Annotated in this window: 49 protein-coding genes (2 of these 49 cut by a window edge); 15 read left to right on the forward strand and 34 right to left on the reverse strand. The window is 72.6% G+C overall.

Annotation, left to right across the window (positions count from 1 at the left end):
* The 8 genes in view from ACLJTM_RS15995 to ACLJTM_RS16030 are tightly spaced (at most 28 nt apart) and all read right to left on the reverse strand, a layout consistent with a single transcriptional unit that may run on beyond the window.
* A protein-coding gene (locus tag ACLJTM_RS15995) for a M20/M25/M40 family metallo-hydrolase (RefSeq protein WP_411104225.1) crosses the window boundary here: on the reverse strand, positions 1 to 512 show its start. The gene continues 814 nt to the left of window position 1, outside the view; 512 of the gene's 1,326 nt are visible here — the first part of the coding sequence; the start codon lies at positions 510 to 512; its stop codon lies off the left edge, out of view.
* Complete coding sequence (locus ACLJTM_RS16000; RefSeq protein WP_411104226.1) at positions 509 to 1,711, reverse strand: M20/M25/M40 family metallo-hydrolase; 1,203 nt, start codon at positions 1,709 to 1,711, stop codon at positions 509 to 511. Before ACLJTM_RS16000 ends, ACLJTM_RS15995 begins: the two co-directional genes overlap by 4 nt.
* The gene (locus ACLJTM_RS16005; RefSeq protein ID WP_411104227.1) at positions 1,708 to 2,541 is read right to left on the reverse strand and encodes a M55 family metallopeptidase; all 834 of its coding nucleotides are present in this window, start codon (positions 2,539 to 2,541) and stop codon (positions 1,708 to 1,710) included. Before ACLJTM_RS16005 ends, ACLJTM_RS16000 begins: the two co-directional genes overlap by 4 nt.
* Positions 2,529 to 3,500, reverse strand: a complete 972-nt coding sequence (locus ACLJTM_RS16010; RefSeq protein ID WP_411104228.1) for an LD-carboxypeptidase — start codon at positions 3,498 to 3,500, stop codon at positions 2,529 to 2,531. Before ACLJTM_RS16010 ends, ACLJTM_RS16005 begins: the two co-directional genes overlap by 13 nt.
* A complete protein-coding gene (locus ACLJTM_RS16015; protein WP_411104229.1) occupies positions 3,497 to 5,539 on the reverse strand; it encodes a prolyl oligopeptidase family serine peptidase in 2,043 nt (680 codons plus the stop codon). Before ACLJTM_RS16015 ends, ACLJTM_RS16010 begins: the two co-directional genes overlap by 4 nt.
* On the reverse strand, positions 5,536 to 6,714 hold the full coding sequence (gene menC / locus ACLJTM_RS16020) for an o-succinylbenzoate synthase (protein WP_411104230.1): 1,179 nt from the start codon (positions 6,712 to 6,714) through the stop codon (positions 5,536 to 5,538). Before menC ends, ACLJTM_RS16015 begins: the two co-directional genes overlap by 4 nt.
* Positions 6,715 to 6,742: 28 nt before the next feature.
* Positions 6,743 to 7,618, reverse strand: a complete 876-nt coding sequence (locus ACLJTM_RS16025; RefSeq protein WP_411104231.1) for a MurR/RpiR family transcriptional regulator — start codon at positions 7,616 to 7,618, stop codon at positions 6,743 to 6,745.
* Positions 7,615 to 8,421: a hypothetical protein gene (locus ACLJTM_RS16030; RefSeq protein WP_411104232.1), complete on the reverse strand. Its 807-nt coding sequence runs from the start codon at positions 8,419 to 8,421 to the stop codon at positions 7,615 to 7,617. The genes ACLJTM_RS16025 and ACLJTM_RS16030 overlap by 4 nt, the downstream gene beginning before the upstream one ends.
* Before the next feature lie 99 nt (positions 8,422 to 8,520).
* Here ACLJTM_RS16030 and ACLJTM_RS16035 point away from each other — a divergent pair, with 99 nt between their 5' ends.
* Complete coding sequence (locus tag ACLJTM_RS16035; RefSeq protein ID WP_411104233.1) at positions 8,521 to 9,162, forward strand: helix-turn-helix domain-containing protein; 642 nt, start codon at positions 8,521 to 8,523, stop codon at positions 9,160 to 9,162.
* Positions 9,163 to 9,372: 210 nt separating this feature from the next.
* Here ACLJTM_RS16035 and ACLJTM_RS16040 read toward each other — a convergent pair whose 3' ends face one another.
* The 8 genes from ACLJTM_RS16040 to ACLJTM_RS16075 form a co-directional block, all read right to left on the reverse strand.
* Positions 9,373 to 10,641 carry a peptidase C39 family protein gene (locus tag ACLJTM_RS16040; protein WP_411104234.1) on the reverse strand — a complete coding sequence of 423 codons (1,269 nt, stop codon included), beginning with the start codon at positions 10,639 to 10,641 and terminating at the stop codon, positions 9,373 to 9,375.
* A 69-nt stretch (positions 10,642 to 10,710) separates the two neighbouring features.
* On the reverse strand, positions 10,711 to 12,699 hold the full coding sequence (locus ACLJTM_RS16045) for an N-acetylmuramoyl-L-alanine amidase (RefSeq protein WP_411104235.1): 1,989 nt from the start codon (positions 12,697 to 12,699) through the stop codon (positions 10,711 to 10,713).
* Positions 12,700 to 12,764: 65 nt separating this feature from the next.
* Positions 12,765 to 13,784: an ABC transporter ATP-binding protein gene (locus ACLJTM_RS16050; RefSeq protein WP_411104236.1), complete on the reverse strand. Its 1,020-nt coding sequence runs from the start codon at positions 13,782 to 13,784 to the stop codon at positions 12,765 to 12,767.
* Positions 13,774 to 14,781 (reverse strand): ABC transporter ATP-binding protein, encoded by a 1,008-nt coding sequence (locus ACLJTM_RS16055; protein ID WP_411104237.1) that lies wholly within the window; start codon positions 14,779 to 14,781, stop codon positions 13,774 to 13,776. The genes ACLJTM_RS16050 and ACLJTM_RS16055 overlap by 11 nt, the downstream gene beginning before the upstream one ends.
* A 7-nt stretch (positions 14,782 to 14,788) precedes the next feature.
* The gene (locus ACLJTM_RS16060; RefSeq protein WP_411104238.1) at positions 14,789 to 15,718 is read right to left on the reverse strand and encodes an ABC transporter permease; all 930 of its coding nucleotides are present in this window, start codon (positions 15,716 to 15,718) and stop codon (positions 14,789 to 14,791) included.
* The gene (locus tag ACLJTM_RS16065) at positions 15,711 to 16,637 is read right to left on the reverse strand and encodes an ABC transporter permease (RefSeq protein ID WP_411104239.1); all 927 of its coding nucleotides are present in this window, start codon (positions 16,635 to 16,637) and stop codon (positions 15,711 to 15,713) included. Before ACLJTM_RS16065 ends, ACLJTM_RS16060 begins: the two co-directional genes overlap by 8 nt.
* Positions 16,638 to 16,713: 76 nt before the next feature.
* The gene (locus ACLJTM_RS16070) at positions 16,714 to 18,324 is read right to left on the reverse strand and encodes an ABC transporter substrate-binding protein (RefSeq protein ID WP_411104240.1); all 1,611 of its coding nucleotides are present in this window, start codon (positions 18,322 to 18,324) and stop codon (positions 16,714 to 16,716) included.
* A 213-nt stretch (positions 18,325 to 18,537) separates the two neighbouring features.
* Positions 18,538 to 19,734, reverse strand: coding sequence for an anhydro-N-acetylmuramic acid kinase (locus ACLJTM_RS16075; RefSeq protein WP_411104241.1), 1,197 nt, complete (start codon positions 19,732 to 19,734; stop codon positions 18,538 to 18,540).
* Positions 19,735 to 20,013: 279 nt separating this feature from the next.
* Here ACLJTM_RS16075 and ACLJTM_RS16080 point away from each other — a divergent pair, with 279 nt between their 5' ends.
* Together ACLJTM_RS16080 and ACLJTM_RS16085 are read left to right on the forward strand one after the other, a co-directional pair.
* On the forward strand, positions 20,014 to 21,594 hold the full coding sequence (locus ACLJTM_RS16080) for a glycoside hydrolase family 10 protein (RefSeq protein ID WP_411104242.1): 1,581 nt from the start codon (positions 20,014 to 20,016) through the stop codon (positions 21,592 to 21,594).
* Positions 21,595 to 21,731: 137 nt separating this feature from the next.
* On the forward strand, positions 21,732 to 22,343 hold the full coding sequence (locus ACLJTM_RS16085; RefSeq protein WP_411104243.1) for a helix-turn-helix domain-containing protein: 612 nt from the start codon (positions 21,732 to 21,734) through the stop codon (positions 22,341 to 22,343).
* A 13-nt stretch (positions 22,344 to 22,356) separates the two neighbouring features.
* Here the strand turns inward: ACLJTM_RS16085 and ACLJTM_RS16090 are convergent, their stop codons facing one another.
* Positions 22,357 to 23,385 (reverse strand): N-acetylglucosamine kinase, encoded by a 1,029-nt coding sequence (locus tag ACLJTM_RS16090; protein WP_411104244.1) that lies wholly within the window; start codon positions 23,383 to 23,385, stop codon positions 22,357 to 22,359.
* Positions 23,382 to 24,896: a glycoside hydrolase family 3 N-terminal domain-containing protein gene (locus ACLJTM_RS16095; protein ID WP_411104245.1), complete on the reverse strand. Its 1,515-nt coding sequence runs from the start codon at positions 24,894 to 24,896 to the stop codon at positions 23,382 to 23,384. Before ACLJTM_RS16095 ends, ACLJTM_RS16090 begins: the two co-directional genes overlap by 4 nt.
* A gap of 322 nt (positions 24,897 to 25,218) precedes the next feature.
* On the opposite strand from ACLJTM_RS16095, the gene ACLJTM_RS16100 reads away from it, so the two are divergent.
* From ACLJTM_RS16100 to ACLJTM_RS16110, 3 genes are all read left to right on the forward strand, one after another.
* Complete coding sequence (locus tag ACLJTM_RS16100) at positions 25,219 to 26,514, forward strand: extracellular solute-binding protein (protein WP_411104246.1); 1,296 nt, start codon at positions 25,219 to 25,221, stop codon at positions 26,512 to 26,514.
* A gap of 138 nt (positions 26,515 to 26,652) precedes the next feature.
* Positions 26,653 to 27,543, forward strand: coding sequence for a carbohydrate ABC transporter permease (locus ACLJTM_RS16105; RefSeq protein WP_411104247.1), 891 nt, complete (start codon positions 26,653 to 26,655; stop codon positions 27,541 to 27,543).
* Complete coding sequence (locus tag ACLJTM_RS16110) at positions 27,540 to 28,385, forward strand: carbohydrate ABC transporter permease (RefSeq protein ID WP_411104248.1); 846 nt, start codon at positions 27,540 to 27,542, stop codon at positions 28,383 to 28,385. Before ACLJTM_RS16105 ends, ACLJTM_RS16110 begins: the two co-directional genes overlap by 4 nt.
* Positions 28,386 to 28,449: 64 nt before the next feature.
* Here ACLJTM_RS16110 and dacB read toward each other — a convergent pair whose 3' ends face one another.
* The 4 genes from dacB to ACLJTM_RS16130 form a co-directional block, all read right to left on the reverse strand.
* The gene (dacB, locus tag ACLJTM_RS16115) at positions 28,450 to 30,018 is read right to left on the reverse strand and encodes a D-alanyl-D-alanine carboxypeptidase/D-alanyl-D-alanine-endopeptidase (protein ID WP_411104249.1); all 1,569 of its coding nucleotides are present in this window, start codon (positions 30,016 to 30,018) and stop codon (positions 28,450 to 28,452) included.
* 79 nt (positions 30,019 to 30,097) lie between these two features.
* On the reverse strand, positions 30,098 to 31,018 hold the full coding sequence (locus ACLJTM_RS16120) for a peptidoglycan-binding protein (RefSeq protein ID WP_411104250.1): 921 nt from the start codon (positions 31,016 to 31,018) through the stop codon (positions 30,098 to 30,100).
* Between the two features lie 572 nt (positions 31,019 to 31,590).
* The gene (locus tag ACLJTM_RS16125) at positions 31,591 to 32,241 is read right to left on the reverse strand and encodes a response regulator (RefSeq protein WP_411104251.1); all 651 of its coding nucleotides are present in this window, start codon (positions 32,239 to 32,241) and stop codon (positions 31,591 to 31,593) included.
* On the reverse strand, positions 32,238 to 33,332 hold the full coding sequence (locus ACLJTM_RS16130) for a sensor histidine kinase (RefSeq protein WP_411104332.1): 1,095 nt from the start codon (positions 33,330 to 33,332) through the stop codon (positions 32,238 to 32,240). Before ACLJTM_RS16130 ends, ACLJTM_RS16125 begins: the two co-directional genes overlap by 4 nt.
* A 179-nt stretch (positions 33,333 to 33,511) precedes the next feature.
* On the opposite strand from ACLJTM_RS16130, the gene ACLJTM_RS16135 reads away from it, so the two are divergent.
* Together ACLJTM_RS16135 and ACLJTM_RS16140 are read left to right on the forward strand one after the other, a co-directional pair.
* Complete coding sequence (locus tag ACLJTM_RS16135; protein ID WP_411104252.1) at positions 33,512 to 34,252, forward strand: class I SAM-dependent methyltransferase; 741 nt, start codon at positions 33,512 to 33,514, stop codon at positions 34,250 to 34,252.
* Complete coding sequence (locus ACLJTM_RS16140) at positions 34,249 to 35,115, forward strand: DedA family protein (RefSeq protein ID WP_411104253.1); 867 nt, start codon at positions 34,249 to 34,251, stop codon at positions 35,113 to 35,115. The genes ACLJTM_RS16135 and ACLJTM_RS16140 overlap by 4 nt, the downstream gene beginning before the upstream one ends.
* On the opposite strand, the gene ACLJTM_RS16145 is transcribed toward ACLJTM_RS16140, so the two are convergent.
* A complete protein-coding gene (locus tag ACLJTM_RS16145) occupies positions 35,027 to 35,770 on the reverse strand; it encodes a hypothetical protein (protein ID WP_411104254.1) in 744 nt (247 codons plus the stop codon). The two genes, ACLJTM_RS16140 and ACLJTM_RS16145, sit on opposite strands and share 89 nt — an antisense overlap.
* A 71-nt stretch (positions 35,771 to 35,841) precedes the next feature.
* A complete protein-coding gene (locus ACLJTM_RS16150; RefSeq protein ID WP_411104255.1) occupies positions 35,842 to 37,266 on the reverse strand; it encodes an NAD(P)-binding domain-containing protein in 1,425 nt (474 codons plus the stop codon).
* A 213-nt stretch (positions 37,267 to 37,479) separates the two neighbouring features.
* Here ACLJTM_RS16150 and ACLJTM_RS16155 point away from each other — a divergent pair, with 213 nt between their 5' ends.
* The 7 genes from ACLJTM_RS16155 (at position 37,480) to ACLJTM_RS16185 (ending at position 46,008) form a co-directional block, all read left to right on the forward strand.
* Positions 37,480 to 39,324, forward strand: coding sequence for a GMC oxidoreductase (locus ACLJTM_RS16155; protein WP_411104256.1), 1,845 nt, complete (start codon positions 37,480 to 37,482; stop codon positions 39,322 to 39,324).
* Complete coding sequence (locus ACLJTM_RS16160; RefSeq protein WP_411104257.1) at positions 39,305 to 39,958, forward strand: acetoacetate decarboxylase family protein; 654 nt, start codon at positions 39,305 to 39,307, stop codon at positions 39,956 to 39,958. Before ACLJTM_RS16155 ends, ACLJTM_RS16160 begins: the two co-directional genes overlap by 20 nt.
* A gap of 35 nt (positions 39,959 to 39,993) precedes the next feature.
* Positions 39,994 to 41,790, forward strand: coding sequence for an AMP-dependent synthetase/ligase (locus ACLJTM_RS16165; protein WP_411104258.1), 1,797 nt, complete (start codon positions 39,994 to 39,996; stop codon positions 41,788 to 41,790).
* On the forward strand, positions 41,787 to 42,419 hold the full coding sequence (locus tag ACLJTM_RS16170; protein WP_411104259.1) for a hypothetical protein: 633 nt from the start codon (positions 41,787 to 41,789) through the stop codon (positions 42,417 to 42,419). Before ACLJTM_RS16165 ends, ACLJTM_RS16170 begins: the two co-directional genes overlap by 4 nt.
* A 124-nt stretch (positions 42,420 to 42,543) precedes the next feature.
* Entirely contained in the window at positions 42,544 to 43,485 is a 942-nt protein-coding gene (locus ACLJTM_RS16175) for an alpha/beta hydrolase family protein (RefSeq protein WP_411104260.1), read from the forward strand.
* Positions 43,486 to 43,522: 37 nt separating this feature from the next.
* Positions 43,523 to 44,929, forward strand: coding sequence for an MFS transporter (locus ACLJTM_RS16180; protein WP_411104261.1), 1,407 nt, complete (start codon positions 43,523 to 43,525; stop codon positions 44,927 to 44,929).
* Positions 44,930 to 45,036: 107 nt separating this feature from the next.
* The gene (locus ACLJTM_RS16185; RefSeq protein WP_411104262.1) at positions 45,037 to 46,008 is read left to right on the forward strand and encodes a hypothetical protein; all 972 of its coding nucleotides are present in this window, start codon (positions 45,037 to 45,039) and stop codon (positions 46,006 to 46,008) included.
* A gap of 152 nt (positions 46,009 to 46,160) precedes the next feature.
* On the opposite strand, the gene ACLJTM_RS16190 is transcribed toward ACLJTM_RS16185, so the two are convergent.
* The 10 genes from ACLJTM_RS16190 to ACLJTM_RS16235 form a co-directional block, all read right to left on the reverse strand.
* Entirely contained in the window at positions 46,161 to 47,561 is a 1,401-nt protein-coding gene (locus ACLJTM_RS16190; RefSeq protein ID WP_411104263.1) for an aldehyde dehydrogenase family protein, read from the reverse strand.
* 117 nt (positions 47,562 to 47,678) lie between these two features.
* A complete protein-coding gene (locus ACLJTM_RS16195; RefSeq protein WP_411104264.1) occupies positions 47,679 to 48,425 on the reverse strand; it encodes an arylmalonate decarboxylase in 747 nt (248 codons plus the stop codon).
* Entirely contained in the window at positions 48,422 to 49,132 is a 711-nt protein-coding gene (locus ACLJTM_RS16200) for a hypothetical protein (protein WP_411104265.1), read from the reverse strand. The genes ACLJTM_RS16195 and ACLJTM_RS16200 overlap by 4 nt, the downstream gene beginning before the upstream one ends.
* The gene (locus ACLJTM_RS16205) at positions 49,129 to 49,965 is read right to left on the reverse strand and encodes an SDR family oxidoreductase (protein WP_411104266.1); all 837 of its coding nucleotides are present in this window, start codon (positions 49,963 to 49,965) and stop codon (positions 49,129 to 49,131) included. Before ACLJTM_RS16205 ends, ACLJTM_RS16200 begins: the two co-directional genes overlap by 4 nt.
* Positions 49,962 to 50,936 (reverse strand): hypothetical protein, encoded by a 975-nt coding sequence (locus ACLJTM_RS16210; RefSeq protein WP_411104267.1) that lies wholly within the window; start codon positions 50,934 to 50,936, stop codon positions 49,962 to 49,964. Before ACLJTM_RS16210 ends, ACLJTM_RS16205 begins: the two co-directional genes overlap by 4 nt.
* Positions 50,933 to 51,754, reverse strand: a complete 822-nt coding sequence (locus tag ACLJTM_RS16215; RefSeq protein ID WP_411104268.1) for a hypothetical protein — start codon at positions 51,752 to 51,754, stop codon at positions 50,933 to 50,935. Before ACLJTM_RS16215 ends, ACLJTM_RS16210 begins: the two co-directional genes overlap by 4 nt.
* Positions 51,755 to 51,760: 6 nt before the next feature.
* Complete coding sequence (locus ACLJTM_RS16220; RefSeq protein WP_411104269.1) at positions 51,761 to 52,951, reverse strand: Rieske 2Fe-2S domain-containing protein; 1,191 nt, start codon at positions 52,949 to 52,951, stop codon at positions 51,761 to 51,763.
* A 75-nt stretch (positions 52,952 to 53,026) separates the two neighbouring features.
* Entirely contained in the window at positions 53,027 to 54,034 is a 1,008-nt protein-coding gene (locus ACLJTM_RS16225) for a dienelactone hydrolase family protein (protein WP_411104270.1), read from the reverse strand.
* Complete coding sequence (locus tag ACLJTM_RS16230) at positions 54,031 to 54,846, reverse strand: hypothetical protein (RefSeq protein ID WP_411104271.1); 816 nt, start codon at positions 54,844 to 54,846, stop codon at positions 54,031 to 54,033. The genes ACLJTM_RS16225 and ACLJTM_RS16230 overlap by 4 nt, the downstream gene beginning before the upstream one ends.
* On the reverse strand, positions 54,843 to 56,450 hold the 3' portion of the coding sequence (locus tag ACLJTM_RS16235; RefSeq protein WP_411104272.1) for a nitrilase-related carbon-nitrogen hydrolase. It continues 183 nt past the right edge of the window; only the last 1,608 of its 1,791 coding nucleotides appear in the window; the start codon falls outside the window, past its right edge — the gene reads right to left on this strand; it ends in the stop codon at positions 54,843 to 54,845. Before ACLJTM_RS16235 ends, ACLJTM_RS16230 begins: the two co-directional genes overlap by 4 nt.

Consider the following 56,450-nt stretch of genomic DNA (forward strand, 5'->3'; position numbering starts at 1 on the left):
GCCTCCCGGCATCCGTCGAAGTGCTCGCGGTGGTGCTCGACGACGTGGCGGGAGCCGAACTCCCCGGTGGACTCCTCGTCTGCGAGGAAGGCCAGCACGAGGTCGCGGCGAGGTCGGCGGCCGCTGCGCGCCCAGTGCCGCACCAAGGCCAGGACCGTGGCGACGCTGCCCTTCATGTCGACCGCTCCGCGGCCCCACACACAGCCGTCGTGTACCTCTCCGGACAGCGGATGATGCGACCAGTCGGCGGCGTCGAAGGGCACGGTGTCCAGATGTCCGTGCACCAGCAGGGGGCTCAACGCGGGGTCCGTCCCGGCGATGCGGGCCAGGACCGTACTGCGTCGCGGAGCGGACTCCACGATCTCCGCTGCGACGCCGGCTTCCCACAGGAGTGCGGCGACGTACTCGGCGGCCACGCGCTCACCCGGGCCCGAACCGTCGCCGGGGTTGGTCGTGTCGGTGCGCAGCAGGTGCCGGCAGATGCTGACGACGTCGGTTGCGCAGTCGTTCATCGCCACGGTCCGTTCAGGAGGTTTCCGCGCGCGCGGCGGTCGGGGGTGGGCAGGGCGGTGGCCAGGAGCGCCGTCAGGAGGGCCAGGCGCGGAGCAAGGGCGGTGAGGAGGATGTGCTCGTGGCGGGCGTGCGGGCCGGCCCCGGTCGCGCCGAGCCCGTCGAGTGTGGGGAGGCCCAGCGAGCCGGGGAGGTTGGTGTCACCGGCACCGCCGGCGGGCGCGCCCGCGATGTCCTGGCCGAGTGCCGCCGCGACCGCCTGGACGTGGTGGATCAACCAGTTGGAGGACTGTTCGGGCCATGCCGGCCGGTCGGACAGCACTTCGGTGTCGAGTCTGGCCTGTGCCCTCATGGGCTTGAGCGCGCCGAATATGCCCATCGTCGTCCTCTGTGCCTCCGGGGTGGTGAAACGCAGCCCGATCTCGGCATGGGCACGTCCGGCGATCACATTGGCGCGGGTGCCCCCTTCGATGCGGCCCGTGTTGACCGCGGTCCCGCGGGTGCGTATGAGGGTCCGTAGTCTGATCAGCTGATCGACCAGTTCATCGACAGCGGAGACGCCCTGTGCGGCGTCCAGACCGGCATGGGCCTCGCGGCCGGTGACCGTCAGCCGAAGGCGCGTACTGCCGCGCCGGGCTGTCTTGACCCTGCCGTCGGGGTGGGGCGGTTCCAGTCCGATGACCGCCGCCGCACCGGGCAAGTGCTGTGCCACCGCCGCCCGCCCGTCGGGGCTGCCGATCTCCTCGTCGCTGACGAGGACGAGGCGCACGGGCTGCGCCGGAGGGCAGCCGAGCTGTTCCAGGAGACCGAAGGCGCCTTGCACCAGGGCGAGGGCGGCCTTCATGTCCAACACGCCGGGCCCGTGCAGGCGATCGCCGCGGATGGCGACCGGCCACGTGTCCAGGGTTCCCGCCGGCCACACGGTGTCGTAGTGACCCACCAGCAGGAGATGGGGCAATGACATGTCCTCGGCCGGGAAGTCGACCACGAGGTGGTCGCCCCGGGGGCCGGGCAGCAGTGTGGTGTGTCCTGTGCACTGCGCATAGCCGTCGACCAGTTCGCGGGCCAGTGCGGTGAGGCGCTGTGTGTCGCCTGTCGGGGACTCCAGCCGGGCCAGGGTCATGGTGCGCTCCACCACGGCGTCGCGCGTCGCTTCCGCAGCACCGTTGAGTGCGCGGGCCGCTCTGCTGGTGAGGTTCATGCGAAATGGTCCTCCGCTGCGGCCCCGGCCACCGTGGTGCAGACCTTGAACGTGCGGGCTGCCTCCGTGGCGGTGACCGCGGTATAGGCGATGGAGCACGGGCCGGTCTGCTCGACGCCGGGGACGGCCGCGACGGCTTCGGCCAGGTGCGTGGCGTGGAAGTCCACCTCGAAGAGAAGGGGGCCCATCGCAGGCTCGGTGCTCTTCCGCACCGGCACCCGCTGCAGGGAGAGCTCGGACTGGCGTCGGATCAGGGCGCCGCTGCGGGCGGGGGGCAGGCACACCGAGGCGTAGCGGCTGACGCACTCCTTGACGGCCGCGGTCAGCGCGCCGGGCGCCCATTTCCCTGCGGCTGCGCAGGTGAGGTCGTCACCGGTGACCAGGACGACGGGTACGCCGTACTCGGCGGCCAGGAGGCTGTTCATGCGGCCTTCGTCGGCGTCCTCGCCGTTGATGCGGAAGCCCGTCAGCCCCACGCCCAGGTAGGTGTGGGCGAGCACGCCCCTGCGGCCGGCTCCGGTGTGGTACCCGAGGAAGACCGCCGCGTCGGCGTCCTGGACACCGTGCATCATGCCCAGCGGTTTGTGCCGGCCGGTGAGGAGCACGGCACGCTCATCGAGGTCCTCGACGAGGAGGTTGCGCTGGGTGTAGTGGGCGTCATTGACCAGGACGTGGGTCGCGCCTCCGGCGAACAGTCCTTCGACGCAGGCGTTGACGTCGCCGGTCATCAGGCGGCGCATGCGGTCCCAGGCCGGCGTACCCGGTTCGACGTCTTCGGGCCAGGTGACACCGGTGGCCCCTTCCATGTCGGCCGAGATCATGACGCGCATGGTGAAGGCTTCCTTCCGTCGGTGTGCAAGGGGGAGCGCAGCAGGGTCAGGCGGCTGCCGCCCGGCGCGGTGGAGGCCTCCAGGCGGGCCGGGGTGCCCAGCGGCACGGAGAGCTGTACGGGTCCGTGCCCGGCCGGGAGCCCCGCAGCCACCGGAACGTCCAGCCCGGCGAGGCGGTCGGTCAGGACGGACCGGACTTCCTCGGGCGGACCGCAGTCCGTGAAGTCGCCGAGGATGACGGCGGCGGCGCGCTGGAGGAGGCCGGCCCGCAGGAGCTGGGTCAGGATCCGGTCGAGTCGGTAGGGCTTCTCGCCGATCTCCTCCAGCACGAGCAGGCAGCCGTCGGGTACCGGGGTGTCGCCGGTGCCGGCACTGGAGGCGAGGAGGCTGGCGTTGCCGCCGGCCAGCACGCCTTCGGCGCGGCCGGCCGCCAGGGCGGGAAGAGGCACCGGCAGACTGCGGACGCTGTCCGGATCGAACAGCAGGGTGTGGAGATGGTCGGCCGTCCGGGCGCTCCGGGTGAAGACCGCGGTGGCCGGCATGGGCGCATGCAGGGTGGTCAGGTGCAGGCGGTCGGCGAAGGCGGCGTGCAGGGCGGTGATGTCACTGGACCCGACGAGGACCTTCGGGCCGGCGGCGGCCATGAGGTCCCAGTCGAGCAGATCCACCATCCGCTGGCTCCCGTAACCGCCCCGGGCGCAGAAGACGGCCCGGACCTGCGGGTCCTGCCATGCGAGCTGCAGGTCCCGGGCGCGCTGCCGGTCGGTGCCGGCCAGGTGGCCGAGGTGCTCGTCCGTGACGTGGGGCATGACCCGCACGCGCAGGTCCCAGGACCGCAGGACGGACAGGCCGTCGTACAGCAGCATGGAGTCCGCCGGGCCGGCGGGCGCGGTGACCGCGACGGTGTCGCCGGGACGCAGGGCCGGCGGCGGCGTGCTGACGGCGGGAGCGCCCGTCATCGCTGCCCGCCTTCCGCGTCATGGCCTTCCGGGCCCTCGCCGGGGACGGGTGGTGCGGCGAACAGGGTCCGGTAGAAGGCGAGTTCTGCCTCAAGGGCGCGGGTGATCGTGTCCGCTTGCCTCCAGCCGTGCTGCTCACCGGGGAATTGGATGTGGGTGTGGGGCACGCCGTGGCTTTCCAGGGCGCTGATGAAGGCAGCCGACTGGTCGGGGGTGACGATGACGTCTTCCAGGCCGTGCATGAGGAGCGCCGGCCCGGTGGCACCGGCCGCGTTCAGGACGGGGGAGCGTTCGGAGTAGGACCGGATGCTGGCGGGCAGGGGGCCGATCAGTCCGTCCAGGTACCGCGATTCGAAGTCGTGCGTGCCGCGCGCCCACGTCACGGGGTCGGTGATGCCGTAGTGGGCGACGGCGCCGGCGTACAGGCCTGCCCGGGTCAGTGACACCAGAGCGGTCCAGCCGCCGGCGCTGCCGCCCCGGATGGCCAGCCGGCTGCGGTCGGCCAGGCCGGCAGCCGCCAGCCCTTCCGCCACGGCGGCGCAGTCCTCGACGTCGACGACGCCCCATGCGCCCCGCAGGCGCTCACGGTAGTCGCGACCGTAGCCCACGGAGCCGCCGTAGTTGACGTCGGCGACACCGATGCCGCGGCTGGTGAAGTAGGACACCTCCAGGTCGAGCACCATGGGTGAGTCCCCGGTCGGGCCCCCGTGCGCGAAGATCACCCACGGCGGACGCTCCGCGGGAGGCAGCCGGTGGTCCGGGTTGCGCGGGGGGTAGAGGTTGGCGTGGACAGGCTGGCCGTCCGGCCGCAGGAAGACCTGCGGTCGCGGCTGGGGCAGCCATGGAGCCAGCGCCGCCATGGAGGGTCGCGTGGTGAGCGTCCGGTGGCGGCCCGACAGTGAAGCCATGACGACCTGGTAGGGAGTGGTGGCGGACGCGGCGACGCAGACGATGCTGTCGCCGCAGGCATGGACCGACTGGGCGTAGTCGCTGAACGGGAGGGCGAGGGAGTCGACGCCCCCGGTGTCGGGATCGACCACGGAGAGGCTGCGTCCGCCGCCGGTGCCGTGGACGGCCACGGCCCGCCCGTCGCCCAGCGGCGCGAACCAGGCCGATCCCGGCTTCCACAGGGCTCCGCCGAATTCCTCCTGACGCGGGGCCACGGCAACGGCCGGCCCCCCGTCGACGGGCACCAGGTGGAGGTTCCACCAGCCCTCGGGGTCCGTCACGGCCCACAGGGTCTGCGGATCGCGCCACTCTGCCTGGCAGACCGACTGCCCGGGCCCTCCGGCGACCACCCGGTGCGGACCCGCCAGACCGGTCGCCGCATCGAAGGGGGCGAGGCACAGGTGGGTCTCGTCCCAGGGCATGTTCGGGTGGTCCCAGCCGATCCAGGACACATGCCGGCCGTCGGGGGACAGCCGGATGCACGTCATGAAGTGGTGGCTCGCCGCGATGACCTTCTCGTGCGCGTCGTCATCGGCGGCGGTGCCATCCAGCGGAACGGCGACCAGGGCCCGCCGCACGTCGAGGGCATCGGACCCCACGCTCTCCCGCACGCACCACACCTCGGCCCGCCCCGGTGGGCAGTACAGGTCGCCGTAGCGCACCGACCTGGAACCTTCCCGCAGCGCGGTGAGCGGACGCGGGACGCCGGAGGGACCCGGCGCATGCCGGTACAGGCGCTGGTCGGCCCAGTTGACGAACACGACGTACGGCGAACCGTCGAGATCGGCGGGCCTCCAGGGCCGGCCGCCGTACTCGTGCAGGCGGCTCCGGGCGTTGTAACCGGGGGGTATCGCATCGGTGGCCGTGCCGTCCACACCGCGCCTGACGACGCAGCGGCGGCCCGACTCCAGCGGTCGCGGCTCGTCCCACCACACGTCCGGGCCGCGGGAGCCCTCGACGAGTTCGACCCAGCCGGGGATGCCGTCCTCCAATGCCACGTCGCGAGCGCTGATCGCCGACGTCCAGGCGGCGGCTGTCTCCGGGCGCGGGTGCGGGACGGAAGAGGGCGAGAGGCGAGGTGTCGTGCTCACTGGGCCACCGAAATCTGGTCGAGGAGGTGAGTGCGTACGGCGTCACGGTCGACCGTGACGCCCAGGCCGGGCGCGGAGGGCACGCGCACGCGGCCACCGGCGGCCGTGATGGGAGAGCTGAGGACGTCGGCCGTGAAGTAGCGGTCCGAGCCCGAGATGTCGCCCGGCAGGGTGAAGCCGGGCAGCGCTGCGAGCGCCAGGTTCGCGGCCCGTCCGACACCGAACTCGTGCATGCCCCCGCACCACACCGGTATCCCGGACCGGGCACACAGGTCGTGCACCCGTCTCGCCTCGGTCAGCCCGCCGAGCCGGGAGACCTTGATGTTGATGATCTTCGCGGCGCCCAGGCCCAGGGCCGTGTGCGCGGTGGCCGCGCTCGTGACGGACTCGTCCAGGCACACGGGGGTCGTCAGCTCCCGCTGGAGCTCCGCGTGGGCCAGGAGGTCGTCCGCGGGGAAGGGCTGCTCGATCATCTGCAAGGCCATGGTGTCCAGGGCGCGCATCACCCTGCGGTGTTCGGCAGTGCTGCTGTAGGCGGCGTTGGCGTCGACCTGCAGAGGCGTGTCCGGGAAGCGTTCGCGCACCGTGGCCACCGGAGCCACGTCCCAACCCGGTGCGATCTTCAGCTTGATCCGCCGGTAGCCCTGGCCGACGTGGTCCTCGACCTGGTCCAGCAGCGCGCCGAGGGACTCTTCGATCCCGAGGCTCACCCCCACCTCGACCTCTTCTGCCGAACCCCCCAGCGCCGAGGCGAGGGAGCGGTTCCTGCGCTGGGCGTAGATGTCCCAGCACGCGGTGTCCAGGGCAGCCCGGGCAAAGAGGTTGCCGCGTATGCGCCCCCATACGGCGTCGAGCTCTTCGGGGTGGTCCCAGCTCTCGCCGACGAGCACGGGGGCGAAGTAGTCCTTGAGGGCGTTCCAGCAGCTGGTGAAGGTCTCCGGCCCGTAGTACGGGTGGCTGGGCGACGCGCATTCGCCCCAGCCCTGCACTCCCTCCCGGTCGGTGAGCCGGACCAGGATGTGGTCGAGGTGGTCCTTGCGGTGGCTGCTGGTGGCGAAGGAACGGCGCAGCGGCAGCCGGACGGCCATCAGTTCGGCCCTGACCACGGTGATGGCTGACGCCGTCGACGGGAGGGACGCATCGCGGTGGGTGAGACGGTCGGACGGGATGGTCATGGAGGAAACTCCTGATCGACTGGCGGACTCAGGGGCGTACGTAGTGGTCGAGAAGCCGGTGGGCTTCCTCACGGCGCTCCAGCCGCCGTTGTGCCGCTTTGGAGCGGGCGGCGACGAGGGTGGCCAACGCGTGGAGCACTGCGACAACGGCAGTGGGCGAGTCCACGAACGATGTGCTGCGCGTACAGGCGACGAGTGCCAGATCCGCCGTGGACGCCAACGGCGCGTCCTGGCTGTCGGTGACGGCGATGACCGAGGTCCCGCGCTGGGTGAGCGACTCGGTCAACCGGACGGTCATGCGGTCGTAGCGGCGCAGTGACACGGCGATCGCGAGGTCGTTCGCTCCTGCGTCCGTCAAGGCGTCCAGCCGCCGGTCCGCGTCCCCGAGGAGGCATACGTTGCTGAGCACGGAACCGAGGTCGGCTGCGAGGATCTGAGCGAACGCGCTGCTCTTGCCCTCACCGATCACAAAGCGACGGCGGGCCACCAGAATGCTGGAGGCGGCCAGTTCGAGTGCGCCGCTGTCGTCGAGGTGCGCCAGCGTGGCCGTGACGCCGGCCGCCTCGTGCTCGGCCATGCGGTGCACCAGTCCTGCCCGGGCAGCCGGACGCAGCCTGGTCTGGAACCGCTCTTTGGGAGTGTGCAGTTGGGCGTTCAGCCGTTCGGTCACACGGGCGTGGAGCTCACCGAGGTCACGGAAGCCCGCGGTGGACAGGAGGCGGTGCAAGTCCCGGTGGCAGGCGCCGGCCGCTTCCAGGATCTCACTCGATGAACGGAGCAGGGAGTGCGGGTAGTCCTCGGTCAGGGTGTCGGTGAGCCGGCGCTCGGCTTCCCCCAGGCTCTCCGCTGCGTCGTTCAGCAGATCGAGGGGCTCGGACCAGAACGACGCGTATCCGGCGATCATCGGCGCACGTCCTCGACCAGCAGGTAGGCCGCAGTCCCCGGCCGGATGCGGCGGCACGAGACCGCCGTGAATCCGGCGGCGAAGAGGTCCGAGAGGGCCCGTCCCACCTTCTCCTGCAGCCGTCTCGCCTCCACCGGTGGAAACAGGGCAGGATCGGGCCAGCTGTCGGGGACGGTGAGGAACGCCCGCCCGTCCGTACCGTGCATGACCTGCCCCGCGAGGGCGGGCAGCTCGGGCGCATCGGACCAGGACCGCTGGTCCCGGGGCCGCGCCGGCAGATCCCAGTCCACGATGAGCCGGTCGGTGGCCAGTCCCTGGTCGCGTCCGGCCGCGGCGTCGCCGTAGTAGCCGGGGGCGTAGCGGCCGGTGGTCGCACCCAGGACGTCCAGGTTGAAGTGGGCGTTGGCGGCCCGCATCGGGTCGAAGGCCCATCTGATCAGGTCCACCCCGCAGGACAGGGCGGCATCGGCCTGGGCCTGCTTCAGCGCTCGTCCCACCCCGGCGCCGCGCCGGTCGGCGGCGACCGCGGCGACCTGCGAGTACTGGTAGAGGCGGTGCCCTTCGTCTGCTGGGGCGCGAGCGAGGAAGCTGTAGACGAATCCGACCGGTCGGCGGCCCTCCCAGGCGCCGATGACCAGTCCGCTGTTGGCGTGCAAGGCGGCCAGCAGGCGGGGTGTCAGCGAGTCTCCGGGGAGCGTGCCGAAGACCTCCCGGTAGAGCGTGCTGAATGCGGCCAGGTCCTCGGGGCCCTTCGGCGGGCCGACGTTCAGTGCCGGCGGCGAGGAGCCGAGCAGTTTTTCCACAGCTGATCCCTGGGGGTCGAGCGGACGGAGGACTTGTAGCGTGAGAGCACAACCACCAGGCGAGCGCTGACCACTTGCGCTGTTTCGAAGGGAGCTTCCGTGGAGGATGCGCACGCAAGACGACAGCCGGTGGTCCGGCCCGGGGGGCCGGGAGCCGGGGCGGCAGGGCGACTCGGGATACGCCTGCAGGCGGCCCGCATCCGGCTGAGCCTGACGCTGGACGGACTCGCCCAGCGCAGCGGCCTGTCGAAGAGCTTCCTCAGCCAGCTCGAATCCGGAAAGGCCAATCCGACACTGGACTCCCTCCAACGGCTGGCGGAGGCTGTCGAGACCCCGCTGTCGGTCCTGCTGGGCGGCGGCCCCCCGGCCCCCGGGCGGGCCGGTCTCACTCCGCCGCTGGTCACCACCCACCGCCCGGCACGGGAGGGCAGGCAGTGGCCGTCCGGAGAGGGCCGCACCTACCCCCTCACCGGCATCGGATCCCGCCGCTTCGAGGCGGTTCTCGCCGAAGGCACCCCGGCCCACCACGCCTTTCCCACCACGCACGCCGGTGAGGAACTGTGCGTGGTCATGGCGGGTCACGTCGAAGCGGAGGTGGGGGCCGAACGGTTCGTGATGGAGGCGGGGGAGACGCTCCACTACGACGGCGGTGTCCCGCACCGTATCGCCGCTCTCGACGCGCACGGACGGTTCCTGCTGGTGGTGGCAGGCCCCGCAGTCGGTGCACCGCGACGCGTGTGACCCGCGGCGAAAACCCTGGTGGCGTGAGGAAAGGTTCACAGCACGCCACGCTACGAAGCGCGCCGCCGGGACGGCGATCGACAAAACGTCGAGATGCTTTTCCGCATCGACGACCACGCGTCGATGCGCCGGAAAAGCGAACGGCGATCTGAAGCCCGGCGGGCATGCCGAAGAACCCTTTCCTGCGAAAGGGTTCCTCACACTGACCGACTACCAGCAGGGGAGGCCGGCTGTCCGAGACGGAAGTGCGCGCTCCGGCGGGTGGACGATGTAGACGGCCCCGCCGCCGCCCACCAGCCATACCCGCTCGAAATCAGCGCGCGGATAGGTACGGCGGACCGCCTCGTCGGACGGGGAGAGGGGGTCGTTCACCACGACGTCTCCCGTATCGGTGAAACCGCACACCACCATGATGTTGCCGGCGGTCGAATAACCTGCGCCCGACAGCTCAGTGCTGCGAAACGCCTGGGCGGTGGCCACCGGAATTCCGGCACGGATGAACCGTTCGACTTCCGTCAGCGACGGCAGCCGCGTCACGAAGCCCAAAAGGCCGAAACGCGCCGCATAGGCGGCATTGAATGCCCAGTTTCCGCAGCCCCGGTAGGCATAGTCGTATACCCCGCGCGCGGTGAAGTCGACGTCGGGGGCGGGATCGCCGGGGTCGATCCATGCCAGTTCGGCGGGGGTCGGCCCGCGGCCGAAATGGCTGACCATCATCGCCGTACATGCCGGCCCCGCCCATGCCTCCCCTCCGCCGTCGTATTGGGGGCAGTGGCCGGTGTGGACCTCCTGCGACCGCTGGGGTACGTCCAGGACGGTTCCCCACGCCCCTCCGGGTCCGCTCACCGCGCGCGGCGCGGGCCCCGCCGGGGCCGATGCGAGGACGGACACGCTGTAGAGCTCCGGCGAAACCCGGGCATCCGGAGTCCGCAGGAGATCGATGCCGAGCCGGTACGCGCCGAAGAGGCGGGCCGGAGGGGCGACAAGGGTGTCGACCTCGACGGATCCGAAGGGGCTCGTCTGGCCGGGGACGGTCGTACGGTGGACCACCTGGTCGTCAGCAGCCCAGTGGGCGAGGGTGAACCAAGCGGATTCCAGGCCTTCCGCGTCGCGCACTTGCACGCGCACGGAGAGGCTGCTGCCCAGGGGGGTGCTCGCGCTCCATGACGGGATGAGCTCGGCCGCCTCGAAACCGATGTCCGTCCACGGCGAGGTCCAGCGCGCATACTCCCATTCCACGGCGCCGTGACCGAACGGGTCGGCGTACCGGGACCGGCCGGCTGCCGAGCGCCAGACGACGGCGCTGTGCCCGGCGAACCGCCCGCTTCCCCCGGCCACGGCCAGGCCCGCCAGGTCGCCCGCACGGAATGCGGACTCGTCCGCCCAGTGGCGCAGGAGGCTGCAGGCAGGCGTGCCGGCAGCAGAGGGAGCACCGCGTGTGCCGACCTGGGAGGTAGCGCCATTGCCTGACTTGTGCATCCTTCTTCTCTCTCATGTGCGACGGCCCGTGGGCGTCGGCACGAAGCGCCGACGCCCACGGTACCGGGGTCATTCCGTCGTGGGAACGGGGCGCCAACTGGGCACCACCTGCACGTCCTCGGCGTTGACGAACAGGAAGCGATGGCCGAACTGAATCTGGTAGTACACGTTCTTGCCGCGCACCACGGTGTGCGACGCGAGGTCGAAGGTCTTGGAATGGTAATACTCGCCGTTGACCTGCTGTCCGACGCTGTAGCGCTGACCCGGCTGGAGTACGTACTGCAGGGGGGAGACCGCTTGGACGGGGATACCCGCCGGGTAGGCGGCCGGTTCCGGATAGGCGCGGCCGTAGAGGGGGACGGATGTCCTGCCGGGCTTGGCGACGACCGTCATGCCACGGGCGGGTACGGCGGTCGGCTTGCTGGTGGGATTGCGGAACCAGCCCTTCTGCCCCAGGTACCAGATGGCCGTCCAGTCGCCCCGGCGATCTGCGACGGCGTACTGCTGACCGGTGCTGACCCGTGCCGCGTGGTTGTACACGGACCAGGTACCCGGGGTGGGGCGGATGCCGATGTCGGTGACGAGCGGCGCGTCGTCACGGGGTTCGGTGCGCAGGGTGATCGAGGCGGAGCCGTGTTCGGGGCACGGTTCACCGTTGTCGCCGCAGTAGTACGGTTCGGTGTTCGCGGCGTAGTCGGGGTTGATGGTGACCAGACCGGACGCGCGGGCACTGCCCTGGGCCTTGAACGGCGCGCCCATGAGGTCGAAGTAGTGCGCCCAGTCCCAGTAGGGACCGGGGTCCTGGTGCATGCCTCCCACGTTCGCTGCGAGGGTGCCCGGAATGTTGTCGTGCCCGACGATGTGCGCCCGGTCGAGGGGGACGTCGTATTTCCTGGCCAGATGGCGCACCAGGCGCGCGGAGCGGCGGTACATCGCCTCGGTGTACCACTGGCCGCCCTGAGCGAGGAAGCCCTCGTGCTCGATGCCCACGGCCTTGGAGTTGACGTACCAGTTGCCGGCGTGCCAGCCGACGTCCTTGGCCTTGAGGTGATTGGCGATGTGCCCGTCGGCAGAGCGCATGCTGTAGTGCCAGGACACATAGGTCGGGTCGGTCACCAGCTTCAAGGTCACCGGGTACGTCGCCTCGGTGTCATGGATGACGATGTAGTCGATCTTCTGGTTGTTCGGCCGGTCGGACAGATCGTGGTTGCCGAAATCGCCAGGCTCCTCCGACAGCTTCTGGTAGGGCGCCGGGATCCACTCACAGCCGAGGTTGCGGGGGCATTCGGCGCCGGCGGCTGACGCGCGCAGCCCCAGCCTGGCGAGCTGTCCGGTCCTGGGGGCCACCCGCGCGGACGGCAGCCGTACGGTTCCGCCCCCTGCGTCGGTGGTCCGCTCGGGCCCCTCGGCGATCACGGCGAACACCTCGTCGGCGTACGCCCGGGCGGTCTCCTCGTCGGCTGCGCCGGAGTAGCGGGCGAGCGCCCCGTACCAGTCGGCCGGGTCCGTGCTCACGGGCTCGCCCAGCGCCGCCTGGTGGGCGGCGAGCAGGGCGGCACCACCCGCGATGTTCGCCGCCGGTTCGTTCCTCAGCGCGTCCGCGGACAACCCTGTGAGCCGGGCCGCCTCGGTCAGCGTCTGGAGTTCGGGCGGCAGCGAGTCGGGGTCGGTCTCGGGGTGGTGCACCCGCCGCAGCTTCTCGTCCTGTCCGCGCGGGTCCTCGCTGCCCTCGCTGTGGTGGGGCAGGGCCGCCAGGGCGCCCCGGGCGTCGGTCAGGTGCATCGGACCGTACCCGGCGTCGCTGCTGGGGGATCCGCCGTGGGCATCCCAGCGGCTCTGCAGGTAGGAGACGCCCAGGAGCACCGATTCGGGTACGTGGTAGCGCTGGGAGGCCGCGGTGAACGCCTGGGCCCGTGCCCCCGGGGCGGGCTCACTCGCCTGCGCCCGGGGCACGCTCAGGAGAGTCGGAAGGAGTCCGGCGGCGACCAGAGCCGCCAGGGCCGCGCGGCGCATCCGACCGTGCAGCGGGCCCGCGTGGGCCCTGAGGGGGATGGACATGGTGGTGCTCCTTGTCTCGTGTTCGAGGTGAAGCGGGACGGGGCCTGGCCGGGCCCGGGGCGGGGTCAGTGCGCCGGGCCCGGTGCAGGGAGGGGGAAGTGGCAGGCCGTCGGATGGCCGGTGCCCGGGCGGATCGTCAGCTCCGGTTCCTCCGCGGCGCATTGCGGCCGCGCGTAGGGGCACCGGGTGCGGAAGCGGCAGCCGGACGGCGGCGCGGCCGGCGAGGGCAGATCGCCTTCGAGGATGATCTCCTCCCCGTGCTGCTTCGCCGTGGGGTCGGGCAGCGGAACGGCCGACAGCAGTGCACGGGTGTACGGGTGGTGGGCGCCGGCGTGCAGTTGCGCCCGTGTCCCCGTTTCCACGATCCGACCCAGGTACATGACGGCGATCCGGTCGCACAGGTAGTGCACCACGGCCAGGTCGTGGGCGATGAACAGGCAGGCCAGACCCAGGCGGGTGCGCAGGTCCGCGAGGAGGTTGAGCACCTGTGCCTGGACGGACACGTCGAGTGCCGAGACGGGCTCGTCGCAGACGAGGAGGTCCGGGCCGAGCGCCAGTGCGCGGGCGATTCCCACGCGTTGGCGTTGCCCTCCGGAGAACTGGTGCGGATAGCGCTGGGCGTGGCCGGGATCCAACCCCACCGTCTGCAGGAGCTCGGCGACGCGTTCGCGGCGCTCGCGGGAGGTGGTGCCGGGGTGGATGACCAGTGGCTCGGCGATGATCTCGCCCACGGTCAGGCGGGGATTGAGGGAGGTGTAGGGGTCTTGGAGGACCATCTGGACCCGCCGTCTCATCGACCGCAGCTCGCCGCGGCCCATCAGGGACAGATCGCGGCCGTCGATGGTCACGGAGCCGGAGGTCGGCGCTTCCAGACCCATGATCACCGAGGCCAGGGTGGACTTGCCGCAGCCCGACTCACCGACCAGGCCGAGGGTCTCACCGCGGCGGAGCTCCAGGTCGACGCCGTCCACGGCGCGTACGGCGCCGCTCGGGCGCTTGAACACGACTCCGCGGGTCAGCGGATAGTGCTTGGCCACGCCGTGCAGGCGCAGGATCGGTTCACTGCTGTGGATGTCAGGTGCCACGGCGCACCTCCTGGGAGAAGTGGCAGGCGCTGCGGTGACCGGGGGCGCCCGCGGGGAGGAGGTCCGGTCGCTGCTGTGTGCAGGGCGGCGCCGTGCGTGGGCACCGCGGGTGGAACGAGCAGCCCGTGGGCAGACGCGCCAGGTCCGGAGGCGAACCGGGGATGGGCAGCAGGGCGTGGTCCAGGCGGTCCAGACGGGGAATCGAGTCCAGCAGGCCGCGGGTGTACGGGTGGCGGGCGTCGCCGTACAACGCTCGGGTCTCGGCCTCTTCGACGGCGCGCCCCGCGTACATGACGGTGATGCGGTCGGCGACGGAAGCCACGACGCCGAGGTCGTGGGTGATCAGCACCAGTCCCATGCCGGTTTCCTGCTGGAGCTCGCGCAGCAGCCGCATGATCTGGGCCTGGACGGTGACGTCCAGCGCCGTGGTGGGTTCGTCGGCGATGACGACCTCGGGCTCCAGGGCGAGGGCCATGGCGATCATGACCCGTTGGCGCATTCCGCCGGAGAACTGGTGGGGGTAGTCGTCCAGCCGCTGTGCCGCGGCCGGGATCTTGACCCGGTCCATGAGGTCGACCGACTTCCTGCGTGCTTCGCGCCGGTCCATGCCGCGGTGCACACGGAACATCTCGCTGATCTGGTCGCCCACGGTGAGGACGGGATTGAGAGCGGACAGGGCGTCCTGGAAGACCATGGCGATACGGCTGCCGCGCACCTTGCGGTGCTCGCGCTCGCTCAGATGGAGCAGGTCGCTGCCGTGCAAGCGGATCTGCCCGCGTGTGATGTGCGCGGGAGGGGTGGGCAGCAGACCCATGACGGCTTGCGCAGCCACGGACTTGCCGGATCCGGACTCACCCAGCAGGGCCAGCGTCTGGCCGGAGTACAGGGAGTAGCTCAGTCCGTTGACCGCCTGGACGACGCCGTGCGGGGTGCGGAACTCGACGTGGAGGTCGTCGACCTCCAGGAGCGGTGCCTCGGGTGCATGATCGGCCGGCATCGGGCGGTCACCTCAGCTTCGGGTCGTAGGCGTCCCGAACCGCATCTCCCAGCAGGATGAAGCTGAGGACGGTCGCGGAGAGGAGCAGTGCGGGGAAGGCCAGCAGATGGGGGTGGTCGAGGAAGTGGCTCTGGGCGGCGTTCAGTTGCAGCCCCCAGGAGACCTGGGGGTACTGCAGTCCGACACCGAGGAAGTCGAGCGTTGCCTCACCGGAGATGACGTTGCCGATGTTGAGCATGGCCACCACGACCACGGGGGTGATGGCATTGGGCAGGATGTGCCGGAACATCAGGCGGGCGGGGCGCGCGCCGCACATCAGTGACGCCCGGACGTAGTCGCTGTCCTTGACGGCGATCACTTGTGAGCGCATGACGCGCGTCATCGTGGTCCAGCCGAGGGCGACGAGGACCAGGGCCATGGCCCCCAGTCCGTGATCGGGGAAGGCCACCAGGATGACGGTGGCTCCGAGGATGAAGGGCAGCCCGAAGAAGACATCCGTGATGCGCGACAGCAGGCTGTCGAGCCAGCCGCCGTAGAAGCCCGCGAACAGACCCAGGAGAAGCGACAGCGCCAGTGCGCCGGCGGTCACGGCCAGGCCGGCGACCAGGGAGGGCCGGCTGCCCCGGACCACCTGTGCGAGGTAATCGCATCCTTGCAGGTCAAAGCCGAACGGGTGGCCCGGAGTCGGCCCGGCCTTGGAGTTCACCAGTTCGCACCGGCCGTTGTCGTCCGTCAGCAAGGCGATGAAGGGGGAGGGGAGGGCCGCCATGGCAACGATCACCGCGATGACGGTCAGGCAGGTCCACACCAGCGGCCGGGCGCGCAGTTCGCGCCAGGCGTCCCTGCTCAGCGAGGCAGGCGCCGTGGTGTCGGGTGCGCCGGCCGCGGGGGGAGGGAGCAGGAGGTCCTTGGTGGGGACCGGTGCGGGGCTAGGCATGTCGGATCCTCGGGTCGAGCAGGCCGTACAGGATGTCGACCAGCAGATTGGCCAGGACGAAGACCATGACCAAGGCGGTGGTGATGCCCACGACCGTGGGCCCTTCGCGCAGCTGGATGGACTGGAACACCTGCTGGCCCACGCCGGGGAGGTTGAAGATGTACTCGGTGACGATGGCCCCGGCCATGAGGGAGCCCAGTTCGACCCCGAGGAACGTCACCACCGGGATGAGCGAATTGCGCAGGGTGTGCTTGACGACCACACGGCGGCGGCTGAGGCCCTTCGCGTCGGCGGTGCGGACGTAGTCGGCCCGGAGGTTTTCCGCGAGGGAGGAGCGGGTGAGACGGGCGACGTACGCGAGGCCGAAGGAAGCGAGGACGAGCCCCGGCAGCAGGTAGGCGGTGGGCCATCCCGCTTCCTCGCCCGAGACCGGGAACCAGCCCAGGCGCACGCCGAGGAAGAGCTGGGCCAGGTAGCCGACGATGTAGACCGGAACGGCGATGACCACCGTCGTGCCGGCCAGGACGAGTCTGTCCGCCCACCGGCCCTTGTTCAGACCGGCCCACACACCGAGCGCGATGCCGAGGACGGTCTCGAAGAACCAGGCGGTCAGGGCCAGCTTCACCGTGACCGGCCAGCGCCGGGCCAGCACATCGGCGACGGGCTGCCCGCTGAAGGTGGTACCGAAGTCACCCGAGAGGAGCCCTGCGAGGTAGCTGCCGTACTGCACGAGGAGGGGGTCGTCGAGATGGTAGCGGTCGTGCAGCTCGGCGAGGACCGCCGGTGGAACCGGGCGGTCGCCCGCCAACCCCTGGATGGGGTCCCCGGGCAGGACGAAGACGAGGGTGTGGATGAGGAAAGTCGTGGCCAGCAGCACGGGTATCGCGTGCAGCAGGCGCCGGGCGATGAATCTGCCCATGGGAGCGGCCCCTGTGTCCGGTGCCGGCCCCGGGAAGGAGGCCGACGAGGTGTGCGGGTGTCGAACCGGCCGGTGGTCAGGAGGTGACGGTGACCTTGTCCAGGTGCAGGCCGGTGACATAGGGGTCGATGACGACGCTGCCCACCCTGGGGCTCCAGGCGGACTGGTCCTGCCAGTTCCACAGCGGGATCAGGGGCAGTTCCTGCAGCGCAATGTCCTCGGCGCTCTGGTAGGGGCCCAGGTCGGTCTCCGGAGCCGCATTGCCCTGCGCGACGAGGGCGTCGAACCGCGCGCTGCTCCAGCCCATGCGGTTGTCCGAGTTGAACAGCCCGTCGAGGTAGTTCTGCATGCTCGGGTAGTCGATGACCCAGTTCTGCCGGTAGGGGCCGGTGCTCTTGCGCTCGTTGAGCAGGGGGCCGAGGTCGGCGTTGGCCATCTTGCGGAAGACGACGTCCTTGATGCCCAGGTTCTGCTTGAACTGCTGGGCGACCGACGTCATCCACTGCTCATAGGTGGGGTCGGAGTTCGAGAAGTACAGCTCCAGCGGGCCGGACAGCCCCCCGGCCTCGTCGAAGAGGGCCTTGGCCTTCGCCGGGTTGTACGTGCACGTCTCCCCGCACGCACCGGGACGGTGCCCGGGAACCATCTTCGCGACGAGGGAGTCGGCGGGAGTGAAGACGCCGTTGTAGACGGCCTGGGTGATGCCCTCGCGGTCGATCGCCATCGACAGGGCCCGCCTGAGCTTCGGGTCCGCGAACCGCTTCTCTCCCAGGGGCAGGCCGAGGTAGTCCATCGTCCCGCTGGGCCTGACGGAGTACCGCTTGCCGAAGCTGCGCTTGGCCTCCGCCGCCCGCGCGGCGGGAACGGTGGTCACGATGTCGACGTTGCCGGCCTGCAGTTCCGTGAAGGCGGTGTCCTTGCTCGTGAAGATCTTGAAGTCGACCGCATCGGCCTTCGGTGTGCGTGTCCCGTTGTAGGAGGCGGCGCGCTTGAGGGAGATCTTCTGGTTGTGCTGCCAGTCGCCGTCCATCTCGAACGGGCCGTTGCCCACCGGCCGGAGGTCGAAGGCCTTGGCGTCGGTGAAGGCCGCCGAGGGCAGCGGGGCGAACGCCGGGAAGGAGAGCATCATCGGGAACTGGCTGAAGGGGGCGTTGAGGTCCACCTGCAAGGTCGTTTCGTCGAGCACCTTCAGTCCCGAGAGCTTGTCCGACGCCGGTTGCCGCCCTTCCGCCGGGTTCATCTGGTCGTAGCCCTCGATCTGGGCGAAGTAGTAGTTCGTCTCCCAGGCGTTGGGGCCGAAGGCGGCGGCGTTCCAGGCATCCGCGAAGCTCTGCGCGGTGACCTTCTCCCCGTTGTGGAAGACGGCACCGGCTCGGAACTTCACCGTCCAGTGCTGCTGGTCGGGCGAGTTCACGCTTTCGGCGGCGAGGGGGACGACGTGCCCGTCCTCGGGGTCGAGCGTCACGGGTGAGTCGAAGAGCCCCTGGATGACCTGCAGTGCATAGCTGCTGGTCGTCTGCCCCGGTATGAGGTGGTCCGGCTCGGTCAGTGCGACCGAGAAGGTGCCGCCGGGCTTGCCGGAACCCTCTCCGCGGTCCGTGGTACCACCGCCGCAGGCGCTCAGCGCCACGGTGAGCGCTGCGACGAGCGCCAGCGGGGCGAGTGTTCTGTGCCAGGGATGAGTCATGTGCCGCTGTTCCTCTCGGATCCCACCGCAGTGTGGGAAGGCTGTGCCGGGGAATGGTGCGTGCGTCGAGGCGGGACGCCCTGCTCGGCCCGGGCGCCACCGTCCTTCGTGGCCATCACCGTAGGAGCGCCGGCGACCACCGGCGATCGACAGGATGTCGAAGGGCTGTTTCGCGACATCGCCGAGTCGTCGAACCGCACGCGCGGGAGCGTCTCAGCCGGAGGTGAAGACGGCCTGGTCGGGCGCCTGCGCCGGGGACAGCGCCCGCGGCAGCACCAACGGCCCGGCGCCCGGTGTCAGGGAGCCCAGGACACTCGCTGCGGTCGCCCCGGTGCAGTCCGGCAGCGTGGCGGGCAGCCCGTGTACGGTGTGCCAGCCGATCACGGCGAACGCGATGGCCTCCTTGGCGTCCCCGGGCACCCCGATCGTGCTGCTCGGCAGCAACGCGGTGTGCGGCAGCCGTTCGGCCAGGGCGCCCATCACGACGGGGTTGTGACTGCCCCCGCCCGAGACGATGACCGTGTCGAGGCGGTGCCGCAGGATCTCGTCCGCGACCGTACGAGCGGTCAGCGCGGCCAGCGTCGCCAACAGGTCGGTCAGCGGGACCGGTTCACGGGCCCGGAGTACCCGCTCCAGGTACCCGCCGTTGAAGAGTTCTTTGCCGGTGCTCTTGGGAGCCGGCAGCCGGTAGTACTCCTCGTCGAGCAATGTGTCGAGCAGGGCGGCGTCGACCACCCCCTGGGCGGCGAGGGCGCCGTCTCGGTCGAACGGGGCGCGCGTCGCGGCCAGTACCGCAGCGTCCATCAGCGCGTTCGCGGGCCCCACGTCGTAGGCGTGGGTACGACGATCAGTGGCCGTCGCGGCCACGGTGAGGTTGGCGATGCCCCCGAGGTTCAGTGCCCCTGCGCGCCCCGTGGCCCCGCCCCGCAGTTGCAGCCCGTTCAGGAGCAGGGTGTCCAGGTGAGCGACCAGGGGAGCGCCCTGCCCCCCGGCAGCGACATCGCGTACCCGCAGGTCCGACACCACCGGCGTGCCGGTCCGCTGAGCCGTCCAGGCCGGCTGTCCGATCTGGAGGGTACCGAGCACCGTTCGCTCCCGCGTCCAGTGGAAGAGCGTCTGCCCGTGGGAGCAGATCACATCGACACCCCCTACCTCAGCGGTGGCCGCCGCCGCCGCCGCCGCGTCGGCGAATGCCTGTCCCACCTCCGTGTCCAGCCGGCACACCTCTGCTGCCGTCGTCGGATGCGGAGGAAGGCAGTCCCTGAGCCGGCGACGCAGAGCCTCGGAGTAGGGGACCGCCCCGGTGCTGAGGACGCGGCCGTGGAGGACGCGGTCTTCGCACCGCAGCTCGACGACTGCCGTGTCGATGGCGTCGTGCGAGGTGCCGGAGATCATTCCGAGGATTTTCACTGCTGTTGCCCCTTTGCCATGCGGCGTGTTCTGCCGGGAGTGCGACCCACCCGTGCGGGTGCGCGCTTCGCACGGTAGGGAGCCGGGCGCGCACGAGCGATGTGCGCCGGGGCAAGTTCACCGCCAGAGGACTTCAGGCTCGACGCCGTCCACGTCATTGACGGGCGTTCAGGGTGCACGAGCACAGTGGCCGAGCCGACCGTTGCGACACCGCGCAGGCTCACGGTCGGCTCCGCACCCCGTCACCCCTTTCCACACCTTGGCAACTGGAGGACATCCATGACCCCGTCGCACCATCCGGTTCCGAACCGTGCCTTCTCCCGCCGGCGGCTCCTGGCCGCGATGGGCGCCGTCACCGCCGCGGCAACGGGCGCCCTTCCGGCGGCATCCCCGGCCCACGCCACCCCGCCCGCCGCGGCAAAGCACCAACTGCGCGGACTGTGGATCGCCTCCGTGGTCAACATCGACTGGCCGGCTGCCCCCGGGCTGACCCCCGAGCGCCTGCGCGCCGACTTCATCGGCCAGCTCGATCGGGCGCGGACGCTGGGCCTGAACGCCGTGTTCGTCCAGATCCGGCCGACTGCGGACGCGTTCTGGCCGTCCCCGCTGGAGCCCTGGTCCCAGTGGCTGACGGGCACCCAGGGCCAGGACCCCGGATGGGACCCGCTGGACTTCATGGTCCGGGCCGCCCACGAGCGCGCCCTGGCCTTCCACGCCTGGTTCAACCCGTACCGCGTCTCCATGCAGCCCGACCCCACCAGGCTCGTTCCCGACCATGCAGCCCGTCTGCACCCGGAATGGACCGTCTCCTACGGCGGCAAGCTGTACTACAACCCGGGCGTCCCGCAGGCCAGGGAGTTCTGCCAGCGCGCCATGATGGACGCGGTCCACCGCTATGACATCGACGGCGTTCACTTCGACGACTACTTCTACCCCTACCCGGTCGCAGGCCAGGCCTTCCCCGACGACGACGCCTACGCCGCCCACGGCAGCGGCTTCCCCGACCGCGCCGCCTGGCGACGGCACAACGTCGATCTGATGGTCCGCGAGATGCGCGACCTCGTACGCGCCGCCCGCCCCGAAGCAGCCTTCGGGATCAGCCCCTTCGGTGTCTGGCGCAACGACTCCAGCGATCCGGCCGGCTCACCCACCACCGCCTTCCAGTCCTACGACGGCCTGCACGCCGACACCCGCGGCTGGGTCCGCAACGGCTTGCTCGACTACATAGCCCCGCAGCTGTACTGGAACATCGGCCTCGCCGCGGCCGACTACGGACGGCTCGCGCCCTGGTGGGCCGCTCAGACGGTGGGCACCGGCACCCAGCTCTGGATCGGCCAGTCCGTCTACAAGGCCGGCGCGGCCGGCCAGCCCGCCCCCTGGCAAGACCCTGCGGAGCTGTCCCGCCACCTCTCGCTCAACAGCACCCTGGAGGCGGTCAGCGGGGACATCCTCTTCAGCGCCAAGGACGTGTGGGCCGACCGGCTGGGCTCCGTCACCCGCATGGCCGCCGACCACTGGCAGCGCCCCGCCCTGGTCCCCGTCCTGCCCCGCCTCGCCTCGGGCGCAGCGCCGGCGCGCCCCCTCATCCTGCCCCCGCGACACGGGGAGAGAGGGCTGCGACTGACGGCGGGCCACGGCGCGGGCGCGCCTCGCCCCCTCCAGTTCGCCGTCTACCGGTACGACAGCCACCCCGGTCCCCGCCCCCCTCTCGACGCGGCGCACCTGACGGCGTTGGTGCCGGCGCCGGCGGGCCGCTTCGAGGACCCGGCGGGCTCCCGCCACGCCTGGTACGTGGCCACCGCGGTCGACCGCGTCGGTCGTGAAAGCCGGCCGAGTGCCACGATGCGCCTGTCCTACTGATCCTGTCCGGCCGAACAGCACCTCACAGCACGTTTGTTCACCACTGGTGAACAGGCGCGGAGAGGCATGTACGAAGGGTGGAGGCAGGGGCTCTGCTGGATGCAGCGCCCCTGCTTCCCCGACGTGCGGAGTCACCTGTGCCCCATGCCTCCCCCCTGTCCGTAGGCCCGTCCGCTCGGGAACGGGACCCGGACCCGGACCCTGCCACGGCGTGCTCTGCTGCCGTCGTCGTCGGTCAGCGCATCAAGTGGACGCGTCAGCGTGCGGGGCTCAGCCTCCGTGAGGTCAGCGACCGCAGCGGCCTGTCCAAGGGATACCTGAGCCAGGTCGAAGGCGGCCGCTGCAATCCGACGCTCAACACGCTGGTCCGTATCGCCGCGGTCCTCGGTGCCACGGACGCCACGTTCTCGTGGCCTTCGAGCTCCCGGCGTAGCGGAGCGTTCGCGACGCGGTCCCCGGTCTTCCCGGTGCTCGGCCTCCCTCCGGAGGTGGGCAGGAGCCGTCGCCTGACCGGGCAGGACGGGGGCGCGTTCACGGTCCGTCAGTGCGAGGGCACCCCGGCCCACCACGCCGGTATGAGGCGGCACGCGGGCGAGGAGTTCTGCCACGTCCTGTCCGGCGTCCTGCGCGCGGAAGTCGACGGCCGCCGGCATCTCCTACGCGGCGGGGAATCCCTCCACTTCGACGCGGACTGCCGTCACCGTCTCACCGCCCTGCAGGCGGGTACGACCTTCCTCCTCGTCGGCTGAGCCGCCTGCCGAGCTACCCGGCCGCCTGGTCTCCCAGCCCGGCGATCAACCGGTGCAGCCGCGGCACGTCCCCGGCAGGCACGAGACCAGCGGGGAGCCGGCGCAGGGCGATGGCGGCCGCGCCGGCCGCACCGTCCTGCGCCCGGCGCACCGGTTCGTGCAGGTGGTGGGCCCGCAGGCGGGTTTCCACGGCTTCGGCCAGAAGTGTGTCGGCGGTGAGGAGCCCGCCCGCCAGCACCAGCGGGACCCGGGCCCCTTCCATGGCGGCGGCCTTCCGTGCGGCGCGAAGGCTGGTGAGGAGCAGGCCGGCCGCCTCTTCCACGATGGCACGAGCCACGTGATCACCACGGCGTGCCGCCCCGTCGACCACGGGTGCGAGGCGTGCCATGGCGGCCGGCGGCGCGGCGTGCACCGCTCGGACGATGTCTCGCCCCTGGTCCGTGGCCGTGCCCAGCGGCTCGGGCCGAAGCTGCAGGTGCTCCGTCACGAGAGGGGTGAGCGCTGTGCGCGGGCCCCTGCCGTCGAGTGCGGCCAGTGCACGGGTCAAGGCCTGGCGGCCGATCCACACGCCCGATCCTTCATCCCCGAGGAGCCACCCGTAGCCGTCGCTGCGGGCGACGAGCCGATGTCCCCGGTATGCCGCGGACACGGCCCCGGTCCCGGCGAGGAGGAGGAGGGCGTCGGCGGCATCGGTGCCGGCCGCCACGGCCGCGGCCAGGTCGTCGCCGACGCTGAGGCCACCCTGCAGGCCCAGTGCCTCCCACCGGGTGGCGGCCTGGGCCCGGAGGCCGGGCAGGTCGGCCCCGGCGGCGCCGGCCAGGGCGATGTGGCCTGCGACGACACGGCGCCGGTCGACGCCGTTCAGCGCGGACTCCATGGCCGAGTGCAGAGCGCAGGACGGGTCGGCGCCGGAATACCGGTTGGCGCCCGCCGCGCGCCCGCGCCCGTATACGCGCCCGTCCAGGCCGATGACCAGGCAGCGGGTGCTGGTGCCTCCGGCGTCGACACCGAGGATCAGGGGCGGGCCCGGCGGCGTGCTCACCGGCGCCCCGCGATCAGATCGACGGCTGCGTGGGCGGAAACGGCCGAAGGGCTGTAGGTGGCCAGGTGCCAGGCGCCCGGCCGGGAGGGGCCGGGTAGGCCCATGTCGACCACGCCGGCATCGGGACGCCGCGCCATGATCATTGCCAGGACACGGCTCGCCCACGCATCACGCAGGTGGTCGCGTACGACGATCACCAGGGGGCGCCTCCCGTCATCGAGGTAGGGGCCCAGTATGTCCTCGTCCTCCCCCGGGCGGAGGACGACCGATGCGGTGCCGTGCATCCGCTGAGTCAGCAGGGCGCTGATACCCCAGGCCGTGCGGGGCCCGGCCGCGGTGGGGGGAGGCGTGTCGAGGGTGATGACGACGGGCGGCTTCCTCAGGGGCAAGGGGTGCGGGGACTGGTGGACGGTGAGGTCCAGAGCACGCGCCGCAGCGGCACCCGCGGGGGTCCGCAGTGCCTCCGGGGAGCCCGCGGCGGCCTCGGACGCGGCGGCGCGCTGCCACGCGGCCAGGTGTCGCACGCGTCCGGCCGCCTCCGCGAGGCGCTCCGCGGGCAGCTCTCCGGCGGTCACTGCCTCGACGATGCGGTCACGCACCGCGAGGAGGGCTTCTTCGCCCAGCAGACGGGCGCCGAGGCAGATGAGGTCTGCGCCCGCTGCCAACGCCTGGAGGGCGAGGCCGGGGAGGGTCGCGGAGGGGTCGAGAGCCTTCATGTCCAGGGCGTCCGTGACGATCACGCCGTCAAAGCCGAGTTCCTTGCGCAGCAGCCCACCCAGGAGTGCGGGGCTCAGACTCGCCGGACGCGTCCGGTCCCAGGCGGGTACGAGCAGGTGGCCGGCCATGACGGCTTGGACGTCGGCGGCGATGGCAGCGCGAAAGGGAACCAGTTCCCGCTCCCACAGGGTCTGACGGCATGTCCGCAGCACGGGAAGCGCAAGGTGGGAGTCGACTGCCGTGTCGCCGTGACCGGGGAAGTGCTTCGCGCAGGCAGCCACTCCCGCGGACTGCATGCCACGGACGAAGGCCGCGGTGTGCCGGGCCACCGACGGGGCGTCCGTCCCGAAGGAACGCACCCCGATGACCGGGTTGCGGGGGTCGGAGTTGACATCGGCCGCCGGGGCGTAGTTCAACGAGATCCCCGTGCGCGCGATGAACGCGCCCAGGTCTGCCGCGAGTTCCCGTGTCACTGCCGGATCATCGATGCGGCCGGTTGCCGCGTTGCCCGGCCAGGAGCTGCCCCGTGCCGTTTCCAGACGGGTGATCGCCCCGCCCTCTTCGTCGACCGCGACGACCGCTTCGGGATTCTCGGCCTTGATCGCATCGGTCACGAGCCGGGTCGCTGCGACGCCGGGGGAGTTGCGGGAGAAGAGCAGGACGCCGCCGAGCCCCGCCTGCAGGCGCCGTAGGAGCCAGTCGGGGGGACGGGCGCCGTCGAACCCCGGTTGGAGCACCGTCTCCGCGAGGCGTCGCAGCTCCTGATCGGGGTGGTGCGCAAGGGAACCGGGCATGAGGTCTTCCCTTTCGAAGGAGGGTGTGCGCGGCACTGTACGCAGGGGTGCATGCGCGGACGGGTTCAGGTTTGCCGCTGCCAAACCTGCTCGGTGTCCCGCAGGGTTCACCCCCGGTGAACTTCTGGGGCTTCCTTGGACCGCGGACGAGGCAAGTTGAGAATCTGCCCTCGTCGTTCCGGTCGGCCATCCACCCCTTCTGCCCCTTCGCGGGGGCGTGGACCCGGCAGCCGCGCAGCCGCCCCGCAGATGCCGGGCCGCCGCCCGACGGCCCGAGCGGGCCGACCTCAGCATTGCCCAGACTCTCCAGACAGGACTTTCGATGAAGCGCCTCTCGCCGTGTGCCGTGGTCACGCTGTGCCTCGCCGCGTCCCTGACCGCCTGCACGTCCACCTCGCCCAGCACCGGCGCAGCCCAAGCCGATGCCGCCGACAAGGGCACCCTGACCGTGTGGCTGCAGGCGGAGGCGCAGAGCCTGTGGCCCACGTCGGTGGAAGCGGCGACCGCGGAGTTCCGCAAGAAGTACCCCGACGTCACCGTCACCGTGTCCTACCAGGCATGGGCTGACCACCTGTCGAAGTTCGACGCGGCCGCGCAGGCCGACAAGGTCCCCGACGTGATCGAGTTGGGCAACAGCGAGACCGCCCAGTACACCGCGGCGGGAGCCTTCATCGACCTCGGCGGGCAGCGCGGCACGTTCGACAACAGTGCCACCTGGCAGAAGGGCCTCCTCGACGCGTGCGCGGTCGGGCAGAAGCTGTTCTGCGTGCCCTACTACGGCGGAACGCGCGCCGTGGTCTACCGCAAGGACCTCCTGGCCGAAGCGGGGGTGACCAAGGCGCCCACGACGTGGAAGGAGCTGCAGGACGCGGTGCAGGCACTCGCGGACAAGAACCGGGACAACACGAACTTCTCCCCCTTCTTCCTGCCGGGCCAACACCCCTACGGCGCCCTGCCGTTCGTGTTCGACGCGGGCGGCTCCATCGCCTCGCAGAACGCGGAGGGACGGTGGACATCGCAGCTGTCCACGCCTTCTTCCCTCAGCGGTCTGAAGAACTGGAAGACCCTCGTGGACGCGGGCATGCGGGGCGACCGCACCGCCAACGACCTGGGCGCAGCGCCCGCTCTGGCCGCAGGCCGTGCCGCCATGTCCTTCAGTACCAACGGACAGATGGTCAAGGTCTTCGGCCCCGAGGGGGACCCCGCTCTCAAGGAGAAGATCGGATCCTTCCCGATGCCGAGCCCCACCAGGGACGGCGAGGTCGCTCCGCCCTACCTCGGCGGTTCCGTCCTCGCCGTGCCGGCCAAGAGCGCCCACCAGCAGTGGGCGAGTGAATGGGTGCGGCAGTTCACCGCCACGGAGCGGCAGAAGGAGTTCCTGGCCGGCGGCTTCCTCGCCAATACCATGACGCTGACCTCCGACGACCCGCAGCGCGCCGGCTACTTCCAGGGACTGGAGAAGAGTTGGAGCGTGCCGCCGGCCAGGAACTGGGCCGCCGTGGAGAAGGCCAACCTCGTCAAGCAGATGCTGGTCGACATCGCCTCGGGGAAGTCCACGCCCGAGGAAGCCACCGCTGCGTACGGCAAGAAGATCGAAGGGGTACTCAACGCCTCCTGATCCGCCCGCAGTGGCCTCACCTCGCGCGTCCGTACGCCGCCCGAGGCGTCCCGGCCCCGACGAACCAAGGACTCCCCAGCCGTGCCCTCACCCGAAGCCCTGACCCGAACACCTCCGCGCCCCGCCACACGCCCGGTCGTGCCACTCCCGCGGCGCCGCCGTCCCGACCCCACCCCCTACGTGCTGATCGGGCCCTCTCTCCTCGTCCTCATCGCCGTGCTGGCCTACCCGCTGGGGAAGGTCCTCGTCCTGTCGACGCAGCACTGGGGTGTCAGCCAGATCTTCAGCCCCGCCGGACCCGAGTTCGTCGGCCTGGACAACTACACGCAGCTGCTCGCCGACGCAGAGTTCTGGACCGTGCTGGCGCGCACCCTCGTGCTGACCTCCGTGATGGCCGGGGCCTCGATGCTCCTGGGGGTCGCCGTCGCCCTGCTCATGCAGCGCGTGGCCGCATGGTGCCGGCGCACGATCGTCTTCGCCCTCGTACTCGCCTGGTCGGTCCCCACCTTCATCTCCACAGAGATCTTCGCCTGGATGACCGAGTACAACTCGGGGGTGGTGAACTGGGCGCTGCGCATCACCCCCTACGACTGGTACGGCGACGCCACCCTGGGCCTCACCGTGGCGACGGCCATCGTGGTGTGGGGAGCCGTCCCCCTCATAGCCGTCACCGTCTACGCGGGGCTCGTGCAGATACCACCGGAACTGGTGGAGGCCGCCCGCATGGACGGCGCCGGCTCCTGGACCCTGTTCCGGCACGTGACCGTTCCCGTACTGCGCCCGCTGCTCGCACTGCTCACCACGCTGTCGGTGATCTGGGACTTCCAGGTGTTCAACCAGATCTGGATCTTGCGCCATGGTGCGCCCGCCTCCGACTACTACACCCTGGGCATCTACTCCTACGTGAAGGCCTACGCCGGTCACGACTACGGCCTGGCCTCGGCCGGCGCCGTGCTCACCGTCCTGCTCCTCGTGGGCGTGATGGTGGTCTACCTGCGCCAGATCACGAAGATCGGAGACACGCCGTGAGCGCCCCCGCGCGAACCGGCGCCGGCCCCCGGCGCACGGTATGGACGGCTGCGGGACTGGCCGTGGCCCTCGTATGGATCTTCCCGGTCTACTGGATGGCCGCGACGGCACTCAAACCCGGCCCGGACATCCACGCCGCCGTCCCGCAACTGTGGCCGGCACGGCCCACCCTGCAGCACTTCGGCAAAGTGGCCTCGGATCCGCTGTTCTGGGACGCGGTGGGCAACAGCGCCCTGGTGACCGGCGTGACGGTACTGCTGGCCGTGCCCGTGGCCTTCGTCTCCGCTCTGGCCCTCGCAAGGTTCCGCTTCCGCGGCCGAGGGGTCTACGTCACCGTGGTCATGCTGGTGCAGATGGTTCCGCACGTGGCTCTGGTCATCCCGATCTTCCTGACACTCAGCGATGCGGGGCTGTCGGACAGCGTCACCGGCCTGGTCGTCACCTACCTGGCCTTCATCCTGCCCTTCGCCGTCTGGACGCTGCGCGGCTTCATCGCTTCGGTGCCACGGGAGTTGGACGAAGCGGCGATGGTGGACGGATGCAGCAGGATGCAGGCGTTGTGGCGGATCGTCCTTCCGCTCACCCTGCCCGGGCTCATCGCCACCACGGTGTACTCCATGGTCCTGGCCTGGAACGAGTACCTCTTCGCCTATTTCCTGCTCGGGAGCCCGGACAAGCACACCGTCCCGCTGTGGCTGACCCACTTCGTCACCTCGGAAGGCACCGACTACGGCGCCCTCATGGCCGGCTCGACGATGGTCGCGGTACCGGTCGTCGTCTTCTTCATGCTGGTGCAGCGCCACATCGCCGGCGGTCTGACCGCCGGGGCGGTCAAGGGCTGAGTCCGATGCACGCGGGAAGGTCCGGCACCCGTCACCGGGTGCCGGACCTTCCCGCGCCAGGCGGTCAGCAGCGGCCCTCGGGGCAGTCCTCCCACTGGCGGGCCCCGGACGCGGGGGCCGGCGCCGGGCCGGTGAGGGCCCCCGCGGCGCCCTCGCCACCCGCCAGGCGGATGGCGATCCGGTCGATGACGGGTCGTGGGCCGGCCCCGGCGACGTTGTTCACGAGAACGGTGAACGCCAGCACTCTGCCGTTCGCGTCCTCGGCGTAACCGGTGAGGGCATCCACTCCGGACATGCTGCCGGTCTTGGCGTGCACCCTCCCCTGCGCCGCGGTCCCCTGCATCCGCCTGGCCAGCGTTCCCCCGACCATCCGCCGCGGGTCGCCCGCGACCGGAAGGGCCCGGTACCAGGCGTCATACCAGGGCTGACGGCGGGCGAAGGTCAAGAGCGCCGTGAACTGCCGAGCACTCATCAGGTTGTAGCGGGACAGACCTGACCCGTCGGCCTGGTTGCGGTCCCCGTGCAGGTCGCCGGTGGGGAGAGCACGCCTGACCTCTTCGAGGCCGGCCCGCCAACTGCCTTCGCCGCTCTTCACCCGGCCGATCTCCTTGACCAGGTGTTCGGCGATGCCGTTGTTGCTGAGTTTCAGAAAGGGCACGAGCAGATCGGAGAGGGGAGCCGAGTCGTGCCTGGCGAGAACGAGGCCGTCCGACACCGGCCCCTCCGCCCGCTGCGGCTCACGGATCCGGACCCCGTACCGGCGCAGCGCCGCCGCGAACACGGTCGCCGTCACGGCGGCCGGATCGTCCACGGTGACCCACTCCTCAGCCGGACCGTGGTCCGCGGGGATGCTTCCCGACAGGCTGATCTCGTTGGTCCCCAGCTTTCTGACCGCCTCGGCGGTGTATGCGCTGCCCGGCGGCCCCGTGGCGATGTGCCCCGTGAACCGCACGAGTGCGGCGGCGGGCGTGACCGTCACCCCTGCTGAGCCTCCGGGCGCGGCCGGAGTCAGGGTGACCTTGACGGTCCCCACATCGAATTCCTCGTCCGGGGCGATGGTCAGTGCCGAGATCTGCGGGCTGAAGTAGTACGGCTGGTCATCCCAGGCCCATCCCGGTCCGAGGGGGACGCTGTCGTAGCGGGAATCGTCGAACAGCAGTCGTCCCGTGACCTGGCGGATGCCGGCTGCGGCCAGGTTCCGGGCCAGTGCGTCGAGGTCGGATGCGAGCAGGCTGGGGTCTCCGCCGCCCCGCAGGACCAGGTCTCCGTGCAGGACGGCGCCGGTACGCCGCCCCGCGGTCCGCACCTCGGTGGCGAACCGGTGCTGGGGACCGAGCAACTGGAGGGCTGCCGCCGCCGTGGCCACCTTCAGGGTGGAAGCCGGCAGCATCAGCGTATCTTCCTGGCGCTGGTAGAGGACCTGCCCCGAAGCAGCGTCCGCGACCTGCACCGAGGCGTGCGCACCCGCCAGGGCGGGGTCGGCGAGGAGCAGGTCGAGGTCGGCCGCCAGATCGGCGGACCGGGCGGCCGTGGTGGTGTCGTCGGCGGCGCCCGGTGAGGGGGGCACCAGCAGAGCGGCGCACAGGGCCACGGTCGTCGGGAGCAGCACACGGCGTCGGACGGCTGGACGCATCACGTCTCCATCGTGTCTCGTCGGGATGCCGAGCGGCCGGGACGGGACGTCCCGGCCACTCGGCCGGGCGGCCGGAACGTCAGGAGGAACAGCCGGAGGCCGGCAGGGACCAGGGCGACGGTGCCGGGAGGCCGTCGTACAGGGCGATCAGCATCTGCTGCGGACAGATCGACGCTCCGTTGCGGAAGATGCCGAAGTGCAGGTGGGGCCCGGTCGAGCTCCCGGTGTTGCCGGTGTACGCGACCAGTTGGCCGGGCGATACGCGGGCGCCGTCTGCGACGACCCGGCTGTTGAGGTGGCAGTACTGGTACCGCACACCGTCGTCACCGTCGATGGCCAGCCCGAGGCCGCACGCCTCGTTCGCCCCGCCGTTGATGCGGGCGGTTCCGGACGTGATGGCGAAGGCTTTGGTCCACTCCTCGGCTGCGATGTCGCTCGCGGGGTAGTCGTGGTGGGGCCACAGCAGGCTCTCGCGGCCGCTGAAGACGGAGCTGCGCGGGATGATGAACGCGTAGTCACCCCGAGGGCCGGCGCTGGAAGCGGATCCCAGCAGATACTGCCAGGTCGTGGCGCCGACGGCGGCGCCGCCGGTGAGCCGGTGGACGGTCTTGTAGTCCTGGACGGCCTGCGCGGTGTCCGGACCGAAGACCCCGTCGGTGGCAACGTCGTAGCCGTGCTTGCGGAGTTGGAACTGCAGGGCGCGCACTGCGTCCGACTCGGTCGTCCCGGGGCCGATGCCGACGACCAGCTTCGACCAGGTGTCGGTGCCGACGATGCCGTCGCCGGCCAGCTGCGCCGAGGTCTGGAAGGAGACGACGGCATTGCGGGTCTGCGCATCGAACACCCCGTGGGCCGTGACCGTCTGCCGGCGCTGGCGCAGGAGGAACTGCAAGCTGGCAACGTCACTGCCGGTGGCGCCCTGTTGCAGCACGGGCCACGAGGGAGCCGACGCCTGGGCGGGGACGGCGGAGGCCAGAGCCAGGAGGAGGGCCGTCACCATCAGGGCGATCACGGAACGTACAGCCGGGCGGGCTGTGACGCGCCCTGCCGCGCCGGGAGGAGCGGCCATTAGTGAGTTGCGCATGACAAATCCTGTCTGTGAGGTCGTGAGGGGCTGCCTTTGACGACGGGGGATCAGCACCGACCAGAGGTCGTGGACGAGTACCGGAGGCAGGCCGCCCGCAGGCGCTCCACGGCGGAGCGCGAGTGGTGGGCACACGGTAGGGACCGCTGTCCCGGGCCCGGAAGAGACGAGATGTCGATGCAGCCGGGGGTGCTCTGGACTCTTGGAACCCGGCGCTGCGCCGAATCGGCCGTGAAGGCTCGGTGCGGCTCGGTGACGGTGGCGCCAACCTGCCGGACGGGCAGCTGCGGGGCGCCTGGGGGCCGGTTCCGGCTCGACTGCCGGCAGCCGTCCCCTCGTGGCCAACAGCTGGCGCAGGAATCCGTTCCGGGCGAACCGGTGGCCGGTCTCCGGCCGCGGGTGCCATCGCGCCCTCACGCGGCGTCGGCTGGAGGGGGCAGGGCTGTCGGTGGCCGCGGCCGGTCAGCCGGGCTGGATGCCGCTGCGGGTCAGCGTCCGAGGTCGGCGTCGCGGGCCAGCAGAGCGGCCTGCACCCGGTTGGTGACGTCCAGGGCGGTCAGGATGCGGCTGACGTGTGCTTTGACGGTGCTCTCGCGCATGCCGAGCGTCCGGGCGATGTCGGCGTTGGTGTCGCCCTCGGCGAGCAGGGCCAACACCTCCTTCTCGCGGGGAGTGAGGCGCTCGACGTGCTCTCGTGCACGGGTGGCCTGCGGGCGGTTGGTGCGGTGGTAGCGGTCGATGAGGCGGCGGGCGGCGCTGGGGTGGAGCATGGCCGAGCCGGCGGCGACGAGGTGCACGGCGCGCAGGATGTCGGCGGGATCGGTGTCCTTGAGCAGGAAGCCGTCGGCTCCCGCGGCGAGGGCGTTGTAGACGTACTCGTCCAGGTCGAAGGTGGTCAGCGTGATGACCTTCGGCGGATGGGGCAGGGCGCGAAGCCGTGCAGTGGCGGTGATGCCGTCCATGCGGGGCATGCGGACGTCGACCAGGGCGACGTCGATGCGGTGGGCGGTGGCCTGCTCGATGGCGGCCAGTCCGTCAGCGGCCTGGGCGACGACTTCGATGTCGTCGTCATGGTCGAGGAGGTCGGTCAGTCCGAGACGGACGAGGGCGTCGTCGTCGACGACCATGGCGCGGATCACGTACGGGAGCCGTTCTGTTCGGTGGTGGGGTGGGGGATGCGGGCGGCCAGCCGCCAGCTCCCGGCGCCGCCGGGCCCGACGCTCAGGTGGCCGCCGAGTGCCTCGACCCGTTCCCGCAGGCCCACCAGACCGAAGCCGGAGGGCACCGCCGGCGCGCCGGGAGCGCCGGGCGTGCCGGGTGGATTGGTGACCTCGACGAGGGTGGCGGGCGGGCCGTAGTCGATACGGATGCGGACGGGCGCGTCGGGGGCGTGCTTGCGGACGTTGGTCAGTGCTTCCTGCACTACCCGGAAGACGGCGAGCCGGTGCGCGGCGGGGGCTTGTTCCGGCCTGCCTTCGGTCACCGTTTCGATCTGCTGTCCTGCGGCGCGCACCTGCTCGATCACCTCCTCGACATCGCGCAGGACCGGCGCGGGCCGGTCGGCGGAAAGGGAGGGGGAGCTGCGCAGGGCGCCCAAGACGTCGCGCAGGTCGGTCAAAGCGTCTGTGGAAGCGGTGCGCAGCAAGGCGAGGCGTTCGGTGACCTGGGCGGGCAAGGGGTCTTTTCGGGTGGCCAGGACGCCGGTGTGCAGGGCGATCAGGCTGAGGCGGTGGGCGAGCACGTCGTGCATCTCCGCGGCGATGGCGGACCGCTCGGCAGCGCGGGCGGCCTGCTCGCGCAGTTCCCGCTCGATGCGCAGGTGCTCGACCTGCCCGGCCAGGGCTTCCACCAGACGGCGGCGGCTTCCCGCCCACAGCCCGAGGACCACCGCCAGCACGAGCAGGAGGGCGGGTCCGTAGGAGCGGGTGGCCAGCAGGCTCAGTGCGGGACGCACCAGCGCGTTGGTGATCAGGGCGATGGCGGCGCCCGCGACAGCCAGCCGGGCCCGGCCGCGCGAGGCGAGGTGAAACAGGGCCACCAGCAGCGGCAGGATCGGGCCCCACAGTCCCGCCGCGGCCACCGTCACGGCGGTCACCGCCACGGGCAGGCGCCGCCGCGCGGCCAGCGAGAGGCCCGCGACGGCGGCGGCCGCCACCGACGGCTGGTCCAGACCCTGGAAGGACGAGATGGCGGCGTCCCGCATCGACGAGGCGGTCACCAAGAGGACCATCACCACGTCGGCCCAGGCCGGCCACCGCATCCCGCTGCTCTTGTTCACCCTGCCACCCTAGGCAGCCGAGCCCGGCCCGCCAGCCGCCGACCGGCCACCGGCACCCCCTACTTTCGTAGCGGAAGCGCGGCGCAGATGGGCGGATTCGCACGGGTCCAGCGCTCCATAGCGTCGAAGCCATGGATGACTGGACCACCTCACACGACCGTGTCCTTGCGCAGCGCAACGCCGAGGGCTGGATGTTCCTGCTCGAAGCAGCCCTCGACCTGCGCACCACCGGCGCCGTCACCCCCAGCGGCAAGGCCCTGGCGCGCCTGCTCACCGATCCGGTGAGGGAGAACGGCGCGCAGCCCCTGAACGTCCTGGAAGCGGGGGCGGGAACCGGCTCGGTCACCCGCACCCTCATCTCCCGGCTCTCCCCGGGCAGCCGGCTGGACATCGTCGAGGCCAACCCCCGCTTTGCCGCCCGGCTACGCGCTCTCGTCCGCTCCCACCCCCGCCTGGCCGGTGCGCACGAGCGGGTCCGGGTCCACCACGCCCCCGTCGAGCACTTCGGCACCGACCGCCCCTACGACGTGATCGTCTCCGGCCTGCCCTTCACCAACTTCACTCCCGCCCAGGTGGAGACGATCATGGACCGGTACCTGGAACTGCTGCAGCCCGGCGGCACGCTCACCTACTTCGCCTACCGGGGCACCCGCCACGCCCGCGCCCTGACCGCTTCTCGCGCCGAAGCCCGCCGCCACCGCGGCGTCGAGGACGTCCTGGCGGGCTACCAGCGCCGGTACGCCACCGGCTGCTGGAGCGTGTGGGGCAACCTGCCCCCGGCGAAGGTCTGGCAGCTGCGCCGGCCAGCCGACCCTGTGGCCGCCGCGGACGCGGCGGTCCCGCTGACCGCGACGGTCGGCGCGAGCCGATGAACGCGCTGACCACGCTGATCAGCCAGGTCCCCGCGCCCACCGCCTACGTGATCCTGGCCGCCGCGGTGCTCGCCGAGTCCGTCCTGCTGATCGGCGCCTTCATCCCCACCCTGACCCTGCTCCTGACCGCCGGTGCGCTGGCCCGCACCGGCGAGCTGAACCTCCTCCTGGTCGTCGCCACCGCCTCGTGCGCGGTCGTGGTCGGTGACGCCCTCGGCCACCGCACCGGACACCTGCTGGGCAGCCGCCTGCGCACCGGCGGCCTCGGCCGGCGCATCCCCACCGCCGCCTGGCGGCGGGCCGACGCCCTGATGGCACGCCGCGGTGGTCAGGCCGTCTTCCTCACCCGGTTCGTACCCGTGGTACGGACCCTGGCCCCGCACCTGGCAGGCGCCACCCGGATGCCCTACCGCCGCATCGCCCCCTACAGCGCGCTCGCCGCACCCCTGTGGGCCGGCGCCGAAGCCGGCGCCGGCTACGCGGCGGCCACGTCCGTCCAACACGCCGTCGCCCTGGGCGGCCCCGTACTGGCCATCACCGCCGGCCTGGCTGCCGCGACGCTCGTGACCGCAGCCACGGTCCGCCGTCGCAGGCAGGACCGGCCGTCGTGCGGACGGCAGGAAGCCACCGCTCCGCCGGCCGCCCCGGAGCCCCGCTCCGAAGCCGGAGCAGCGCGTTCGGCGCGGTCACGGGCACAGTCGGGACCCGGGACCGCCGCGGGGGCCGCAGGTCAGCCGTCCGGTGTCCGCACGGCTCGCGTCAGTGGCCGGGAGGTCAGTGGTCGCGCAGCAGGCAGCCGGCGCCTCGGACGCGGTCGTCCAGGCCGTGCTCGCGCAGCGCGTGCCACAGCGTGGCCGCGTTGATGGCGACGACCGGTTTGCCGAGCTCGGATTCGAGGGCATCGGCCTGCGCGACGAAGGAGAGGTTCGTGCCCACCTGCACGATCGCCTCGACCGATGGGTCGTCCAGCGCGCCGACCATCTCCAGGATGCGTGCCGGGCCGACCCGGGCGATGTCCATGGCGGTACGGCAGCGCAGACCCGAGATCGCCGCCACGTCGAACCCGGCTTCCGTGAAGTAGCGGCCCACCTCGCGGTCGGCGACGGGCTGGTAGGGGGAGAAGACCGCGATGCGCCGGCACCCCAGCGCCTGAAGGGCGGCCCGACAGGAACTCGCGCCGGTGGTCACCGGCAGGCCCGTGCGTTCCCGCAGCCGCCGTTCGAAGGCCGCGTTGCCCGCCACGCCGCCCCAGAACGTCTCGGCGGACATCCCCATCACCATGCGGTCCGGCTCCGCCGTCAGGACGTCGCGGACCGCAACGTCGATGGAGGCCCTGATCTGCCCGAGCAGTGCCTCGAAGTCCCCGTCGCTGCCCATCACGGGATCCGCGATGTGCATCGAACCAGCGCGGTAGGCGACCCCGGGGATCCGCGCGCCCCAGTAGTCGTGCTCCACGACGGTGTTGGTACTCGGCACGATGACCCCGAAGACGGCCCGGGGGCCCACGGCATTGGTCATATCGGATGCTCCATCCAGCGCGATCGGGGTCCGGTCCGGGTCGTGGCGCCGCGGTGCGGCGCGCCATGCGGTCAGCGGGAGCGGCGCAGGCGCGCTCGGCTCCGGGCGGCCGGTACCACCGTCCACGGCCCCTCGTTGCCGCGGACGGCCGTGCGGATCCGCTCCTCGCGCAGCTCCTTGAGGTGGCTCCGGGCGTCGACCTGGATGGTGTGGCGGCTGGAGGCCACGTACCGGCGTGCGGTGCGAGCCCGGTACGCGGCGATCTCGCGGCGCATCGCGGCAGGCGCGGGCAGCGCGCAGCGGCGCTGGAGCAGGTCCGCCACCCAGTGGGACTGCGCCTCGGCCAGCGGCATGATCGCGCCGAGCGGCTGGACCAGGCCGATGAAGTAGAGGCCGGGGTGCTCCGGGGAGACGACGCGGCGGTAGAGGCCGATCGCGTTGTCGGCGGGGTCGATCAGCTCCTTCGCGAGGAAGGGGAAGGAGATGTCGTAGCCGGTGCAGTAGACGACCGCGTCGATCTGCTCCCGGCTGCCGTCTTCGAAGACGGCGCTGTCGCCGTCGAGCGCGGTGACCATCGGCGTGACGGTGATGTCACCGTGCCCGAGGCGCGAGAGGAGGTCGTCGGAGATGGTCGGGTGGGCGCCGAGCACCCCGTGCCGCGGCTCGGGCAGCCCGTACGCGGACAGCCGGCCGCGGCTGAGCCGCAGCAGCAGTGACAGTCCGGCGGCCTGGACGGACAGGGGCGCACGCGCGAGCCAGGAGCCCGTGAGGTGGTCGGTGGGGGTGCCGAAGAGGTACTTGGGCAGGATGTGTGCCCCCCGGCGCATGGTCAGGAAGGTGCGTGCGGAGAGGCGGGAGGTCTCCACGGCGATGTCGCAGGCGGAGTTGCCGATGCCAAGCACCAGGACCCGTGCTCCGGCGAAGGGTTCGGGGGTGCGGTAGTGGTGTGAATGCGTCTGGGTCCCGGTGAAGGAGTCGGCTCCGGGCAGGGCGGGCCGCGGCATGCGGGGCTTCCAGTGGTGGCCGTTGGCGACGAGCACGGCGTCGTAGATGCCGCCGGTCGCCCCGTCGTCGTCGCGGCGGCGGGCCGTGACCGACCACCGGCCGTCGGGCGTCCTGGCGACGCCGGTCACCTCGGTGCGGAAGGCGATGGAGGGGCGCAGGCCGAAGTGGTCGACGAACGCGTCGAAGTAGCGGGCGATGTGGAGGTGGCCGGGATAGACGGGACTGTCCGCAGGCATGGGGAAGGAGGCGTACTCCATCACCTGGCGGGAGGTGTTGATGTGCAGGGAGCGGTAGGCGGAGGACATGCCGTTGTCGTTCTCGTAGCGCCAGTTGCCGCCGACCTCCGAACCGCTCTCGTAGCAGTCGTACGGGATGCCCCGCTCGGCGAGCACCTGGCAGGCGGCGATCCCGGACGATCCGGCTCCGATCACGCAGACGCGTTCCATGCGGGCCTCCGATATGACCACCCGGTCATGTGACCGGGGGGTCATAGGCTCATCCTGTGTGGCCCGCCTTGTCAACCAGTGCAGCGCAAAAGGGAGTTGCGGTCCGAAGGGGCCGATTCCGGTGCTGCCGGATTCATTGACACGGCTGCGGAGGCACCCCACTATGACCGGGCGGTCACATGACCGCCCGGTCATGCCGCAAACCGATGCCCCTCTCCGCGGTACGGCCGACCGGCCGGTCGCCGTGCGGGAGCCGTCATGCCCACCTCTTCACCACCACCGGACACCTCACCGAAAGCCTCCGCCGAGCCTGCCGTCCCCGACGAGGTCGACGTGCTCGTCATCGGCTCGGGCTTCGGCGGCAGCGCCACCGCCCTGCGACTGGCCGAGAAGGGCTATCGCTTGGCCGTCCTGGAAGCCGGCCGGCGATTCGCCGACGCCGACTTCCCCCGTACCTCGTGGCGGGTGCGCGACTACCTCTTCGCCCCGCGCCTCGGCTGCCGGGGCATCCTGCGGATGACCCTGCTGGGCCGGGTCCTCGTCCTGTCCGGAGCAGGCGTCGGCGGCGGCTCGCTGGGCTACGGCAACACCCTCTACGATCCGCCGCCGCCCTTCTACCAAGGAACCCACTGGGCCTCCCTCACCGACTGGCGCACCGAACTCGCCCCGTACTTCGACCAGGCCCGCCGCATGCTCGGCGTGACGCAGAACCCCCGTTTCACCCCCTCCGACCGGGTGCTGAAGGACGCGGCCCGGGAGATGGGCCGCGAGCACACCTTCCGCGCCACCCCCGTCGGCGTCCACTTCGGACCGCCCGGCACCGCACCCGGCAGCACCGTCCCGGACCCCTACTTCGGCGGCGCCGGGCCCGCCCGCGGCGCCTGCCTGCACTGCGGGGCCTGTATGACGGGATGCCGGCACAACGCCAAGAACACCCTGCCCAAGAACTACCTGGGCCTCGCCGAAGCGGCCGGCGTCACCGTCGTCGCCGACCGCACCGTCACCCGCATCCGCCCCCGCGACACCGGCGCCCACGCCGCGGGCGCCGACAACCCGGAGCCGGAGCCCCGCTGGGCGGTCACCTCCGTACGGACCGGGCGCACCCTGCTGCGCGACACCCGCACCACCACCGCCCGGCACGTCGTCCTCGCCGCGGGCGCCCTCGGCACGCAGCGCCTGCTGCACCGGCTGCGCGCCACCGGCGCACTGCCCGGCCTCTCCCCGCGCCTGGGCCACCTGACCCGTACCAACTCCGAGGCCATCCTCGCCGTACGCTCCCGGGACCCCGGCGCCGACTTCACCCGCGGCGTGGCGATCACCTCCTCCGTGCACCTGGACGACGCCACCCACGTGGAGCCCGTCCGCTACGGGCCCGGCAGCAACCTCCTCGCCCTCCTCGGCGCGACCCTGACCGACCCGGTCCCCGGCCGCCCCCGGCTGCTGGCCGGGCTCGCCGCGATGGCCGCGAACCCCGGCAGCCTGCCCGCCCTGCACCGTCCGCGCCGCTGGGCCCGGCAGGCCGTGGTGCTGCTCGTCATGCAGTCCGCCGACAACTCCCTCACCACCCGACTGCGGCGCGGCCCGCTCGGCGGGCCCGGCTCGCGCCTGACGAGCCGGCCCGGGGAGGGGGAGCCCAGCCCCACCTGGATCCCGGCGGGCCACCTCCTGGCCCGCACCGCGGCCCGGCAGACCGGTGCGCTCGCCTGCGGCACCTGGGGAGACCTGCTGGACATCCCCACCACCGGCCACCTCATCGGCGGCTGCACCGTGGGCGCGGACGCCGAACACGGGGTCGTGGACCCCTACCACCGCGTCCACGGCCATCCCGGGCTGCACATCGTCGACGGCTCCACCATCTCCGCCAACCTCGGCGTGAACCCCTCCCTCACCATCACCGCCCTCGCCGAACGCGCGGCCGCCTTGTGGCCCAACCGCGGCGACGCCGACCCCCGCCCCCGGCTCGGCGCGCCCTACCGTCGGGTGGATCCCGTGGCGCCGCGCCACCCCGCCGTCCCCGCCCACGCCCCGGCCGCCCTGCGGCTGCAGGCCGCCCCGTCCCGACCACCCGAAGAACAGGACCCCGATGCCGACGTATCCACCTGAGCCCTGGCACCTCGCCGGACAGATGCTCCTGTCCTTGTGGGCCGTACCCCGCAAGGACCTGCCGCCCCTCCCGACGGGGGTGCGGCCGCTCGCCGTCGCCGGGCGGGCCCTGATGGGCGCCGCCTGGGTGCGCTACGAGGGCGACAGCGTCCTGCGCTACAACGAGGTGCTCTGCGCCGTCCTGGTCCGCGACGGCCTGCGCCCGCGGGTCTCCATCACCGACATCTGGGTGGACAGCCCGCCGTCGATGGCCGGCGGCCGCGAACTGTGGGGCATCCCGAAGGAGTTGGCGGCATTCGACTTCGAGCCCGGTGCCGGCCGGGACGGGGGCGTGCGGGCCCGTGCCCGGACCGGGGCCGGGGAACTGTGCGCCGCCTCCTTCCGCCTCGGCGGCCGGCTCCCCGGGCGGTGGCCGGTGACCTACCGCGTCGCCCAGGAGCTGGAAGGAAGGCTCGTGACCAGCCCCGTACGCAGCCGCAGCGCGGTGGGCCCGGCCCGGGCTGCCTGGCAGGTCCCGCCCGGCAGCCCCATGAGGGTCCCGGCCGACCGGCCGCCCCTGTTCAGCCTGGCCCTCTCCGACTTCCGCCTCACCTTCGGCACCCGTGCCCCCGCCCCGTCCGGCCGCACGGTCTGAGCCGCCTCCGCCCGGTGTCCCCCAGAGGAGCCCGTATGACGACCTCCACGCCCGCTCCGCCCGCCACCCTCTGCGAAGCCTTCCAACGGACCGTCGCCGCCCGGCCGCAGGAGCCCGCCCTCCTCACCCTCGCGGGCACCGCCCTGACCTGGGCCCAGTACGCCGACCGCACCGCCTCCGTCGCCGGCGCGCTGCGCCACCTCGGTGTGCGGCGGGGCGAGCCGGTGGCGCTGATGCTGACCAACCGGCCCGAATTCCACGTCGCCGACTGCGCCGCCCTGCACCTGGGCGCCGTACCGTACTCCCTCTACAACAGCCTGCCCGCCGACCAGATCCACGACCTGCTGGCCGGTACGGCCGCCCGTGTCGTCGTCACCGAACGCCGCTTCCTGCCGGTGCTGCGCGCCGCTTCCACCGGCACCGCCGTCCGCCACCTGGTGGCCGTCGACGGCCCGGGCGACCAGGCCGCGGACGGCGTGCTCGGCCTCGCGGACGCCGAGGCCGGCGCCCCCGGCCCCCTCGATCTCGCCGCGGCCGCCCGGGAGGCCGGCCCCGACGACCTCATCACCCTCATCCACACCTCGGGCACCACCGGCCGCCCCAAGGCCGTCGAGATCACCCACCGCGCCATGCTGAGCCAACTCGCCGGTACACAGCAGGTGCTGGAGGTCACCGCGCAGGACAGCCACCTCTCCTTCCTGCCTGCCGCGCACATCGCCGACCGGTGGGGCTCGCACTACACCCACCTCCTCTGCGGCACCCGGCTGACCTGCCTGGACGACCTGTCCCGGCTCGCGGAGGCGCTCACCTCGGTGCGGCCCACCCTGTTCGGAGCCGTCCCCTCGGTATGGCAGCGCCTGCGCACCGGCCTTGAGGGCGCGCTCGCCGACGCCGATCCCGGGCTGCGCACGCTCGTCGAGGACGCCCTCGCCACCGGCCGCCGCCTCGCCCCGCGGCGCTGGGGCCAAGCCCTCACCCCGTCCGAGCAGGCGGAACTCGACGCTGCGGACGGCATCCTCGCCGAGCTGCGCCGCCGCATCGGGCTCGACCGGGCCCGGGTCTGCATCACCGGGGCCGCGCCCGCCCCCGAGGGCCTCCAGGAGTTCTTCCACGCTCTCGGTCTGCCCCTCACCGACGCCTGGGGCATGTCCGAGCTCAGTGGGATCGCCCTGATCGCCCCGCCCGGCAGCCCGCGCCCCGGCACCGTCGGCCGCCCCGTACCCGGAGCCGAGATCAGCATCGCCGACGACGGCGAACTCCTCGTCAGGGCGCCTTTCCTGATGCGCGGCTACCGCGGTGAGCCCGGACTCACCGCGCAGGCCGTGGACCCCGAGGGCTGGCTGCACACCGGTGACCTGGCCACGGTCGACCCCGCCGGGAACGTGCGCATCGTCGACCGCAAGAAGGACCTCATCATCAACACCGGGGGCAAGAACATGGCCCCCGCCCGCATCGAAGGCGTACTCAAGGAGGCTTCACCGCTGATCGGGCACGCCGTCGTCGTGGGCGACGGACGCCCCTTCAACGTCGCCCTCCTCGTCCCCGACCGGGAGGCCGTCACCCACTGGGCCCGGCGCGCGGGCATCACCTCGGCCGCGCCCTGGGACACCCACGCCGCGGACCTGGCCGACGCGCTCGCCGAAGCCGTCGCCGCAGCCAACACCCGCCTCTCGCGGCCCGAGAGGATCCGGGCCCACGAGGTCGTCGCCGAGGAGTGGGCGCCGGGCGGAGCGGAACTCACCGTGACGCTGAAGGTCCGCCGGGGCGCGGTCACCGGCCGGTACGCCGACCTGGTCGAGGACCTGTACCGGCGGGCCGGGTCGGGCCGGTGATCTCCGCTGCGTCGGCGCTGCTCGCCGTCGTCCAGCTGCTGCTGGCCGCCGCCGCCCGGCGTACGGGACCGGCCGGGCGGCTCACTGCACTCCTCGGCGGCGCCCTGGCGTACGACTCGGCCGTGGTGGCGGCCGGCGTCCTGCTGGGGGAGGGCCGGGTGCTGGAGACCCTGAGCGCCGGCCGCTTCGTCGTCCACGTCCTGGGCACGCCCCTGGTCGTGCCGTGCGCGGTCCTCGCGCTGCGGGCCGGCCGCCCGGCCCTGCGCGCCGCCTGGGCCGCCGCCGCAGCCCTGACCGCCCTCGGCGCCGCCACCACCGTGCAGGGACTGCACCTGGTTCCCCGTACGTGGGCGGGGACCCTGCGCTACGTGGACGCCGACCCCGGCGCCTTCCCGGCGGCCGCCGTCCTCGCGATCCTCGTCCTGCTGGCGATCGGGGTCACCGCCTGGATCCGGCAGGGAACGCCCTGGATCGCCCTGGGCGCCTTCGCCGTGTTCGCGGCCTCGGCCGCCGCCTTCACGGCGCCTCCGCTGGGCAACCTGGGAGAGGCGCTGATGCTGGCCGGGCTGGTGGCCACGCTGCGGGGCGTCCGGACCCGCCCGCAGCCCGCGCCCACCGCCCGCCCCTGATCGTTACGCAGCAGCGAACGCCGTTCCGCTGAAAGAAACGTCCGCAGTCTTGGCGTGTACGCGTCAATGTGCTGAAGTGGCGTACAACGTTTCCCTCTCCGATACCCCCCACAGGAGGGCACCCGTGCTCCGCACACTCCTGCGCGCCGTCCCGGCCATCATCCTGGCCGCCGCCGCCACCCTGACCGCCCCGACCGCGCTGGCGGCCGCCCCCACCCCCACCCCCGCTCCCGCCGTCGCAGCCGACCCCGCCGTGCCGGGCGCCTTCCCCGTCGCCTGGACGGACCTCACCGTCTCCGCCGCCGGCCGCTCCTACAGCGCCCGCGTCTGGTACCCGGGCAGGAGCGCCGGCGCCAACGCCCCCGTGGCGCAGGGCCTCCACCCCGGGCTCGCCTTCGGCCACGGCTTCTTCCAGGACATCTCCAAGTACGAGAACACCCTGCGCCACTACGCCTCCTGGGGGTTCATCACCGTCACCCCCAAGTCCCAGGGCGGCATCTCACCCAGCCACAGCGGCTTCGCCGACGACCTGAACGCCGCCCTCACCTGGCTGACCGCGCAGAACTCCGCCACCGGCTCCCGCTTCGCCGGAGCCGTCGACACCGGCCGCTACGCCCTGTCCGGCCACTCCATGGGCGGCGGCGCGGCCCTGCTCGCCGCCTCCCGCAACCCGGCCGTCCGATCCGTCAGCACCCTCGCCGCCGCCGAGACCAACCCGTCGGCCGTCAGCGCCTCCGCCGCGCTCACCATCCCGGCGCAGTACGTCGGCGGCAGCAGGGACACCGTCGCCGGGGTCGAGGGGCACCAGCGCAAGATGTACGACGCCAAGCCCGCCCCCACCCAGCTGCGCGTCGTCACCGGCGGCTTCCACTGCGGCTTCACCGACAGCGGCGGCTTCGGCTGCGACAGCGGTTCGGTCGCCCGCGCCGAACAGCAGCGCCTCACCCGCGCGGTGACCACCACCTACCTGCTGTACACGCTGGGCCTGGACACCTCCCTGCGGGACCAGGTGTGGGGCGCCGCCGCGCAGAGCCTGCCCGGCGTCGTGTACACCGCCAAGCCCTGATTGCGGCCCGGCCGACCCACCCACCCGGAGGAACGCCATGAGCGCACCCGCCCCCCGAAGCGAACCGGAAGGGGAGCGGGGCGCGTTCACCGTCTTCCCCGGCCGGCCCCCGGTCACCGTCCGGCGCGGCACGCCCGCGCCGTTCGGGTGGTGGCCGGCGGTCTGCATCGCCCTCGTCGCGGCGGTCGACCGCATCGAGTACAACCTCCTGGCCGGCGCCCTGCCCCGGATCCAGGAGGAGTTCGGCTTCGGGGACGCGGCCGCCGGGGCCATCGCCACCGGCGGATCGCTCGCCGCCGTCGTCCTGCTGCTCCCGGCGGGGCGGCTCGCCGACACCGCCCGCCGCACCTGGGCCGTCGCGACCGTCGTGGCGGTCTGGTCGGTGCTGACGGTCGGCACCGGGCTGGCCGGCGGCTACCTCACCCTGTTCACCGTCCGGATGTTCCTCGGGGCGGCCGGCCAGCTCTACAACCCGCCGGCCTCCAGCCTGCTCGCCGACTACTACCCCGGCCCCGGCCGCACCCGTGCCTTCGGGTACGAGCGGATGGCCTACTTCGGCGGTCTGCCGATCGGCGTCATCGCCGGCGGCGCCCTCGCCCAGAGCGTCGGCTGGCGCACCGGCTTCTTCCTGGTCGCCGTGCCGGGCCTGCTCACCGCCCTGCTCGTGCTCACCCTGCGCGAGCCGGTCCGCGGCACCGGAGACCGCCTCACGCTGTGGTACCGGCGCGAGGGCGGCGGGCCGCCGGCCACGGGGGCCCACTCCACGGGCAGTCCCGCCGCCCCGCCGCCCCTGCGCGGACAGGTGGGGGAGCTGCTGCGCATTCGTACCCTGCGCACGGTCGTCACCGGTCTCGGCATCCTCTTTTTCGGCCTCGGCGGCCTCTTCTACTGGATGCCCTCCTACTACGGCCGGTTCTTCGGCCTCGGCGAGGCCGAGGCCGCCGCGGTGGCGGGGGGCGCCGGGCTCGTCGGCATCGTCGCGGGCATCGTCACCGGCAGCTGGCTGGGGGACCGCGACCGGGGCGCGCGCCGGGGCCGCCGCATCGCCGTGGGCGGCGCCGGCCTGCTGTTCGGCACCGCCGCCCTGGCCGGAGCCGTCGCGGTGCCCGTGCTCGTACCGCAGGCCGTGTGCTTCACCCTCGCCAACTTCGGTTTCGCCGCCGCCCTGGCCAACCTGACCGCCGCGAACGCCGATGTGGTGGCGGCCGAGCGCCGCGGCCTCGGCTTCGCCGTCCTGCAACTCCTGGTCACCCTGGGCGGATCGCTCGGCCCCTGGCTCATCGGGCTGGCCTCCGACGCGACGGGATCGCTCCGCTGGGCTTTCGCGGCGGTACTGGCACCCCTGCTCGCGGGATCCGTCGTCGTCCTGCGCGGCCGCCACTCCTACGAGGCCGACGCGGCCGCGGCGGCCCGCCGCTCAGTCTGCATCGCGGACGCTCCTTGACGTGCACATGCACCGCTCAGTTTACTGACGGAGAAACAGAGTTTCCTCCAGCGAAACACCGTGACATCCCTCGCACGCCGACGACAGCGAACAAGATCGGATCACTGATGACCCACTCCACACACCCCCACACACGGCGCAGCGCCGGCCGCGGCATCGCGGCGGGCCTGCTCGGTTTCGCCCTGCTGACCGCCGTGGGCACCGCGGGCCCGGCCCGCGCCGCCGAGACCCCGCAGAGCCCCACCCCCGTCCCCACCCTCGTCTACGCGGCCTCCGTCGGGTCCGACGCAGCCGACGTCTACTACCCCGAGACCGGCAGCAGGCTCCCCGTGGTCCTGCTCCAGCAGGGCGCCAATGTCGACAAGAGCCACTACGAGGGATACGCCCGCACCGTCGCCGCGTTCGGCTTCGTCGTGGTCGTCCCCAACCACCTGCGCGCCGTCTTCGGCGTGCCCGGCCTGTGGGCCTCCGCCGACCAGGGCCTGACCGCCGTCGCCTGGTCCAAGGCCGAGAACGCCCGGGCCGGCAGCCCCCTCGCCGGCCGGCTGGACCCCGCGTCCTTCGCCCTGCTCGGCCACTCCTTCGGCGGCGCCGCCGGCGTCGCGACCGTCCAGGGCCAGTGCGCACCCCCGTTCTGCTTCGGCCTGCCCCCGGGTGCGGTCAAGCCCGCCGAGCTCAAGGCGGCCGCCTTCTTCGGCACCAACAACGTCCCGCCCGGCGGGGGTCCGGTCGCCCCGGTGAACAACACCGTGCCGGTCGCCCTGATCCAGGGCTCCGGCGACGGCATCGCGGCCCCCGCGGCGGCGCAGGCCACGTACGAGGCGCTGAGGGGCACCCCGAAGGCACTCGTCACGGTCGCCGGGGCCAACCACTACGGCATCACGGGCGTCCAGAATCCGCCCGGCGCCGTCCCGGACCCCTCGGCCCAGACCACCGACCAGGTCGAGGGCATCCGTACGTCCGCCCGCTGGTCGGCGCTCTTCCTCAAGGCCGCACTGGGCGACGCCTTCGCCCGCTCCTACGTCCGCCACTGGGGCGACCCCGCGGACCCCGCGGTCACCGTCCGGCAGGCCTACTGAGACGGAGGGGGCCGGCACCCCACGGCGCCGACCCCCTCCCGTACGGCCGGAACGGCAAGGGCCGGGCCGCGGATCACTGCCGCAAACGGCTCCCGACGGTGGCCGTACCTCCCTCGCCGCCCCCCAGGGACGTACGGCGGAACCCGGCGCCGTCAGCCGCGCCCGTGCCGCAACCGGATCAGCGTGCGCAGCGCGAACGGCTTCCACCACGGCGAACGCAGCCGGGTCAGCCCGGAGCCCGTCAGGTGTGCCCGGCGCACGGTCACGGCCTGCGCGGAGGTGAACTCCCGCAGGCCCTCCCGGCCGTGCACCCGGCCGAAGCCGCTCGCGCCGTTGCCGCCGAACGGCAGCCCCGGGATGCCGCCGAAGGTCAGCACCCCGTTCACCGAGACCATGCCCGCCCGCAGGCACGCGGCGACTGACGCGTCCGCCGAGCGGGAGAAGACCGCCGCGCCCAGTGCCTGCGGAACGGCGTTGGCGAGCGCGACGCCCTCCTCCAGGTCCCGCACCAGCCGTACCACCACCACCGGGCCGAAGGTCTCCTCCCGTACCGCGGGCCGGTCTTCGGGGACGTCCGCCAGCACGACCGGGTCCACCAGGCCCGGTTCCCGGAACGACTCGGGACCGCCGACGAGGAAGCGTCCGCCGTGGGCCGCCGCGTCCTCGACGTGGACGCGCACCACCTTCTCCTGCTCCGCGGTGGTCAGGCGCCCGTAGTGGCTGCCGGCCCGCACCGGGGCAAGCTCGGCGGTCAGCGCCCCGATGAACTCCTCGCCGACCGACCGGTCCACGTAGATCCGCTCCACGCCCGCGCACGTCTGCCCGGCGTTCGAAAAGGCACCCCACACGGCCGCCCGCGCCGCCGCCCGGACGTCCGCGTCTGCCGCCACGATCAACGCGTCGTTCCCCCCGCACTCCAGCACCACCGGGGTGAGGGTGTCGGCGCAGGCGGCCATCACCGCCCGGCCGGTCCGGGTGGAACCGGTGAAAGCGACCTTGTCCACGCCGGCCCGGCACAGCGCCTCCCCGGCCTCGGCCCCGCCGGTCAGCAGCAGCAGGGCGTCAGCCGAGCCGGGGTTCGCCCGGTGGAAGGCTTCCACCAGCGCCCGGCCCGTCTCCGTCGTGTACTCGCTCGGCTTGAACACGGCGGCGTTGCCGGCCGCCAGCACTCCGGCCAGCACGCCCAGCGGGGTCAGCGCCGGATAGTTCCACGGGCCGATCACACCGACCACCCCCAGCGGCCGGCGCTCCACGCGGGCCCGGTGCTCGGCGGACAGCGCCCCCGGCGGCACCCGTCGCGGGCGCAGGGCCCGGCGGGCGTTCCGGGCGGCCCAGACCAGGTGTTCCAGGCCGGCCAGCAGCTCCAGTTCGGCGTCGGCCGCCGGCTTGCCGGTCTCCTCACGGATCACGGCGGTGACCTCCGCCCGGGAGCGGGCCAGCCCGGTGGCCCACCGGCGCAGCCGGAGCTCCCGCTCGCCGAAGGTGAGCCCGCACCAGCCGGCGGAGGCCTCGCGCGCCCGGGCCAGCGTGCGGTCGATGTCCGGTGCGGTCATGGTGGTGTCAGCTCCCGATCGTGGACAGGCAGGACATGGGTGCGGGGGAGGGGCGCACGGCGCGGCTCGGGACCCGGCGCGGAACCCTCCCCGGCCGCGCCGGTTCGCGAGCAGGGGTCAGTGCTCGCGCAGCAGGGAGCCGCAGCCGTACAGGACGTCGCGGACGCCGTTGTCCCGCAGTGCCATCCACCAGGTTGCGGCGTTGATCGCGACCACGGGCAGCCCGAGCCAGCGCTCCGCCTCGTCCGCGAGCGAGACCATCGACAGGTTGGTCCCGCACTGCACGATCGCCTCCACCCCCGGCAACGCCGCCGACTCGACCAGGGCCGAGCGCAGTTCACTCTCCGCCACGTGGGCGATCGACACGGCCGTCGGGCAGCGCAGGCCCTTGATCCCGGCCACCTCGAAGCCCAGCTCGGTGAAGAACCGGTCGACGTTGGCGTCACCGACCGGCTGGTACGGGGTCACCACGGCGATCCGCCGCGCCCCGAACAGCCGCAGCGCCCGCTCGCAGGCCTCGGCGCCCGTCGCCACCCGGAGCCCGGTGATGTCGTGGATCTGCTGCACGAAGGCCCGGTTGCCCTCGACGCCGCCCCAGAACGTCTCTGCGCTCATGCCCATGACCATGTAGTCCGGCTCGCAGGTCAGCACCCGCTCGCAGGCCGCGCCGATCTCGTCGCGGATCTGCACCAGCAGCCGTTCCATGCCGGCGTCCTGGTCCATGCTCTGGTCGCGGATGTGGATGCGGGAGAAGTGCGCGGTCACACCCGGTACGGACATGCGGCCGAAGTCGGGCTGGACGATGGTGTTGGTGCTGGGGGCGATGACGCCGAACTTGCGCCGCCAGCCGAGACTGTCCGTCATGCGTGCCGCCGATCAGCCGGAGGGAAGGGAGGGGAGGGCGCGGGGATGCGGGCGCCGCGCCGGTGCTTCGCCACCCGCCACGCGAGAAGGACGAACGCCCCCTGCGTGAGGGTGTTCGCCGACTGCTCCACCCACTGGAGGGCCACGCTCTGGTCGGGGCGCGCCGCCAGCGGCCCCAGGACGTACATGCCGGTGAGCCACAGCCCGCCCGCGGCCGCCGCCGCGCCGTCCCCGTACGAGCGGGCCAGCAGGACCAGCCGTACCGCGCACACGGTGACGGCCACGACGGTCAGCACCATGGACGGCGCCGTCGAGGCCGACAGCAGCCCGGCGGCCCCGGTGGCCGCCCAGAGCGCGGCGAACCCCCACAGCGGCGGGGGCCTGCGCACGGACGCCGGAGCGCTCCCGTCGGCGGGCAGCGTCAGCAGCGCGTGCGCCAGCAGCAGGAAGCCGGCCGACAGGCAGGGGAAAAGGGCCTTGTTCAGGGTCTGGACGTCGGGACCGTCCAGGGCCACCACCAGCTTCCAGGTGGCTTTCGAGAGCCCGCCCAGGAAGATCAGCGCGGTCCCGGCCACGGCCGTGCGCCCGGTGCGTACGGCGTGGCCCCGCAGCGGCCCCGTCAGCAGGACGGCTCCGACGCCCGTCAGGAGGACCGGGACGAAGTCCTCGACCGCGAGCGCAGGCGGATAGTCCAGGGCTCCGCTCACCGGACCCCCTCCCGCCCCGCGGCCGACGGCAGGTGCTCCGGCAGCACCGACCGTTTGCGCAGCGCGGCCGTCGCGAACCGCCCGGCCGCCTTGCGGCGCGTCAGCCACGCCACCCGGCCGCCGTTGGCCGTGCGGTCGGCCAGCACCCGGTCCGCCAGCCAGGGGGCGACCGTCTCGACCCGGTCGGCCAGGATGTCCAGCACCGGCCGTGCCTTCGCGTACTCCTGCGGCGTGTACTCGTGCAGCAGCAGGTCGGTCACGACGATCCCGGGCGACAGCAGCAGCGCCCGTACGTCGTGGGCGCGGGCCTCCCGCTCCCGCTCAAGGTCGGCCGCCAGAGCGCCGGTGAGATAGGTGACGGCGCGCTTGCTCGCCCCGTACACGCTGAGGCCGGGCATGGTCCGGCCGTCGGAGCCGAAGCCCTCCGTGTTCCAGATCCGGCCGCGGCCCCGGCGCAGGAAGCGCTCAGCGGCCACCGCGCTGCCGTTGACGACGCCGCGCAGGTTCACCGCCGTCACGGCGTCGGCCTCCCGCGGGCCCAGCTCCCACAGGGGTTTGCGGGCCGTGGCCGCCCCCGCGTTGTTGATCCAGACGTCGACCGCGCCGAAGGCCTCCTCGGCCGCCGCCCACAGCCCGGCCACCTGCTCCCGGTCGGTCACGTCCGCCGCGTGGCCGACCGCGTGCGCCCCGCCGCCCAGGCTCTCCAGGGCGGCCTCCACGCCCGCCGCGTCCCGCCCGCACACCGCGACGCGGCAGCCGCGGTCGAGGAACGCGCGGGCCAGACCGTGCCCGATGCCGCGGGTACCGCCGGTGATCACCACCGTCGAGGTCATGCTGCGGCCTCCCAGTCCAGTACGCCGTGCAGGACGGCCGCCAGCGTGTTCCCGCCGAACAGTTCGTAGGTGACGGCCAGCCGGCCGCCCGCCGACATGGCGGGCCGTGCGTCCAGGGCGAACTCCCGCCCCCGCACCCGGTGCACGTCCCCGCCCGTGAAGTGCCACAGCGGGAAGTTGGCCCGGCCGAAAGCCTGCGCGTTGCCCCAGGCGTCCGGGCCCTCCCAGAACTCGCGGGCGCCGTCCCGGCGCCGCTCCACCGTGAAGGACCGGTCCAGGCCGGCTCCCCGCCAGGTGACGTGGTGCCGGGCGCGCAGCAGATCCGACGGCCGCACCGCGATCTCCACGTCCACGTCCCCGAGGTGCTTCTGCTCGGTGCTCCACAGCTCGCACGCACCGATGAAGGAACCGGACTGCTTGGTCGGCAGGATCCACGGCACCGGGCCCGCGTCCGTCTCGGCCGCCAGGTGACGGGCGACGTGTGCGCGGGTCGCCTCGCTGTCGCCGTGGTCGGTGGTACGCACGTACAGGCCGTTGAAGCAGCCGATCACGGTCCAGCCCTGGTGGAGCACCGAGGAGTAGACCTGCGTCCGCCCGTCCGGCAGGACGTGGTTCCAGGTGTTGAGGGCCACCTGCCAGCCGGGGCCGTAGTAGTGGGCGTCGACGAAGGAGCCGTACGGCTGTCCGCTGCCGTGGAAGTCCGGCCCGGTGTAGAGGCGGTTGTCGTCGGCGTCGCTCACCCCGAAGGCGAACGGGGCGGCGAGCTGGAACCGGCCCGCGAGCGGGCCGCCCTGCCGCAGGCCGCCGTCCATCCGGTACACCGTCCCCGCGTCGGTGAACTCGGAGGAGCGGCGGATGTCCTCGTACCCGCACCAGGTGCCCTGCGCATCGAACAGCGAAGGCCGGCCGTGCCATTCCCCGGCGATGCGCCGCTGCCACGTGCTGGGGCCGGGTTCGGCGGTCGCGCTCATGCCCGGGCCTCCTCGTCCGCGAGTCTGCCGCTGGTCAGCAGCCCGCGCAGGCCGTCCGTGGCGGCCGGGCCCAGCAGCCGGTCCACCTGCGCCCACACCGGGTCGATCTCCCGGCTGAACAGTGCCCGGCGCAGCCTCCGGTCGCGCACCGTCGCGTCGCCCTCCTTGGCCTCGGCTGCGGCGCCGGCCGGGAACGCCCGGGCCAGCTCCAGCCAGTGCCGCAGGTACTCCTCGGCGATGGGGGTGACGGCGTGCAGGGCGGCCTCGTCGGCGCGGTGCACCAGCATCCAGGGGGACATCAGGGAGCGCTGGCGCGGGCTGATCGCGGCCGGGGCGAGACCCGGGATCTCCGAAGCCCGGGCGAACGGCGCGGTCAGCGGCGCGTACACGAGGTCCGCGTAGGCGGGGCTGACGGCGAGGTCCACGCGCTGCACCAGGTCGAGGTGGAAGGCGTACCCGCCGCCGGCCTGCACGGAGTCCAGGGTGAAGTGCGGCAGCGGGCCGTCCGCGGCGCCGAACGCGAACACCATGTGGCTGTCGAGCCCGAGCGCCGGCACCACCAGGGATACGGTGACGACCGCGTCGACGAGGCCGTCGGGCCGCTCGCCGCGGAAGTGGCGTACGGAGCCCACCGGGCCGGGGACCGCCGGGGAGGTCAGCACCGTCCAGGGCGTGGGCCGCTCCTGTAGTGCAGTCCCGGCCAGCAGGGCCTCCAGCACGGTACGGGAGAGCCGGGCCGCGGGCGTCGAGCCGTCCGTGGGGCCATCGGGGGCCGCGGGGGCCGCGGGGGCGTCGGGGTGAGGGGCGGGGGAGGTCATGGGAGGCTACTCCTTCTCACTGGCCGGTGCCGGGGACTGGGCCCCCTCGACCGTCGGATGGAATCCCTGGGCCTTCTGCTCCCAGGCACGGGCGAACTCCGGGACGGCGCGCCGTCCCGGCGAGGCGATGACGGTGGCGCTGCGCGCCGGGATGTCGCCGGTGATCCGGTCGGAGTCGCTCACCTCCCAGCCTTTGGCGGCGAGTTCCTGGCGGCGTCGGCGGTAGGCGACGGAGATCATGTCGGAGCGCAGGTGCAGCTCGGCGCCGAGGTCGGACGGCAGCAGCTCGGGACGGGTCCCGTCGACGACCGGGGCGTCCTGGTCGAAGATGCCGAGCACCCGCTTGCGGGTGTTGCCGTCGGCCCAGTCCCCGGGGAAGAAGTCCCGCAGCGCCACCCACTTCACCAGGGTGGTGGTCTCGTCGACCGGGATGTTGGTGTCGTAGATGATCATGTTGCCGAGCGGCAGGCGCACGTGCAGTTTGATCAGGTTGGGCAGCATCCAACCCGCCGTGGTCACCACCGGCGGCCGGTCCTTGCCCCGCGATCTGCGGTCCGTGTACAGCTTTGCCCACAGGCCCTTGGCGGCGGGCGGGTGCAGGGACACGGTCGCGAAGGCCGACCAGGCGTCGGGCTGCTCGACCGTGTACTCCTCGACCTCCGGGCGGTCCGGATTGCCGAAGGAGCCCGCGTGCACGAAGGGCGTGTGCGCGATGTCGCAGCCGTTCTCCAGGACCCGCTCGTAGTTGGAGTGCCACAGGTACTCCCCGGTGACCGCCTTGAACCGGCCCCCGTGCTCCACCAGTTGGTTGAATTCGGGCCAGTGCGGGATCGGCGGCCGGTCCTCCTCGGGGAGATCACCCAGGAACACCCAGACGAAGCCGTACCGCTCCTGCACCGGGTAGGAGTCCACCCGCGCCTTCTTCGGGATGCCCCGGCCCGGCTGGTTGGCCGGGATCGTGGTGCAGGCTCCCTCGGGGTCGAAGCGCCAGCCGTGGTAGGGGCAGACGACGCAGTCGTCCTTGAGCGTGCCCGCGGACAGCGCGGCCCCGCGGTGCGCACACAGGTCCGACAGGGCGACCGCCTTCCCTGCCGCGGTGCGGTAGAGCACGAGGGACTGGCCGAGGCAGACGGCCTTGAGCGGTTTGCGCACGACGCGGTCGGAGAACTCGACCGCGTACCAGGAGTTCTTCAGCATGAGCGGAGCACCTCGCGCTTTCGAGCGGTTCGACACCTTCGGGCGGTTCGACATCGGTGGGGAGAGGAGCGGGCGTCAGCGGCGCCGCACGCGGAGCAGACCCGGGGGCGGGGTCGCCAGCAGCGCGTCGTACGCCCCACAGCCGGCGGGGGCGGCGGGGCCCGTCCGGTGCGCCAGTACCGCCGTGCAGAAGGCCGTCACCAAGCGGCCGATGAGGGCGCGCGCCTCGTTCCCCGCGCCGTCCCGGCCGGTCTGCGACGCCTCCAGGAAGCCGCGGGCGCCGGTCGGGTCCACCGGATCGCAGAGGGCGAAATGCCCTGCCCCGGCGACCTGCACCCAGGCGTGCGTTCCGTCGGCGTCGCAGAGCGCCTCGTGGAAGGTGCGGGAGACGGGGTCGGGATCGGCCTTCGCGGTGACAGCCGCATAGCGGTCCGCGCTCGCGGCGATCACCCCGTCGTGCTCGCCGGACATGAGCAGGACCGGCACCTGTGCGCCGACCGGCAGCACCGTGCCCGGCGGATGGCCGAGCGCCGCCGCGACCAGGGTGTGCGCGCCGTAGGTGAACACCCCGCGCAGGCCCGGTACATGGGCGGCCGACTGGAGCGCCACCGTGCCGCCGGCCGAATGCCCGCCCAGCACCACGCGGTCCAGGTCCGGCAGCCCGTCCAGCGGCGAAGCGGGGTCCGGCCCGGCAAGGGCGGCGAGCACCGCACCGATCAGCGGCGTCGTCGCCCGGGTCCCGTACGCACCCGGTGCGCAGGCCTCCAGGTCGATGCCCGGGGTCACCCCGCGGGTCCCGCCGACCAGCTCCCCGACCAGCTCCGCCGTCACCGCGACCAGGCCCCGTTCCGCCAGCAGTACCGCCAGCCACCGGTAGCAGTCCGCCGGAACATTGATCCCGGGCAGCAGGACCACCACCGGGAAGGGGGCGCGTCCGGCGTCGGCGGCGACCACCCCGGTCAGGCGTTCGGCGTCGGAGCCGGTGGGCCGGGCCGGATAGAACACCCGCAGGTGCGCGGTGTCCCAGGGCTCCTTGAGGCCGGGCACCCGGCAGGCCCGCCACTCGGACCGGACCTGCTTCACGAGGGCCTCGGCAGGCTGCGGTCGCCGCCCCACAGCGCCCGCACCAGCCGGTCGGTGACCTGCTCGCCGAAATACCGCACGCCCATCACGTTGGCCGGGTCGCGCTCCACGATGTTGCGCCGGACCGCCAGGTCGGCGGCGGCCAGCGCACCGCGCTCGGCCGCCGGCACCGGCCCGGCCTCCTCCACCCAGCCCAGCCAGCGGTCGACCTGCTCGTGCATCAGGCGGCGCACGAGTGCGAGGTGCCGTTCGTCTCGGGGCATGGAGTAGCAGTAGGCGGTGGGGGAGAGGCTGCCCCGGATGAAGCCGGCGCGGCTGGTGAACCAGGAGAGGTCCTCGTACTCCTCGCGCACCGCGAGCCACTCCTGCTCGGCGGGGGCGTAGTACCGGTCGTAGTAGTCGCCGTCGGCCACCAGGCTGCTGCGGGGCACCGAGTCGAGGTAGAACCAGCCGCCGGGCCAGCACAGCAGGGCGAGCCCCAGGTGCGGGACACGCACGTGCGGGCCCAGCCAGACGGTGAGGTGGAGGTTGACGAAGCCGTGCTCCGGGTCACCGACCCAGGAGTGGACCATCCAGTCGACCTCGGGTCCGGTGTAGCCCGCCAGCGAGCCGCGCGGGCCGCCCGCCTCCGCGCCGAAGGTCTCCCACACCCGGGTGGAGGGGTCGTGGTGCAGCTCGAAACGGGCCGCGATCTTCTCCTTCAGTTCGCCCAGCAGTGCCTGCCACTGCACGAACGTCTCGGTCACATCGGTGACCGGGGCCTCGTCCGCCATGTCCTGGACGGCCTTGAGTGTCTCCGACACGTTGCTCACAGCGCTCCTTCGGTGGCCGGGGTGCGGGGGTGGGGGGTGGGGGTGCCGTGCGGGGCGCAGTCCCCGGGCCGGGCCGCCACCAGAGCGCCCGCCAGCTTCCAGGGCCGGCCCCCGACCAGGTCCGTTCCGCGCGAGACCAGCCGCCGCACGGCCTGGCCCGGCCGGACGGGGGCGAGAGTCAGTCCGGGGCGGGCCGCCGTGCTGTCGGGCAGGCTGATGGTTCCGTCGAAGGGCGCGTCCCGTGAGCGCCACAGGCCGAACTCCACGGGCAGGGCGTGGACGGCGCCGCCCCCGTGCCCCGCGGCCACCAGGTTGACCCGGTTCTCCGCCGCCCGTTCGGGCAGTCCGAGGGTGTACTCCCACGGCTCGGCGTGCCCGCCGAGACAGACCGCGGCCGTGTCCACGCCCGCCAGCGCGGCCAGCCGCAGCGTCTCCGGCTGGACGGCGTCCTCGGCCAGGACGACCGCGACCCGGCCCCAGGGAGTGTCGTGGGTGAGCAGCGCCTGTGCCCGGCCCGCGCGGGCCCAGCCGCGGTGCCGGACGCCCTCGTGGAGCTGGTGCTGGATCAGCACCGGCCCGTCGCGGTCGAGCAGCACACCGGCGTGGCCCCTGGACAGCGGGACCGAGCAGGCGAGGTACGCCGCGCGGCCGGCCAGCGCGCCGCGCAGGGTCCGCAGGACGTCCTGCGCCTCCTCGGTGTCCGGCCGCCGCCGCGGGTCGGGCAGGACGCCGCCCGGGTACCAGAACAGCTCGGGCAGCACGATCAACGCCGCGCCGCGCCCGGCGGCTTCGCCCACCAGCCGGGCGGCGTCCTCGATGGCCGCCGGGCCGCTGCCGGACGGACGGACGACGGCGGCGGCGACCTGTTCGGCGCGGGCTCCCGCGAAGGCCGGGGCGGGGACGGGCGGGGAGGCGATCGGCCGGTAGAGGGCGGGCCGGCGCGCCGCGAAGGCGTCGGTGCCGTCCGCCCGCCGCTTGTCGGCGGCCCTCTCCACACGGATGTCGGCCACCACGACGGCCTCCCCGCGCCGGGGGGCCCGGGCGACGACCGTCCCGTCCGGGGCGACGATCTGGCTCTCGCCGGCGCCGTCCAGGGCCCCGGCCGGCACCCCCATGGCAGCGCTGATCGCGCCGATACGGTCGGCCGGGAGCAGCGGCCCGACCTTGTTGGCCGCGACCACCCACACCCGATTCTCGGCCGCCCGCACCGGGACGTGCAGTGCGGCTTCGTCCAGGGCGAAGGAGTTGAGGCTGTTGAGCAGCAGGTGGGCGCCGCGCAGAGCCAGGCTCCGGCACACTTCGGGGACGACTCCTTCCATGCAGGAGTACAGGCCGACGGGCCCCAGAGCCGTGTCGATGACCGGGCCGGGCTCGGTGGCCGGGTCCAGGTGGTCGTTCTCGCTGCCCATCAGGACCTGCTTGTCCGCGAGCCCGGCCAGGGCCCCGTCCGGTCCGTAGAGCAGGCTCGCGGCCGTGATGCGCTGCGTCCCGTCCGGGCCGTCGGATGCGGCCAGGGTGACGTGGATCTTGACGTACAGGCCGTGCCGCGCGGCGCGTTCGGCCACGGGCCCCAGGAAGTCGTCCCCCCGCCGGCAGGCGGCCGC

The sequence above is a fragment of the Streptomyces sp. cmx-4-9 genome (assembly GCF_046548835.1).
In the GTDB taxonomy this organism is placed as follows: Bacteria; Actinomycetota; Actinomycetes; order Streptomycetales; family Streptomycetaceae; genus Streptomyces.

What these genes read in the sequence shown, in the direction of transcription:
- ACLJTM_RS16135 (WP_411104252.1), top strand. Translation starts at nt 33,512, where the DNA reads ATGGATGACTGGACCACCTCACACGACCGTGTCCTTGCGCAGCGCAAC.
- ACLJTM_RS16070 (WP_411104240.1), bottom strand. Translation starts at nt 18,324, where the DNA reads ATGACTCATCCCTGGCACAGAACACTCGCCCCGCTGGCGCTCGTCGCA.
- ACLJTM_RS16040 (WP_411104234.1), bottom strand. Translation starts at nt 10,641, where the DNA reads ATGCACAAGTCAGGCAATGGCGCTACCTCCCAGGTCGGCACACGCGGT.
- ACLJTM_RS16130 (WP_411104332.1), bottom strand. Translation starts at nt 33,332, where the DNA reads ATGGTCCTCTTGGTGACCGCCTCGTCGATGCGGGACGCCGCCATCTCG.
- ACLJTM_RS16180 (WP_411104261.1), top strand. Translation starts at nt 43,523, where the DNA reads ATGAGCGCACCCGCCCCCCGAAGCGAACCGGAAGGGGAGCGGGGCGCG.
- ACLJTM_RS16025 (WP_411104231.1), bottom strand. Translation starts at nt 7,618, where the DNA reads ATGATCGCCGGATACGCGTCGTTCTGGTCCGAGCCCCTCGATCTGCTG.
- ACLJTM_RS16195 (WP_411104264.1), bottom strand. Translation starts at nt 48,425, where the DNA reads ATGACGGACAGTCTCGGCTGGCGGCGCAAGTTCGGCGTCATCGCCCCC.
- ACLJTM_RS16165 (WP_411104258.1), top strand. Translation starts at nt 39,994, where the DNA reads ATGACGACCTCCACGCCCGCTCCGCCCGCCACCCTCTGCGAAGCCTTC.
- ACLJTM_RS16210 (WP_411104267.1), bottom strand. Translation starts at nt 50,936, where the DNA reads ATGAGCGCGACCGCCGAACCCGGCCCCAGCACGTGGCAGCGGCGCATC.
- ACLJTM_RS16005 (WP_411104227.1), bottom strand. Translation starts at nt 2,541, where the DNA reads ATGCGCGTCATGATCTCGGCCGACATGGAAGGGGCCACCGGTGTCACC.
- menC (WP_411104230.1), bottom strand. Translation starts at nt 6,714, where the DNA reads ATGACCATCCCGTCCGACCGTCTCACCCACCGCGATGCGTCCCTCCCG.
- ACLJTM_RS16205 (WP_411104266.1), bottom strand. Translation starts at nt 49,965, where the DNA reads ATGACCTCGACGGTGGTGATCACCGGCGGTACCCGCGGCATCGGGCAC.
- ACLJTM_RS16190 (WP_411104263.1), bottom strand. Translation starts at nt 47,561, where the DNA reads ATGACCGCACCGGACATCGACCGCACGCTGGCCCGGGCGCGCGAGGCC.
- ACLJTM_RS16100 (WP_411104246.1), top strand. Translation starts at nt 25,219, where the DNA reads ATGAAGCGCCTCTCGCCGTGTGCCGTGGTCACGCTGTGCCTCGCCGCG.
- ACLJTM_RS16065 (WP_411104239.1), bottom strand. Translation starts at nt 16,637, where the DNA reads ATGGGCAGATTCATCGCCCGGCGCCTGCTGCACGCGATACCCGTGCTG.
- ACLJTM_RS16010 (WP_411104228.1), bottom strand. Translation starts at nt 3,500, where the DNA reads ATGACGGGCGCTCCCGCCGTCAGCACGCCGCCGCCGGCCCTGCGTCCC.
- ACLJTM_RS16155 (WP_411104256.1), top strand. Translation starts at nt 37,480, where the DNA reads ATGCCCACCTCTTCACCACCACCGGACACCTCACCGAAAGCCTCCGCC.
- ACLJTM_RS16045 (WP_411104235.1), bottom strand. Translation starts at nt 12,699, where the DNA reads ATGTCCATCCCCCTCAGGGCCCACGCGGGCCCGCTGCACGGTCGGATG.
- ACLJTM_RS16120 (WP_411104250.1), bottom strand. Translation starts at nt 31,018, where the DNA reads ATGGTGACGGCCCTCCTCCTGGCTCTGGCCTCCGCCGTCCCCGCCCAG.
- ACLJTM_RS16215 (WP_411104268.1), bottom strand. Translation starts at nt 51,754, where the DNA reads ATGACCTCCCCCGCCCCTCACCCCGACGCCCCCGCGGCCCCCGCGGCC.
- ACLJTM_RS16185 (WP_411104262.1), top strand. Translation starts at nt 45,037, where the DNA reads ATGACCCACTCCACACACCCCCACACACGGCGCAGCGCCGGCCGCGGC.
- dacB (WP_411104249.1), bottom strand. Translation starts at nt 30,018, where the DNA reads ATGCGTCCAGCCGTCCGACGCCGTGTGCTGCTCCCGACGACCGTGGCC.
- ACLJTM_RS16055 (WP_411104237.1), bottom strand. Translation starts at nt 14,781, where the DNA reads ATGCCGGCCGATCATGCACCCGAGGCACCGCTCCTGGAGGTCGACGAC.
- ACLJTM_RS16080 (WP_411104242.1), top strand. Translation starts at nt 20,014, where the DNA reads ATGACCCCGTCGCACCATCCGGTTCCGAACCGTGCCTTCTCCCGCCGG.
- ACLJTM_RS16140 (WP_411104253.1), top strand. Translation starts at nt 34,249, where the DNA reads ATGAACGCGCTGACCACGCTGATCAGCCAGGTCCCCGCGCCCACCGCC.
- ACLJTM_RS16000 (WP_411104226.1), bottom strand. Translation starts at nt 1,711, where the DNA reads ATGAACCTCACCAGCAGAGCGGCCCGCGCACTCAACGGTGCTGCGGAA.
- ACLJTM_RS16060 (WP_411104238.1), bottom strand. Translation starts at nt 15,718, where the DNA reads ATGCCTAGCCCCGCACCGGTCCCCACCAAGGACCTCCTGCTCCCTCCC.
- ACLJTM_RS16220 (WP_411104269.1), bottom strand. Translation starts at nt 52,951, where the DNA reads ATGCTGAAGAACTCCTGGTACGCGGTCGAGTTCTCCGACCGCGTCGTG.
- ACLJTM_RS16160 (WP_411104257.1), top strand. Translation starts at nt 39,305, where the DNA reads ATGCCGACGTATCCACCTGAGCCCTGGCACCTCGCCGGACAGATGCTC.
- ACLJTM_RS16150 (WP_411104255.1), bottom strand. Translation starts at nt 37,266, where the DNA reads ATGACCCCCCGGTCACATGACCGGGTGGTCATATCGGAGGCCCGCATG.
- ACLJTM_RS16145 (WP_411104254.1), bottom strand. Translation starts at nt 35,770, where the DNA reads ATGACCAATGCCGTGGGCCCCCGGGCCGTCTTCGGGGTCATCGTGCCG.
- ACLJTM_RS16095 (WP_411104245.1), bottom strand. Translation starts at nt 24,896, where the DNA reads ATGCCCGGTTCCCTTGCGCACCACCCCGATCAGGAGCTGCGACGCCTC.